Genomic DNA, 41,770 nt, shown 5'->3' on the forward strand with positions numbered 1-41,770 from the left:
TGCAGCCGCTTAAAAAAGTGTCCGGAAAACTGTTGCCAGATCAAGCCTTCTACATTTGCAAACAGATACCACTGCCACCCACGATGGCCACTCATTAGATGACGGCTACCCGGGTTGGGTGTCAGCGCAGGAATACCTTCGGCATCATCTCCCCAGCGTACGCTATAGCCAGCACTAGCATAGGTATATAAGTTGCCTAACGCTGCCCCCACACTGGGCCCGTGGGAGAACTGTTTACCGACTAGTGGTATGTCATTCCACCATTGGCGACGAACGGTTAAATTCACCAGCGCCTCATCGCCCAGCTGATTTTGCCAGCCTCGAGGACGATCGCTATCGGTGACTAGGTGTACTTCGCGCTGAATACTGTCAGCAAGGGAGGATGGCCCCACGAGCCCAATATCGAGATGTAAATCGGTCGCTTGCGTCCATTGCCCCATCGGCACGTCTTCATAGAGCGACACTCCGCCGTAGACAAGACCTGCATAAGGGCGATCATCCTCGATCAACGCGCGGCGCTCGATATTGTTCGGCGTATAAATCTGGTGAATCAAACGGTAAGACGCCCTATCCGCTTGGCCGATAAGGCTATCGGGCAACGCTGTCGCAAGGCGTTGCACCCAACTTGCTTCTTGCGGCGTAAAGGTCCAGTTAAGCTCAAAACCACTGGTAAAATGGCCGTCATCGCTGCTGGCAAGGCCATCATTTGCAAACTTTACCGACAGGGAGCTATCGCTAGCCGCGGCCAATGCGGGCATTAGGCTTAACGGTAAAATAACAAGCAGCACCTTCCTGCCTAGAGCAGAGGTATTATTCACGGCTCAATCCTTGAGTATTGGGGAAAGCAAGAGCGATCAATTATTAACAAACATGAATGATTGTATGTAATGGCACGAATAGATAGCAAGCGTACTTTCTTGCTATCTACATCGCTAACTCACTGCCTATCTCGACATCCTGTCGTGGAAAAAACGTCGCCACAGCATGGCCACTCGCTAGCTTTGAACTTTCTAACGCTCACGGAGAAGCCACTGAGGAGTTACTTCATGCTGGCCATTTTCATCGGTAATGAACAGCGAGCCGTCGCTGATCATGACTGCCCAGTTAATGGACCGTGGCAGACCCTCTGCGATAGTAGCAAGTGCCTCTTGCGGTAGCCCTGCTACATGCACATTCTTGAGCGATGCCACCGCCGGTAGCACTTTATTTTCCCAAAGATCTACTCGCCCATAAGCTAATAGTGACACCCGCTCCGCACGGCGTGAACACCAAGTAAGACGCTCGGCATCTGGCAAACCGACTTCTATCCAATGCAGCACGCGGCCATCCAAGCTTTTTTCCCACAAGGCGGGTTCGTCCACATCGGAAAGGCCACGACCAAAAGCGAGCGCTTCGCTGTACCACAATAGGTAGGCGATTAAACGTGCGCACATCCGGTCTTCGGTTTCAGAAGGGTGCCGAGCCACGGTAAAACGCAGTGTCTCATAGACATTGCGATCAAGGTCGGTCAGGTTGACATCAACTTTGTAAGGGGTAGCACTCAACGCCATTGGAAATATCCATCTAAAATTTGCGTCAGTGTAGCGGATTTATCGAAACACAGGGGCGACACTGCGCTATACCGCTCGGTAATCGTTTAATAAGGCGGCGTTTTTAATCGTGTCCTGCTCATGCATCGGCTCACGCCAGGTTTCTGCCAAGGCGGCTTGGTACCACTCTTCCATCGCCGGATGTGCAATCAGACGCTGAACATAAGCCTGTGATACTTCGCTCAGCGGCAGACTAAACGTCTGCACCCGAAACGCAACTGGGGCGTAAAACGCATCAACAGCAGACAACTGCTCCCCTGCCAGAAAGGGGCCTCCAAAGCGTTCAAGGCCTTCCAGCCATAGCGTGTCTAGTCGTGCCAAATTATTGGTTAGGCCTACTGAACGCTCTTTTAGCGCAACACGCACGCCACAATTCATTGAGCACTCATTGCGCAGTGCACTAAAACCACTGTGCATTTCGGCACTGGCACAACGCGCCCAGGCGCGTGCCGCTTTGTCTTCCGGCCACACATCAGGGTACGTTTCAGCCAGATACTCAACAATGGCCAACGAGTCCCATACCGCTACCTCGACATCTGAATCCACCAAGCATGGCACCAAGCCAGAGGGTGAAAAACGCCTAAAGGTGGCATTGCTCTCACCAACACCGCCTTCAAACGGCATGACGTGTTCATTGAAGGGAATATTCAACGCCTTCATTAGCACCCAAGGGCGCAGCGACCAAGACGAGTAATTCTTGTTGGCAATATATAGGTCAAACATGCAGCGCTCCTGGTAAAGGACATGAATCAGCAGCCACTCTTAACGCGCCGCCTGAGCTAGGGTATTGCTTCCTAATCCCATTAATACGCCGCCGCCAATACGTTGAATCAATCTGGAGGAGCCATGGGACTTTTGTAGCCACTCCCGCAGAGGGCTAGCCAGCAGCACCACCATGACATCTGCAGAAGAGAACAGCACATTGGTGGCGATACCGAGCCAAAGCAGTTGCCATGCCACTGGTATGGCGCTATCGGGCTGAACAAATTGAGGTAGAAACGCTACGAAGAAGAGCGCCGTCTTAGGGTTGAGCACTTCCACCAGAAAGCTGTCACGCAGTACGCGCTTAGTGGTTGCCAGTGGAACGTCATCGCCATGGGAGCGGATGCCCTGCTTCCAGAGGCGCAGTCCCATCCAGAGCAGGTAAAGCCCACCGATGACCTTCATCGCAATGTAAGCTGGCGGAATAGCCGCAAACAGTAGCGCCAAGCCTAGCGCGGCAGCAATAACGTGGACGTAGCAACCGATATGCACACCGATAACCGCTAACCATCCTGCCCGTCGGCCTCGCCCCAGCGTTTGCGCTGCGGTGTACAACATCGCAGGTCCGGGTAGGTAAGCAAAACCAAGCGCGGCGAGGATAAACGCGGCCCATTGCATCGTGGCAACTCCATAGAGAGTTAAGATAGTAAGCCTGAGAATAAAACGGGGGTAGCGCAAGCGCCACCCCCTAAAGAAGTAAAATTGAATGAGTGAACGCTTAGAAGTTGGGTTTACGCTTCTCAACGAAAGCGCCCATGCCCTCTTTCTGCTCTTCGCCGGCAAAACAGAGCGCAAACAGGCTGGTTTCCAGCGCCAAAGCGCTATCAAGGTCTTGATCTAACCCATCGTGAACGGCTTGCTTCGCGCCGCGTACTGACAGCGGGCCGTTGCCTTTAAGTTGCTTGGTGAGCTCTTCTACATAGCTTTCAAGCTCAGCTTGGGGCATGACTCGGTTGACTAGCCCAATGCGCAGCGCCTCCTGAGCATCGATTTTGCGGCCAGTAGTTACTAGATCAATCGCCATCGCGGGGCCAACACGGCGCGGCAAACGCTGGGTGCCACCAAAGCCAGGAATCACACCTAGCAACACTTCTGGCTGGCCAAAGACAGCGTTGTCGCTAGCTACCGCCCAGTCGCAGGCCAACGCCAATTCGCAGCCGCCGCCAAGGCAAAACCCGTTCACTAGCGCGACCACCGGCACGGGCAACGTTTCTAAGCGCTTAATAGTACGCAGTGCCTGGGTAGCAAAAGCACGCGCTTCTTCTGGCGTTTTATCGCGCATTTCGGTGATATCAGCACCGGCAACAAACGACTTTTCACCAGCACCGGTAATGATGACAGCGCGTAAACGTGGATGCGTTTCAAGCTCCACAAGATAAGCTTCTAAGGCACTCAGCACATCACTATTCAGTGCATTCAATGCCTTAGGGCGATTAATCGTTAGGCGTACCACACCGTCGTTATCAACTTTTTCAATCACTGCATCGCTCATACAGGCTCCTTAATTGTTATTACGCATTTAAAGTGAACACCTACCAACCCTAGCGAACGCTTGGTTGGTAGGCAATCACTTCTTTTGTCGCGCTTGACTGACCTGATGCGCTTACGCGTGCTCACTCGTATATATGAAATCCGCGACCGCTCTTACGTCCCAGATACCCCGCATCTACCATGCGCTTTAGCAGCGGGCAGGGGCGATATTTAGGATCACCAAAGCCTTCCTGCAACACGTTCATGATCGCCAGACAAACATCAAGGCCAATCAAATCCGCCAGCGCCAACGGCCCCATTGGATGGGCAGCGCCAAGCTTCATCGCTTCATCGATGGCCTCTGGCGTTGCGGTTCCTTCTTGAACAATAAAAGCGGCTTCGTTAATCATCGGCACCAACAAGCGATTAACCGCAAAGCCTGGCGAATCACCAATCGGTACCGCTGTTTTACCCAGCGCCTTTGCCAACGCTTCTATGCGCTCAACGGTGGTGTCAGAGGTCTGCTCGGCACGAATCACTTCCACTAACTTGAGCACCGGCACGGGGTTGAAAAAGTGCATGCCTACTACCCGCTCGGGTCGCTCACACACAGCGGCCAACCGCGTTAGCGAGAGTGACGAAGTGTTAGAGGCAAGAATAGCATCGCTGCTTAAATGACTCAGATCACGAAACAGCTTTTCTTTCAGCGCGGGTTGTTCTGGTGCGGCTTCAATAATAATACCGCAGTCACTCAATGCTTCGAGATCAGTGGTCGTGGAAAGCCGCGCCAGCGCTTCCTGCTTAGCTGGCTCACTCATTTTTTCTTTTGCGACCAGCTTGCCAAGGCCTTTATCAATATTGGCTTGGGCGCGGGTAAGCTGCTCATCGGCAACATCAAAGAGACGAACCGTAAAACCACTGGCAGCGACGACCTGAGCGATCCCCTGCCCCATGGTGCCTGCTCCCACTACACCGATTGGTTGTTCACTCATCGTTCTGTATCCCCTGAATCATTTCTGTTTCGCTTCTTCGCGCAAAACAAATTTTTGAATTTTGCCCGTTGACGTTTTTGGCAGTTCGCTAAAAATGATGGTCTTCGGTACTTTGAAGTTCGCTAAGTGCTCTCGACAATGAGCAATAATGTCGGCTTCGGTAATTTCACCATAACCGATTTTTAATTTAACAAACGCGCATGGAGTCTCGCCCCACTTTTCATCGGGCTTGGCCACAACGGCGGCTTCCTCTACCGCTGGGTGGCTATAAATGGCATCTTCTACTTCGATAGTGGAGATATTCTCACCGCCAGAAATGATAATGTCTTTAGAGCGGTCTTTAATTTCGATGTAGCCATCCGCGTGCCAAACTGCGAGATCGCCGGTGTGATACCACCCTCCTTCTAAGGCTTTCTCAGTGGCTTCGGCATTCTTCAGATAGCCCTTCATTACGTTGTTGCCGCGCATCAAAATTTCACCGATGGTTTCACCATCTTTCGCGACGGGCTCAAGGGTCAACGGATCGGCGACGCAAAGCGCTTCAAGCATGTGGTAACGCACCCCTTGGCGCGCCTTGATTTTGGCACGGGCTTCCAACGGCAACTCATTCCACGATTCACGCCAAGCGCACACCGTCACCGGGCCATAAACCTCGGTTAACCCATACACATGGGTCACTTCAATACCGAGTTTCTCTACACCAGCAATCACTGATGCAGGCGGCGCGGCACCGGCAGTGGTCACTTTAACGGGATGATCAAATTCACGCTTCTGATCAGCAGGCAGGTTGACAAGGCCGTTCAGTATAATCGGCGCACCGCTGAAGTGCGTGACCTTCTCATCCACAATCAGGTCGTTGATCCGCTTTGGATCAACTTTGCGCAGGCACACGCTAACACCGGCGTTGGCGGCAATTGTCCAGGGGAAACACCAGCCGTTACAGTGGAACATCGGCAGGGTCCAGAGGTAGACCGGATGATGCGGCATGGCCCACTCTAAGATATTGCTGACCGCGTTTAGGTAGGCGCCACGGTGATGGTAAACCACCCCTTTGGGCTTGCCCGTGGTGCCCGAGGTGTAGTTCAGTGAAATCGCTTGCCACTCATTTTCAGGCAGTTTGTAGACATAGTCAGCATCACCTTCAGCGAGCAATGCTTCGTACTCAACCTCACCGATGCCTTGAGTTTCGCCTAAAAACTCTAGATCGAAAACGTCAATAATCAGCGGTTTATCGTCTAATAAGGCAACGGCTTCGTTGATGACCTGTGCAAATTCAGGGTCAACAAGAACGGCTTTCGCTTCACCATGGGCCAGCATGTAGCTGATTGCTTCGGCATCCAGGCGAATATTCAAGGTATTGAGCACGCAGCCAGCTAGAGGCACCCCAAAATGGGCTTCAAACATCGCCGGAATGTTAGGCAACATCGCCGCTACCGTTTGGCCGGGCTGAAGGCCGCGTTTTTCAAGCGCCGACGCCAATTGGCGACAGCGGGTCCAGGTTTCTGCCCAGGTGCGGCGTGTTGTGCCATGCACCACCGCCGGGTAATCGGGATACACCGCCGCCGAACGCTCAATAAACGTCAACGGAGAGAGCGGTACATGATTAGCAACGGTGGGCGGCATGCCCTGCTCAAAAATGGATGCGTTCATAAATCACCTTTTATGTTGATCGTTTTGGTGTTGGTCATCTTTATCGTTAGCGCTGATCTTGCTCTTCCGCGTCTTGGGTAGCCGAAGGCTCACGCCCGAACATATTTGTTTTTTGCACTAACACGTACAGTACGACTCCGGCGGCTAACCCCCACCCTGCACCATATACCGCCAGAACGACGGCCATCGTGCCTGCAACGCCACGCTCAGCAGTGGTTTTAGTCTGTTCAATACCCACCATTAAGCAAATATAGCCAGTCAGCAGCAGTGTAAGCGAGAGCGCAATGGGCAACACCGGCTGAAACATGCTGACCAATGGCAGGGTGAACAGCGCAATAAAGCCGGTAATCCAGAAAGTGCCACCGCCGCTATAAATCGATTCCATCGCATGGCGGCCATTTTTATAACGCTCGGCCATGGTGGCCGTAACGGCCGTCCAGATCGGGCCCGCCAAACCAGGATAGGGAGCAAAGAAAGCGTGCATGCCGTTACGAATAGCGGTGACGTGGTGGATGCGATCCGTGCTGTAGTCGATTTTTTCATCGCTACGAATATGGTCAACACGGGACATCAACGTCCGCCCGACGACAATATCGCCGAACGCGATGACGTAGGCGATCACCGCGGTGGGTATGGCCAGCATAAAGACATCAGCGCCAGGAAAGCCGACCGTAAAGGGTAGGTAGTTCCACATCTCGGTGAAGTTCGGCTGGGTAATCCCCCACTCAATAGTAGGGCGCGGGTACTCACCAATCGCCCAAGCCACCAGGATCGCAATAATCATGCCTGGCACCATGCCGTAGTTGGCAATTTTGCGCATGATCGCGTGTTCTTCTACCCAGCGCTTAAAGGCCACTGAAAAAAGCATAAATATGGCAATTAACATACCAGCGATCAGTGACACCGGGGTCTCAGCTAAGCGCCCGCCCTGCTGTATTTCACCAGTAATAGCCGCAATACCGGCACCAATAATAATGCCTGCCTGGAGGGAGTTAGGCACCAAGTGAACCAGCTTACGGCCCAGCCCAGTGACGCCTAAAATTAAGAAAATCAGAAAGACCAAGAATTGAAGTGCAAACAGCGCCTGAATAGCCTCTGGGCCTGACTCAAAATCTCCTAGGAAGGCTAACACCACCGGCACCGCAGGCGTAATCCAACCAGGCACCATTGGCACGCCTAACAGCGCAGGGAGCATAAAGCCGACGCCGCACACCACCACATAAGCCAAGGCAACATCATAAGGTAAACCAAGGTACTGCTCTAAAAGTGGAATCATCGCCAGACTAACCACAAACATGATGAGTCCTTGAATCATCTCCGCCATTTCCCAGCGATAATGGACAAAGGGGAGCCGCACTTTAAACGGCCCTAAGGGCCAATATGGCTGCTCTTCGCCGTGCTGGCGGTGCTTAAGTTGCATGAAGTACTCCTTGGTTTGAGTCATTAATGTTGTTGTGAACCGGGAAAAAGAGTCAGCGCAACAATACGCACAGGCGCACTGGCGCGGTTAAGCACAACGATACGTTTTAAAACGATCGTTTCATTGCGTCTTAACGTAAGCCGCCGACCCAATGGGCCGGCGGAAATAAGTGGTTAAAGCACTTAAGCTTGTCGGTGGTTTATGGTGTTAATTCGAAATCACTCAGGCACTGCATACCCGCTTCGATAACCGCGCGTTGCGCGCGGCCAGCAGGCAGCCACTGGGTGATAACAAAGTTGGCGCTGGACAACTTGACGCGATAAAACGGCTCATCGCTGCCTTTTTGCAGCGCTCTGGTCGCGTGAAGTGCGGCGTTGCCCATTTGCCAAGCACATAGCACATGGCCAGCTAGGTTGAGCAACGGCGTTGCATAAGCCTGCACTGCATCTGGGCCAGTTTGCGGGTCACTGCCTTGCTCAAGCACAAGCTGCATGGCGGCACGCAGATCATCGGCACCGACCGCCAGCGCACTGCCCATAACTGCAAGGTTAGGCTCTGAGCGCATTGTCTCAGCGGTTTTTTGCACTTCATCAATTAACGCAGATAGCGCGGCTCCACCATCACGCTGTAACTTACGCCCCGCCAAATCGAGGGCCTGGATGCCATTCGTGCCTTCATAAATAGGCGCGATGCGTGCATCCCGAAGCAGCTGGGCGGCACCCGTTTCTTCCACATAACCCATGCCGCCATGTACCTGAATACCCATTGAGGCGATATCCACGGCTTGGTCGGTCGAAAAGCTTTTGACGATAGGGATCAGCACATCGGCGCACGCCTGAGCAGCTTGGCGCTCGCTGTCGCTTTCACTGTGTCGGGCAAGGTCAAGCTGGCCAGCGCAGTAAAGCGCCAGAGCACGAAGGGCATCGGTGCGGGCGCGCATTGAGAGCAGCATCCGGCGCACATCTAAGTGGTCGCTGATCGAGCATTCGTTACCACCACGAGATTTAGGCGCTCTCCCCTGAGTGCGATCCAAGGCGTAAGCAAACGCATGCTGGCAGGCACGCTCAGCCACCCCGATACCTTGAATACCCACTTTGTGGCGCGCTTCGTTCATCATGGTGAACATGTGGTTAAGACCACGTCCCTCTTCACCCACCAGATACCCAATAGCGCCGTCGTTTTCGCCAAAGCTTAAGGTGCAGGTAGGCGAACCATGAATGCCCAGCTTATGCTCGATAGAGGCACAGGTGACGTCGTTGCGCTCGCCCAACGAGCCGTCTGCGTTAACCAGGAACTTCGGCACTAGGAACAGCGAAATGCCTTTGTTGCCTTCGGGCGCATCGGGTTTTCGCGCCAGCACAAGGTGAATGATATTTTCGGCGGCGTCGTGTTCGCCCCAGGTGATATAGATTTTTTGGCCGCTAATGCGGTAATGGTCGCCTTCAGGGATGGCTTTGGTACGTACTTTAGACAGGTCGGAGCCTGCCTGAGGCTCCGTCAGGTTCATGGTACCTGTCCAGGTACCTTCAACGAGCTTGGGGAGATAGGTCGTTTTTAGCGTTTCACTACCATGATGCGCCAGCGCTTCGATCGCGCCTGCCGTCAACATAGGGCAAAGACCCAAGGCCATATTGGCACCGTGAAGCATTTCTTGAACAGCGCTGGCGACCACCTCAGGTAAGTTTTGTCCGCCTAACGCTTCCGAAACACCAATGCCGTTCCAGCCGCCTTCTACATACGCCTGATAGGCCGCTGCGAAACCCTCTGAGGTGGTGACACTGCCATCGGTGTGGCGCTTAGCACCTTGTCGATCACCGACACTATTTAGCGGCCCCCACACATCGCCTGCAAGCTTTGCTGCCTCTTCCAGCACCGCCTCGACCAAGTCGGGCGTGGCTTCTTCGAAGCCAGGCAGTGCAAGCGAGCGGTGCGCGAGTAGCTCTTCGAGTACAAAACGTAAATCGCGTACCGGCGCGGCATAATAATTCATGGCGAAACCTCAGAGAAAATCGGTGATAAATAGCAATTAGTAAAAACACTATCACGAATAGTAGTTTCACTACTTTCATCACACCATTAGCCCAAGGTCTCACCTGCTGAATTAACGTCAGTCCGCTAGCTGCGTTTTTGGCTACGTTTCACCCACTCCCAGCACGGGTTATCGACGCGCCTCAGTTTCCACATCATCGTAATAAACAATATGAGTTTGATCTTCTGAGGGTGGGCCAACGATGGGTTCGACAGCATCCACGTCAGGCACAACATCAGAAAGGTCTTCCAGGTGCTCATGCTCGAGCGCGCCTTGCATCAGTTCCTCAGTAACCACTAGCTCGGCACCTGCTGCGGTCATCGGCGTTGTCGGTGTAAAGGGAGCCACAGGAACTGGCGCAGGCCGCACACTGCGTCGCCAGCTGAAAAATACAACAAAAAACAGGCTCAGCGAGCCAAACGCCCAGAACAACCCAGCATCGCCCATCGCTGTCATTACTGGAGAAATCATTAGCGGGCTGATGGTAGCCCCAATAGAGTTGATCAATAGCAGGCCCTGGCTCATACGTACCAGCGCTCCCGCCGGAGCACGGTCAGCGGCATGGCTAACCGCCACCGGGTAAAGCGCAAAGACACCGCCACCGAGTAAAAACAGCAGCGCCGCCAGTAAAGGGGTCGACATCGGAAGCCATATCATGGCCGCGGAAATCACCACACAGAAAGTGCTGATGGCGATCAATACGAGTTGGCGGTCGTGACGGTCAGACCAGCGTCCAATCGGATACTGAAGCAACATGGCGCCAAGAATCACGACGGCCATCATTTGCCCCACCTGGTTGACGCTCATACCAATGCGTTGCAAATACAATGGCAGCAAGGTGTAGGCGGCAGCCACCACCATGCCAGACCCTAAACTTCCCATTACCCCGGTTGGCGTCATCGTAATCAAGCGGTGCGGCGGTAGCGGCTCAGCGTGCTCCATAATGGGTGACACCCGCGGAATCATGGCCATGGGCAACACCGATAACGATGCCAATAGGCCAATCACCATAAAGGGCGCTGTCACCCCCATGGCACTGGTGACGCCTAATAGCAACTGCCCAATCACGCCCGCGGCATATAGCGAGATCATATACATCGCTAGCAAGCGGCCACGTACTTTTTGCTCGCCTGATGTCAGCAACCAACTCTCAATCACTAAGTAAACGCCCACGGTGGCCCAGCCGCCAATTAAACGCAGCGCAAACCATGCCCAAGGGTCGAAAAACAGCCCTTGCAACAGCACCGTGACAGCGACCAACGAGGCGAAGCTACCGTATGCACGAATGTGCCCTATGCGCAGCAGCAGCCGGTCATTGAATAGCGCGCCAAGTGCTAAGCCAATAAAGTAAGCCGAGGAGACAATACCTATCACCGTTGCCGACTCACCCGCAGCGTCTAGCCGCACGGAGATCAGCGTGGCGAGAAAGCCATTGCCAATCCCAAGAATAAATAGCCCTAATAAGGGCGCTAACGCCATGGCTAGCAGTTGCCGCGACATATCGCTTCTTGCCTCACAGAATAAAAGCCCCCTTCAGGGCTAACACATGGCCGGAGAAAACTCCAACCGCAGAATCGGGCGGCGAATCTACACTCGTTCCGTGGGTTTCACCAGTTTTTTTCGCTACCCATTGCCAGTGTAATCCGCAATAGTGAGAAGCGCATTTGCAACTCACCAGAAAGCAGCCGATATTGAATGCGGTGGCTGCGTCATTAGCCCTCTTGCCCTACATCAACAAATGCTAGAACAAACATTGCCATACTGACGCCTTCCAGGCTGAGACACACGCACTGTATCGACTCATTTGACACGGAGAGGTCTCCTTTCTATTTGCCATGGCCAATCAGATGCCCAATACGTTCGCTCCCTTACCTGCGGTCATTCGCATGAAATATCGGTCCGCCCCTAAGCAACAAGACAAGGTGGCATATTTAGCGATCATGCTGCTAGTCCTGGGCCTGTCTGGCTGCACCTCGCTGGCCCCCCCTCACTCGGTGCCAGCAGCAACATTGCCCGATGTTTACCCAGATGGGGGCATGCCAACAACGGCTGCTGGTGCTGATATTGCTTGGCGCAGCTACTTCACCGACACCAGGCTACAAGCGCTGATCGAACAGGCACTGACCACTAATTATGATTTGCGAAGTGCTTTATTGCGCGTTGAGCAAGCACGTGCAGCCTATGGTATTCAACATGCAGAGTTGCTACCCACACTTGGCGTGCAAGCTGCTGGTGAGCGTTCACGCACACCCTCTGACCTGAGCCCTAGCGGACGTACGCGGATTGGCAATCAGTTCCAGGCGGGCGTCGGCTTTAGCAGCTGGGAACTAGATTTCTGGGGGAGAATACGCAGCCTTAATGAGGCTGCCCTCGAGCAGTACCTAGCCACCGACGAAGCGCGGCGTGCCACCGAAATCAGCCTAATCGCTCAGGTTGCCGACAGCTATTTTCGTCTTCAGGAACTAGATTTGCGCTTGGACCTAGCCCGCCGCACCATCGACAGTCGGCAAGAGTCACTGCGGATATTTACTCGGCGCGTTGAAGTAGGCGCAACTTCACCACTGGAACTCACCCAAGTTGAAATGTTGCTGCAGCAGGCCAAGGCACTAGGTGCTCAGTTGGAGCAAGCCCATGCTCAGCAAGCCAACGCCTTGGCGCTATTAGTTGGTTCACCTATCGAAAAGGTAACAAGTGACGGGGATAAAATAGCGGATGATGTTCTGCCCCCTCTCGCGCCGGGGCTGCCATCGGAGCTAATGACCCGCCGCCCCGACATTCGCGCTGCCGAGCACCTACTGCGTTCTGCTAACGCTAATATTGGCGCTGCGCGGGCGGCTTTCTTCCCACGTATCGCGCTGACAGGTAGTTTGGGCACGGCGAGTGCTGACTTGAACGGCCTGCTAGGAACTGATAGCCAGGCATGGAATTTTTCCCCCACCCTGTCACTGCCCATTTTTGATAGCGGACGCCGAAAAGCCAACCTGACGCTGGCCGAGTTACGCCACGAACAAGCCATAGTCGAATATGAGCAAGTCATCCAGCAAGCCTTCCGTGATGTTGCCGATGCGCTGGCTGCTAACCACTGGCTGGCTGAACAAGTAGAAACTGCCAATGACATGTTAGCAGTACAGCGCGAGCGTGCTCGCTTAGCCATGCTGCGCTATGAAAACGGTGCGGTGCCCTACCTAGAAGTCCTGGATGCACAGCGCGACTTGCTTTCCGCCGAGCAGCAGCGGCTAGCAGTTCGCCGCCAACTGCTGTCAGCCCGAGTGGCCTTATACACGGCTCTCGGCGGCGGATCAGCTGCTGTGACAAGCACTTCCGCTCTTACTCCACCTCATGCTGAATGACATTAGGGCCTAGCAATATGCACTCTTCGCTTAAGAAACTGATCCTTGCCGCTGGGGTAATCCTTATTGCTGCTGGAGGCTACTATTACTGGACTGAATTACGCGACGAAGGCCTGGGGGAAGGCTTTGCTAGCGGTAATGGGCGTATCGAGGCCACTGAAATCGATATCGCTACCAAGCTTCCTGGACGCGTTGACGCAGTCCTGGTCGATGAAGGCGAATTTGTCACCGTTGGTCAACCCCTGGCGCGCATGCAGATCCAGGTACTGGAGGCGCAACGCGATGAGGCAAGAGCCCAGTATCAACAAGCACTCAATGCCGTACTCAGTGCGGAAGCACAGGTTGCTCTGCGGCAAAGCGACCATCTTGCCGCTCAGGCCGTCGTGACTCAGCGTGAAAGTGAACTTGATGCGGCTCAACGCCGCTTGGCTCGCTCGGAAACCTTATCGCGGGAAGGAGCCGCTTCGGCACAAGAACTTGATGATGATCGTGCTCGGGTCAATAGTGCACGAGCAGCCGTTGCCGCCGCTAACGCCCAGGTGGATGCCGCCCAGTCGGCCATCGCAGCGGCTCGCGCCCAGGTGACCGGCGCCCGCTCTGCGGTTACTGCCGCCGAAGCCACCATCACGCGTATCGATGCAGACATCACCGACAGTCAGTTGGTTGCGCCTCGTGCAGGGCGCGTACAATTCCGTATTGCCCAGCCTGGCGAGGTACTTCCAGGTGGAGGGCGAGTGCTGAACCTGGTCGATCTTAGCGACGTACACATGACGTTCTTCTTACCTGCCGAACAAGCAGGTCGTGTAGCGCTGGGCAGCGAGGCACGTATCATCCTGGATGCGGCACCTGACCTAGTCATACCGGCACGCATCTCGTTTGTCGCCAGCACGGCACAATTTACGCCTAAGACGGTAGAGACCGCTTCGGAACGACAAAAATTAATGTTCCGAGTGAAAGCACAGATTGATCGAGACCTTCTACAACGTCATCTTGAGCAAGTTAAAACCGGTGTCCCTGGGGAAGCCTGGGTTAAGCTTGACCCCGACGCAGAGTGGCCTGCTGAGTTGGCTGTTCGGGTACCACAATGATAGCAACACCGCCCTCATCACCTACGCCAGCGGTAGTAATACTATCAGCCATCCAGCTGCACTATGGTAAGCAGGTTGCCCTGGCGGGCATCGATCTAGAAATCCCTGCGGGCAGCATGGTTGGGCTGATAGGGCCTGATGGCGTTGGAAAATCCAGCCTGTTAGCGCTTATTGCGGGGGCACGCGCGATCCAAGAAGGGCAAGTGGAAGTGCTCGGCGGCAATATGGCCAACAAGCGTCATCGCGACACTATCTGCCCGCGCATTGCCTATATGCCCCAAGGGTTGGGCAAGAACCTCTACCCGACGCTTTCAGTAGAGGAAAACCTACAGTTCTTTGCCCGCCTCTTCGGCCATGAGCATGCCGAACGACGTCGCCGAATCGACGATTTAACCCGTAGTACGGGGCTGCACAGATTCCTTGGCCGCCCAGCAGGCAAACTTTCCGGCGGTATGAAGCAGAAGCTGGGGTTATGCTGCGCGCTGATCCATGACCCCGATTTATTGATCCTCGACGAACCAACCACCGGCGTCGATCCATTGGCCCGCGCCCAGTTCTGGGAGTTGATCGCACGTATACGTCGCCAACGACCACAGATGAGCGTGGTGGTCGCGACCGCTTACATGGATGAAGCCCAGCGCTTCGACTGGCTAGTGGCCATGGACGACGGCAAAATTCTGGCTACCGGAACGCCAGCGGCATTGCTAGAGCGTACTGCCAGTAACTCCCTGGAAGCTGCCTTTATCGCCCTGCTACCGGAAGAGAAAAAACGCGACTACGCACCAGTGCATATTCCGCCGTTGGCACAAGATGACGATGAAGTCGCCATTGAGGCTAAGGGCCTCACCATGCGCTTTGGCGATTTTGTCGCCGTCGACCACGTCAGCTTTCGGATCCGGCGTGGCGAGATTTTCGGCTTTCTTGGCTCCAATGGTTGTGGCAAATCAACCACCATGAAGATGCTTACCGGTCTGTTGCCGGCCAGTGAAGGCCAGGCGTGGCTGTTCGGCAAACAGGTGGATACCCGCGATATCGACACCCGCCGCCGTGTGGGCTACATGTCCCAGGCGTTCTCACTGTATGGCGAACTAACCGTTGAGCAAAACCTAATCTTACACGCCCGCCTTTTCCAGGTCCCTCAAGCGGAGATAGCCACCCGCGTGGATGAGATGGTGAAACGCTTCGACCTACAAGAGGTACGCGGCAGCCTGCCGGAAAGTTTGCCACTCGGCATCCGTCAGCGTCTTTCCCTGGCGGTGGCGATGGTCCACAAGCCCGAACTACTCATCCTGGATGAGCCGACTTCTGGGGTTGATCCCGTTGCCCGCGACAACTTCTGGCGGCTGATGATTGAGCTAGCGCGCCGTGACCGGGTGACCATTTTCATTTCTACCCATTTCATGAATGAAGCCGAGCGCTGTGATCGCATGTCGATGATGCACGCCGGTCAAGTGCTCGATAGCGACACGCCTGCGGCACTGGTGAAAAAACGTGGAGCAGCGACTCTGGAAGAGGCGTTCATCGGCTATTTAACCGAAGCAGGCGCCGACGAACAGAACCAAGAAGCGCCTGAGGCAACGCCCACCCCAGTGGCCAAAGTATCGCCCAGCACGGTGCCTAACAATGTAAAACACAGCGCTTTTAGTCTCCAGCGTCTACTTAGCTACACTTGGCGAGAATCGCTGGAGCTTCGTCGCGATCCGGTGCGCGGCACTCTTGCCCTGCTTGGCTCACTCATCCTGATGTTAGTCATTGGCTACGGCATCAGCCTGGACGTAGAGGATCTCAGCTATGCCATCCTTGATCGCGACCAGACGACCTTGAGCAATAGCTATGCGATGAATCTTGCCGGCTCCCGCTACTTTATCGAGCAACCGCCATTGATTGATTACGCAGATATGGACAAGCGCATGCGCAGTGGCAAGCTCACCCTGGCCATTGAAATCCCTCCTGGCTTTGGCCGTGATGTGAAGCGAGGAAGCCCGGTTGAAATCGGCGCCTGGATTGATGGTGCCATGCCCCAGCGTGCTGAAACCGCACGCGGCTACGTGCAGGGTATTCATCGACAGTGGCTGCTCGAGCAAGCAGCGCAAGCCACGACTAATGTCACTGCCCCCGCTGCCAATGTCGAAACCCGCTTTCGCTACAATCCGGATGTTCAGAGCCTGCCAGCCATGGTGCCCGCAGTCATCCCGCTTCTGTTAATGATGCTACCGGCGATGCTGACCGCGCTGGCCGTCGTGCGGGAAAAAGAGCTAGGGTCGATCATCAACCTCTACGTCACACCCGTCACCCGTAGCGAATTCCTAGTCGGCAAGCAGTTGCCTTATATCGCTCTCGCTATCATCAATTTTCTGCTAATGGCATTACTCGCGGTCACGCTATTTGATGTGCCCATCAAAGGCAGCTTCCTGACGCTGCTGTTAGCAGTAGTGATCTACAGCATTATCGCAACGGGCATGGGATTGCTCGCTTCGACGTTGACGCGCAGCCAAATCGCAGCGATGTTCTTCGCCATCATCGGCACGTTAATTCCCGCTGTGCAATTCTCAGGAATGATCGACCCGGTCAGCTCACTAGACGGCGCGGGACGTTTCATTGGCACCATCTACCCCACGTCTCATATGTTAACCATCACGCGCGGTGTGTTCAGCAAAGCACTGGGGCTTAGCGACCTCTATGCCCTGTTCATACCACTGTTGATCGCGGTACCAACGATCATGGGGCTATCTATTTTCCTGCTAAAAAATCAGGAGCGCTGAGATGCATAGTGTCCTGACTATCTACCGACTGGGCGTCAAGGAACTATGGAGCCTGATCCGCGACCCGATTATGCTAATTCTAATCGCCTACGTGTGCAGTATCTCGGTCTACACCAAGGCGACCGCGTTGCCCGAAAGTCTCCACATGGCTCCCATCGCCATCGTTGATGAAGATAACTCGCCGCTGTCATCTCGTATCATCACGGCGTTCTATCCCCCTCAATTCGCTACCCCAGACAAGATCTCACTTCATGAGATTGACCCTGGGCTAGATGCAGGCCAGTACACTTTCGTCCTCAATATACCACCCGACTTTCAGCGCAACGTACTGGCTGGTCACGCCCCTCAGATTCAACTCAATATTGATGCCACACGCATGAGCCAAGCATTTACTGGCAATGGCTATATTCAGCAGATCGTTATGGACGAGATCAACGCGTTTACTCAACGTTACCGCAGCTCTAGCGCTCCACCCGTCGACCTAGTGCTGCGAGCGCGCTTCAATCCTGGGCTCGAAAAAGCTTGGTTTGGATCGCTGATGTCCATCATCGATAACATTACCATGCTCTCTATCATTCTGACTGGCGCGGCATTGATACGCGAACGAGAGCACGGCACCATTGAGCATCTACTGGCAATGCCAGTCACCCCGACGGAAATTATGCTGGCCAAGATCTGGTCAATGGGCCTGGTGGTTCTGGTCTCCGCACTGCTTTCGCTCTATTTAGTTGTTAGCTGGGCTTTACAGGTACCAATTGCAGGCTCGGTGACACTGTTCGCTGTGGGGGCAGCGCTCCACCTCTTCGCGACCACCTCTATGGGCATCTTTCTCGCCACCCTTGCACGCAACATGCCACAATTTGGCATGCTAATGGTGCTGGTACTGCTGCCCCTGCAACTGCTATCTGGGGGTACGACGCCACGCGAAAGCATGCCGGAAATTGTCCAGCACATCATGCTGCTCGCCCCAACCACTCATTTCGTTGAACTGGGTCAGGCAATCCTTTATCGAGGTGCGGGGATAAACGTAGTATGGCCGCAGTTTCTACTGCTGCTGTTGATCGGTAGCGTTCTATTCGCTTTTTCTTTATCGCGTTTTCGCAAGGCCATCGGCCAGATGGCATGAGTCATCAATTCTGGCACCGAATCATCAAGGTAATGGTCTGCGGCGGAGCAACACCACATCCGCTGCGGGAAACTCCACCACCATGCCCCAACGTTCGGCTATCCAACAAAACGTCGCTTCGCTGAAAAAGCTCACATGCGTCGGGTCGTTTATATAGTGCCAGCGGGCAAATGCTGCTGGGGTACTGACACGCTTTGTCATGACCCCAAGATAGCCCCCGGGGACTATTTTCTCGACCAGTTGACTAAGCTCTTCGCCGGGCCTCGCAAGGTGCTCTAACACCTCGGTGGCGGTAATAAAGTCATACTGGCGGTTGAGTACCTCAACGTCTGGGGCGTAAAAAATATCGTAAACCGCCATCGCGAACCCTGCCTCTTCAAACATCACTGACAGCGTAGGCCCCGGGCCACAGCCAAAGTCCAGCCCATGGGCATCTTGTGGTAGCTTCGCCACTAACGGGGCAAATAAACGCCCCAAAAAATGCCGATATCCCGTATCATGCGGCGAATTCTGATGCTGGTCGTACTCTGCCTTTTCTTGATGCGAATCTAAATGCTGCTCGGCAGGCACAAACACCAAAGCGCACGTGGCACACTGGTAGTAATCGCGGCGACGGTCTTGGTGATAAAGCGCCGGTTCAGGCGTATTGCATAGCGGACAGCGTCGCATCATCGTATTCTCATGTTTTACGTTTGTTTTAAGGAAAGTGGCATGCTCTCAGGTTTTGACCATCTTGTTGTTACGGTGACTGATATGGGTCGCGCCGTGGATTTTTATTCTCGTGTGCTGGGGTTAGACGTGCGCTACCGAGACGCACAGCGGGTAGATCTTATGCTAGGCGACACGGCACTGCGTTTGCATCAAACCGATACTGATATTGCGCCTGTTTCTGCCACCCCAACCCCAGGCAGCCTGGACTTATGCCTGCGCTGCCAACTGCCGCTGGATGAGTTCAAACAGCATTTGGATGCGCTGGCGATTGACGTAGAGCTTGGCCCGGTTGCTCGCCAAGGCGCTAATGGTCCAATTGAGTCGATTTACTTACGCGACCCAGACGGTAATTTGCTGGAAATTTGCCGACCTGCTGCCCGCTAATGATAAGCCGCGCCAGCCGCGCTATCATAGCGTGCTTAAGCGACGTCTTCAGGGACGTTTCATGGCGAATAGCAAAAAGGATCGGTTATGCACGACGATGCCAACAAAGCACCTTTAGAAGGTGAAGTAATTAACGACAGAGAAGGTGAAGTAATCAACGACAGTACCTCCTCAGAACAGCCGGATACCACCATGGCGATGGTGATTTACGCGCTTTATTTGGCAAGCTTTTTGGTAGGGTTCACCTCGTTGGTCGGTATCGTTATCGCCTATGTCTATCGTGGTAAAGGCCCTGAATGGCTAGATGAGCACTACCGTTACCAGATCCGTACGTTTTGGATTGGGCTGCTCTACGGCAGCATCGCCACGTTGCTAACGTTTATTCTGATTGGCATCCCCATGCTACTGGCACTGGCCGTATGGTTTATTGTTCGCTGTGTGAAAGGCTTTAAGGGTCTGCAGGAGAAGCGTGCGCCAACTAACGTTGATAGCTGGTTCCTGTAACTTATGACAGAGCAGTCACCGTCTAAAAAATCACGTTTCCAAGCACGTGCCATCATAGCCCTTTGGAAGCTCCTGGCGCGCTGGCCACTTGGCGCGCTATGGCGTATCGCCGTGCGGTTAGGCCCGCTGGTCTATCGCTTTAGCAAACGAGAGCGCCAGGTGACGGAAATCAATCTGGCAGTGGTTAACCCAGAAGCCACTGCCAGCCAGCGCAAAGCCCTTGCCATACAAAGCCTGCGCCACTCGGCGGCGACAATGCTGGAACTTGGCCATGCGTGGATGGCTGCGCCCGAAAAAGTAGCAGCCAGCATTTTGTCGGTTCATGGCCGAGATAAGCTGGACAGCGCACGTGCCGAAGGCCGCGGCGTCATTGTACTTGCTCCACACTTTGGTAACTGGGAGGTGCTTAATTTTTGGCTCTCCAGCCACTTCCCTTTTACCGCCATGTACGAGCCACCCAAAATTGCCGACCTTGAGCCCATTATTCGCCATGGCCGCGAGCGCATGGGAGCCAGCTTGGTACCCACCAACGCTAGAGGCGTTGCTGCCCTTCTCAAAGCGCTTAAGCGTAGCGAAGCTATTGGCATCTTGCCGGATCAAGAACCGAACTGGGGCAGCGGTGTATTCGCCCCTTTTTATGGGCGCGATGCCTATACGGCAACGTTGCTACCGAAACTGGTCGCCCGCACTCAGGCAAGAGTCGTCACTGGCGTTGCCTTACGGGTGCCTGGCAAGGGATTTGAAATTCATTTCCTTGACGCCGATGAGCAGGTTTACAGCGCCGATGATGTAGTCTCAGCCAGCGGTGTTAACGCTAGCGTAGAAGCGTCAATTGCACTTGATCCAACGCAGTATCAATGGGAATACAAACGCTATCGCAAAGTAATAGAGCAACAGCAAGGGCTGGCAAACGCCAAAGAATTTCGGCTTTATTGAAGGGTAACGAGGTAATCTATGACCCAGCGTTATATTCCCAATGAGGAAGCGCGCCCACCACAAATCATTTACGCACTCTATTTAGCGGGCCTAGTAACAGCCAATGTTACGCTGTTGATTGGCGTTATAATCGCTTACGTGTATCACAAAGAGGCCGCGCCGTGGCTGCAAGCGCACTACCGCTATTTGATCCGGACTTTTTGGATAGGCTGCCTCTATTTTTTCGTCACCTTTACCCTTAGCTTGATGTTAGTAGGCACCTTACTATGGCCACTATTAGCCGTGTGGCTTGGTGTGCGCTGTATTATTGGCTGGCTCGCAGTGCGCAAGGGAGAACCGCCAGCGCGTCCTGGCAGTTGGCTCTGGTAACAACTAAGCAAGCCCCTATACAACCACCGCTAAGAATGACGGGCTGGATCATGGTGTCGCCCCTGTCGTTGACCAAGAAGAGGTTAATGCTGGCGTGCCGAAGTCTTGCTGTAACCAATGACGCAGCTGGCTCATTTTCGCGGCTCCTTCAGGGCTTTCCAGTGACGGCAGCATGCCATCAATAAAACCACGTGCCTTAAAAGGTGCTAAGAGCCGGGGGTCACCGCTAATCACATGCACAGGCACCGCTGCACTGGCGTTGTCGCCGGTAATCAGCGGTGCCGCTTGATGATCTCCCAGTACAATCAATAGCGTATTGTCATCAACCACTCGCTCGGCCCAGCGCCCTGTGACCTTTACAGAGTAGTCTATTGACCACGCGTAATGGTCACGGATGCGCTCAATATCCTGCCAAAGCACCTCTGGCGGATCGCCGGCCTCCTCCCAAGGGGCGAAAATACGCCCATCGCCGATCATCGACCAGTCTTCGAAAACGGGCAAAATGGGTGTCCATGGCGCATGGCTGGAGATAAGTGCGAGTTGCGCGAATACCGGCACCTCACCTAATAAATGTCGCTGGGTGTAATCCAGCGTGAACTGATCGGGCATCGTAACCCAATTCAGCGCAGGCCCGGCATAGGGTATATCTTTCGCTGCTGCAATCTCATCAAACCCGTAGGCCAGCCCTTCTGGCCAAGCCAACGTAATGGCTGGCATAACACTGAGCGTCCGCTGCCCAGTGCTACTAAAATCATTAATCAGCGTTGAATGATCGCTTTCCAGCATCAGCCGATACCATAGCTGATTATCAATCCAGCGACCGCTTAGTGCCGTGGCATGGGCAAGCCAAGACTGACCTCCCCGAATAGGCGATTCTAGCAACCCCGAAACAGCGTGTAGACCACGCTGCCCCAAACGTTGCTGTATGCCCTCTAGCGTGGGCAGTACGACACTGCTGTAACGAGCATCATTAATGGCCGATACACCATAAGATTCAATAAACGTTAATAAGACGTTGCGCCCTAACAAACCGGGTAATGGTTTAGGCGCTAATGGTGACGCCTGCAGCTGTTCGCTAAACGCCACTCTCGCCCGGTGCGTCTCCACCACCTGTTCCCACTGGAAACGCGTGGTGTTAACGGCAGGCAGCGTTGATTTAGCGACCAATCGCTTGCCGTTAGCCTCGGCAAGCGCGAAGCCGGCGGCAGTGATCACCACGAAGATGGCTAGAGCACCTGAAATACTCCTCACCAATAACGGTTGAGCGGGCAACAGCAATCGCAGCATCACCCATAAACTCGCTAGCAGAGCCGCACCGCCCAGCAACATCAGGCAAGTTGCGGCGAGTTGACCTACATTACCTACTAGCAAATGGTAGATAGAGCGCACCAAGGGCACGTCTAGATAGAGGTTAAGTGAACGCCCAAACGCGGTGTGTGTCGCGGCATCACCCAGGTTGGCCGCCGATACTAACGCCAGCCAGCCTACCAACAAAATAGCCAACCAGCGACGTAAGCTACCAGGTCGAATAAGCAGCATTACGGGGGCTATAAGCCATGCCTCCCAAGCAACTAGAGGAGAGCCAATCTCACCGAAACGCCACCAAAGCGGCAATACCAGCAGAAGGTTGAGCGTTACACACGTGAGTAGAAGACGAATCATCAGCGCTTCAACAGCATAGTAATCACCTAGATATTACCCGCTTAATGGAATTTAAAGCTTACACATGACCATAAAAATCATGTACCAACAACACAAATGGTATAACTTTTGTTGAAATATTTCATATACTGATTTTATGGTTACCACGCTGGCATGCAATCGAAAGGAACTCGCCCATGAGTGTTCGTACTGCAGCAAAATGGATGTTGTCGCTTAACTGCCTGATCGCCTTTTCTGCGCCTGCTAACGATGATGATGTTTTTGACTACGTTATTGAACGTGCTAAAACTTTAGCCGATGCGCCTTACCAGCCCCCGCATGAGACGCTTACCAGCGCTCTCACGTCGTTAGATTACGACCTGTATCGACAAATCCGTTTCAATCCCGAGCGAGCCTACTGGCGCGATGAAAGCCCTTTCAGTATGCAGCTATTTCATAGCGGATTTATATTTCAAACACCCGTCACGATTAATGTGATCGACAATGGTGACGTTGAACCACTCTCGTTCTCGGCCGATGACTTTCAGTACGATGGTGATGCCAACCGTTTGTTAGAGAATGATTTAACGGGCAGCGGTCATGCCGGTTTTAGGCTGCACTATCCTATCAATAGTGATGATTATGCCGATGAATTTGCTGTTTTTCTTGGCGCAAGCTACTTCCGTCTAGTAGGCCGCGACCAAGCCTATGGTCTTTCTACCCGCGGTCTAGCCATTGATACCGCATTAGCCAGTGGTGAAGAGTTTCCCGAATTTCGCGAATTCTGGCTCTATAAGCCGAATGAAAACGCTGACAGCGTTACGCTTCTGGCACTTATGGATAGCCCATCGCTAAGCGGAGCCTACCGCATTACGTTAACGCCGGGTGAGAGCACCGAAGCAGATGTAGAAGCAACGCTGTTTGCACGTTCCGATATAGCAAAGCTAGGGGTTGCGCCGCTCACCAGCATGTTCACCTTTGGGGAGGCCAGCACCCAACGAGCTGATGACTTTCGTCCTCAGGTACATGATTCTGATGGTTTGCTAATCCACACGGGGTCCGACGAGTGGATTTGGCGGCCGTTGCAAAACCCCTCATCGGTTCGCGTATCAGCGTTTATGGACGACTCCCCTGCTGGGTTTGGTCTAATGCAGCGAGAGCGGGATTTTAGCCGCTACCTAGACCTTGAAGCCCGCTACCATCGTCGCCCTAGCCAATGGGTCGAACCCCTTGCTGACTGGGGACCAGGGCATGTAGAACTCGTCGAAATCCCCACGCCAGATGAGACTCACGACAATATAGTGGCTTATTGGGTCGCTGAAGAGCCGCTAACTGCTGGCGAGTCTCGCCACTTTCACTATCGAACCTTTACGCTCAACGAACAGCCCGAGGCTAACTCACTGGGTAAGGTTGTGCGTACCCGCCATGGCAGCGCAGCGGTTCCAGGCGAAGCCGACTCCCCGTCTGCTGATCAGCGCCAATTCATCGTCGACTTCCAGGGCGGCAAACTGGATGATCTGACATCAAGCGAGCCAATCGAGCTGGACATCAGTGTACTCAATGGCGAGGTATTACTACCTCAAGTCAAAACACTGCCCAACAACGGCCAACGGGCCACTTTCCGATTACCCCCCAGCAGCAAAACCAGCGATATCCGGCTACGGCTGATGGTCGAAGGAGAGCCGATTACTGAAACCTGGAATTACGTGTGGTATCCCGATGTCTGATCTCCACGCGTTGCGGCCTTCAATGCCTTGGCTTAACGGTCGCCGAGCCCTTCTTGCCTGCACAGTGTTAGCAACTAGTACCGGTGGCTGTATCGCGATGGCACAGGTCGTTGCCAATTTTGCCATTGGCTGGCAGCTCACCATGTTGGTCCTATTTGCATTAACGTTTACTTGGATAGCGCTGGCTTTCTGGGGGGCACTATGTGGCTTTGTGCTTTGTGCGCTACGCCGAGATCCGCTCAGTTTACGTCGCCAAACTATTAAAAATCCTAATGCTAGCCTGTTAGTCAGCCGCACCGCGCTAGTAATGCCTATTTATGCAGAGCCTCCCATCCCGACCATTGCAGGGCTAGAAGCAACGTGTCGTTCACTTCTCCAGCAAGCAGAAGCGTACGGGGCAGGAACACCCAGTGCTATCAATAAACACTTTGAAGTGTTTGTATTAAGCGACACCCAAGACATGGCCATGGCAAACATCGAAGCAGCTCATGTGGCTGCCTTGCAACAGCGCCTTGCCGGACAAATAACCGTTTATTATCGGCGGCGCTCTAATAATGACGGCCGCAAAGCAGGCAACATCGCCGAATTTTGTCGCCGCTGGGGCCGCCGCTATGACTATTTAGTGGTGCTCGATGCCGACAGCCTAATGAGTGGCGCTACGCTACTGCATTTAGTCCATCGGATGCAGCGCCAACCCAGCGTAGGACTTATTCAAACGGTGCCTATTCCCGTTGGCCAACGCACGCTATTTGGTCGTTTTACCCAGCTAGCTTCATCACTTTACAGCCCGATGTTGGCAGCGGGCCAAAGTTTCTGGCAGGGCGATGCGGCAAATTACTGGGGCCATAATGCGATTATTCGCACACGGGCCTTTATGGCCCATGCAGGGTTACCTATTCTTCCAGGTAAGCCTCCGCTGGGAGGAGAGCTATTAAGCCACGATTTCGTCGAAGCGGCTCTCCTGAAACGAGGTGGCTGGCAGGTGCTGCTCGATACCTCTGCGACCACTGCCGTATCTCGCCATAACCCTTACGCTAGCGCGTCACATAACAGCTTTGAAGCCATGCCGAGCAACATGCTCGACTTTGCCAAGCGTGACCGCCGCTGGCTACAGGGCAACCTGCAGCACTTACGCTTACTCACCGGCGCAGGGTTTCACCTAATTAGTCGGCTACACTTTTTATTCGGCGCGTTTGCCTACCTTTCTTCGCTTGTTTGGCTTGGGCTTCTACTCTGCACTAGCCTGATGGTGGGCTATCAAGCCATTGAGACCACCTCAAACCCGCCGTTGCCTGAAGCCCTCTCTCTAGGGCTGTTAAGTGTAACGCTGGGTATGCTGATTGCGCCCAAGCTGTTGGGGCTATTACTAACGTTCTGGCAATGTCCCCATGCGTATGGCGGGCGACTCAAGCTTGTCACCAGCACGTTATTGGAAATTGTGTTTGCTGCTTTGATTGCGCCACTGATGATGGCGTGGCATAGCTTATTTATCATCAACGTGTTGATTGGCCGAGCTATCGACTGGCAAACCCAACATCGGGGGGAGCGCTCGCTAAGTTGGCGAGAGACATGGCACCACACCGGGTGGATGACGCTGTGTGGTATTGCCTGGGCAGGCACGATGATGCTTTTTTCACCCTCGGCGTTCGGCTGGTTAACCCCCGCATGGCTGGGGCTGATTGGAGCTGCTCCGCTGGTGAAATACTCCAGCAGTGCCACCTGGGGAGGCCTCGTTAGCCGCAAGTTCGGCTTACTGCAAACACCTAGTTCAGCACAACAACCACCGCTTTTGGAGGACTTTGTCGCGTTAGAAAGCCGTAGCCATCAATCCAATGCCACCTTAGCCCGCTCGTCGCTAACACTTTCTCTAGCGTTTCCACAGGAACAGCCTGGCGATATGCCCTGCCAGTCGTTTCGCCATCACGTTCAAACAGCAACCGAGCATGCGCCACCTGTTAAGGAGCCTTACTAATGCCTTCTGCTTTTTCTCATCGGCTGCGCAGTGCCAGCGGTATGGCGCGTTCACTGTTTATTTACTGGCGGCCAGGAAGGCAAAGGGGTCTGAAACAGTTATATCGTCCGTTTATTCAACCGGGCGATATCGCTTTTGATATTGGCGCTCACTTAGGCGACCGTAGTGCCGCCTTCCAGGCGCTAGGTGCTAAGGTAGTAGCACTAGAGCCACAGCCAGCACTGGCCAACTGGTTTAAACGGATACTCAATCGACCGAACATTACGCTCTTACCACTGGCCGCTGGACCGCAACCCGGCTATGCGGATATCGCTATCAGTGTTAGCAACCCGACCCTATCTACCCTAGCGACCGAATGGCGACATCAGGTGGGCGAACGAAACCCCGGCTTTCAGCACGTGCAATGGGAACAGCAGTTAAGCGTGGAAGTCACCACACTGGATCAACTGATCGCCACTTACGGCGAACCAAGCTTTATAAAAATTGATGTTGAAGGGTTTGAAGCAGAAGTATTGATGGGGCTTAACCACCCAGTGGCAGCGCTTTCGATAGAGTTTGTTGCGGGCATGTTAGAGGTCAGCCATGCCTGCGTTGAACAGCTGTCCCGTCTTGGCGACTACCGCTTCAATGCAATTGCCGGTGAGCAGCGCCACTTTCGCTGGGCAACTTGGCAATCCCCTGAAAACATTACCCAGTGGCTCAACGATGGCGTTGACGGCTTAGCCTCCGGGGATCTATACGCCTGCCGTGCCGACCATCCGCTGTTAAACGCATCCGCATAACTCTTCAACAAACGCTTTCCAAACACGGCTCTTAAAACACGGGCTTTAAAAAACAGCTTTTAAGACATAGCTTTTAAGACATAGCTTTTAAGACATAGCTTTTAGACACATAGCTTTTGAAACATAGTTTTTGAAACATAGCCTTTAAAACAAGAGAACCTACATGATTTATCACTGGCAAACCCTCACCGCTCCCCAACTCGCCACGATTGCCGAAGGTGACCCAATCGCAGTAATCACCCTGGGGGCCATTGAGCAGCACGGTACTCACCTGCCGCTGGGCACCGACCTGATCATTGGTGAAGGGTTACAAGCCGCCATGTTAGGCATGATTGACCCAGCACTCGACGTGCTGTGTCTGCCAGCAATTGCCGTCGGTGCGAGCGACGAACACGCCAGTTTTGCTGGAACACTTAGCCTACCCGCGCCACTCGCCATCGCCACATTAGAAGCCTATGGCGCAAGCATTGCGCGTACGGGGATCAAAAAGCTGGTGCTGATTAATAGCCACGGCGGCAATAAAGCCGTGATGGACCTCGCCGCGCTGACACTACGCAAGCAGTTTGAAATGCGCGTGGTGAAAGCCACCTACACGCGGCTACCGCCGCTGGAAGGCGCTATCAACGCCGATGAGCTGCGCTATGGATTGCATGGCGGATTGTTGGAAACCGCCATCATGCTGCATTTAGCACCGGAGCTTGTGCAGCTCGATAACTACCAACCTACCCCACCGGCAATGCCTAAAGGTGACGCCCTGGTCAGCCCAGAAGGTAGCGCCGCGTTTGCCTGGCTTGCCGAGGACCTGAGCAGGTTCGGCGTTGCCGGTGATGCAACGGGTGCTCATGCAGCATTGGGTGAGCGGCTAGTCAGGCACTACGCCTCTCAGTTGGCGCAGGCGGTGGCCGAAACCGCCCACCTGCCACCGCTTGTCACACGTAAAACGTCAAACTAACGCCCACGACCTTCAAGCACTTCGTCTAAGAAATGCCCTGCCCGGTTAGCCTTGGCGCTTAAGTAGCGGTGATTGTGATCAGTCACGCTGCCGTAAAGCGCCTGACGTGAGACGATCTCAATCCCCCCTTCACGCAGTGCTGCCATTTTTAACGGGTTGTTAGTCAGCAGCTGAACTTTATCGATCTCTAGCGCATTGAGCATGTCCACCGCGACGGCGTATTGGCGCTCATCGTCGCCAAACCCTAGCACCTGGTCAGCATCGACGGTGTCTAAACCCCCATCTTGCAAGGTGTAGGCGCGCAGTTTATTAGCTAAGCCAATTCCCCGCCCCTCTTGTGCTAAATAAAGCAGCACGCCGCCACCCAACGCTTGAATATCGGCCACCGCATTACGCAACTGTTCACCACAGTCACAGCGCAAGCTGCCGAACAGATCGCCGGTGAGACAGGCCGAGTGCATCCGCAAAGGAATCGCCCCATGATTGGCTGCCAAATCACCAATTACCACGGCCACGTGTTCACGCAAACCATCCGGTTCACGGAACAGCACAAAGCGGCTCTCAGGCGCGTCTTCAAGAGGAATACGCGCTTCGCTGACACGTTTTAGCATCCCCGGCGCACCGGCTAAACACGTCTCTGCATCGCGAGCATTAACTTCTAACAGTTCGCCTTTTGATAACTGCTGAGCAATATGCTCGGCTGATGCCGCACTGACCTCTGCGCACAGCGCCGCCGGTATCAATAGCGCACGCCGCATAAGTGCCACAGCGCCTCTCTCCCCCACGCCAGCAGGCTTCAGGCCGCTTAACAGCGAATGAGTCTTCGATGCTTCATTGGACACCGCAAGGTGATGTAAATCACGCTCACTGATTTGCTCGGTGAGCGGTAAACAGGCCGCATCCGCCTTAAGCGACATGCCCATTGCCTGCAAGCGATGACGCGTTAACACCAACGCTGGCCGAGAGCCGGAGAGTTTCGCCAGTGAATCGACCGAAACACTGCCTTCAAGAGCCTGTACCAACAGACGTTGCTCTCCGGTATTAATTACCACGGGCAATCCACGGCGAATATCGAAAATAGCGCGTTCAATGTGATACATGTAGGCCTCCAAGTTGCCGGTTGGGGCGGACAACGTTTGCTTGCGTCGGGCAGCATGGCCCCGCATGATGAGTTGCTGTTTTTTGAGTGGAGATACCATGCCGAGTACCAATGACGTAACGATCGATATCGACCAAGCGTGGGCATGGTTGCTGGATACTCAACAGGGCATCAAAAGTGACGCCACTATGACGCTTGATACCCATGACGGTTGGCACTCTTCCTGCGCAGTCACAAGCGCCGCGCAGGAGCTGATGACGTGTTTGCTGCCACTGGTGCGTCATTCGAGCTGGGTGGTTGCTCAACTGGGACAAAGCCTGGATGGGCGCATCGCTACGGAAAGCGGTCACTCCCACTACATCAATGGCGTTGAAAGTTTGGTGCATCTGCACCGCCTGCGGGCGCTGGCAGATGCCGTAGTGGTTGGCGCGGGTACGGCGAGTGCTGATAACCCTCAACTCACCGTGCGCCATGTAACGGGGAAGCACCCTACCCGAGTGGTGATTGACCCACGAGGACGCGTGCCCGTTGATGTGGCGCTGTTTAGTTCGTCTACCGCCCCCACGCTGCACCTCACCGGGCCAGAGGCAACGGTGGCGCCAACGGCCGCCGAACACTGCGTGCTGCCGCTGGATGCCAACGGTCAGTTCCACCCTAGCGACGTTATTGCCCTGCTGGCGGAGCGTGGTCTTACGCGGGTACTGGTAGAAGGCGGCGGCGTCACTGTTTCGCAATTCATTGAAGCGAACGCGGTCGACCGCTTGCATTTGCTGGTTGCGCCGCTGCTGATCGGTTCGGGCAGACCCGGGCTGCAGATGACGCCCATCGACACCCTTGAAAGTGCGTTGCGCCCGACGATGCGCTCTTTCCGCTGCGGGGATGACACGCTGTTCGACGTAGTGCTGAGCGGGCGCACTGCCTGACGGCGTACCAGACGGCGGGGAACTGGATGGCGGAGAACTGGATGGTGTAGCTTGTGTCCGTGAAGCTAGCGCTGCCCAAATGCCTGGCAGGCTAGCCATCAGCACTAACACACCATACGCCAGTGATATCGCCACGCCTTGCGCCGAAGGCAAGCCCACAAACATCCAAATGCCTGCGGCAGCGCCTTCCCGCACTCCCCATCCAGCAATCGAAAGGGGCACCAGCATCGAGAGCAGTAACACGGGTGCCAGCGCCAAAATATCGAGTGCCGCTAATTCCACGCCAATCGCACGAGCCGCGCAGACCATTACCAGGCCATAGCTAAGCACGATAGCAAGAGAAGAGATCAGTTGCCGTGGCCATACGTCGCGCTGCAGTAGCCCGCGACGCATATCCTGCCCTAATGCAGCGCACCAAGCGGGTAGCGTTACCGCCGAACGCCGCAACCAGATCATCAGCGTCACACCGGCCACCATCACGCTGCCCACTACGCCTACTACTACCATCAAGCCACTAAAACCCAGTGTTGTTAGCCAGAGTGGTGACGTGAACAGGGCGATTAGTGTGTAAAGTGCAATCGCCAATTGCCCAGAGGCACGCTCAATCACCACCGCACGCCAAGCACTTCCCTTTGAGGAGGACTGACGGGCATGGCGATGGGCACGGCCTGCATCACCCAACACGCCGCCGGGTAGGAGTTGGTTAACCAATAATGCTAAGTAGTACTCCCGCAGTGCATAGCGGTAGCGCAACGGCACGTCGATTAAGCCTGCCGTCAACTGCCAGCGCCACGCGCTCAGCATCACTTGCAGCACGCTGATCAACAGCGCCAGAGCCATCCAACCCGGCGCAAAACGCTGCACTTCGGCCATCACCGCGTCTGGCTCTACCCACAGGGCAACAGCAACCAGCAGCCCTAAGCTCACTAGCCCTTTTTGCACCCACGGGGGTCTCAGCCAGCGCCAGCGTCGCATGGGATTAGCCCTCATCCGCTGCCAGCGCCAGCAAGTCGCGGTGGCCTACCCAAATACCGATCTCGCCGTTGGCTACCTGACCCAGGCGCTGATCACGCCAAAGAGCAATCCGTGACGCCGCCTCAGGAGCCTGTTCGCTAGCAGCGCTCGCCCATCCTTCAATCAACGCGCCCATTAAGGGGTGCTGCGCTGGCTCGCCCGCCGCCAAGCGCCATGGTGTTTCAGCCTCGTTAACACGATAACCGTGGCCAGCCATCGCGATAGCTAGCGCGCTGTGAGCAGCGCCGCCTAATGCACCGCCTAAGCCCTTATCGCGACGCTGGTGTGCGTTGAACAGCTCACTGATCCAGCGGTCGTCAAGGTCGTTCAGAGGTTGCTGCTGGGCATTGGTAAAGTACCATTCGCCGGTAATGCTTAGAGCGATAAGCAGCGCTTGCCGGTGTTTAGCACACTGTGCAGCCAAGGCATCAATCCACTCTTGAGATACCAAGTCAATCAGCGCAGATGCCGTCACTACGTCACAGTGCGTAAGAGCTGGGTGATCAAGCTGTTTTAGGGAGACGCAGTGGGTTTCGACCTGCAGCGGCTCACCTTTACCGGTGTTCAATTGGCTAGTTCGCGAGTAGGCTTCATTCAGTAAGGCCGGATCATGATCAATCAGCATCCAGCGCTGGGCATGCTGCAAGCGAGGTGCAAGAAACTGGCTATTGCTGCCGCGTCCACAGCCTAAATCCGCTAGTGTTATTGGCGACGAAGCTTCTGCTCTCTGCTGACTTTCTGATAACCAGCTCGCTAACGCCTCCACCAACGCTTGGCTGCGCGAACTGACATCGACGCTTTCACGCAGCGATAGCCAATCCGCGCTAAATTGGCTTCCCACCGACAATGTCGAAGGTTGCTGCAACGCCTGGGCAAACGCTTTTCCTGCAGTCTGCCAGTCGCCCAAGCGGTCACGTGCAGCGGCAGCACCTGCACGTAGTTCAGTACGTAATGCCTCATCGTGGCAGAAAGCCGCCAGCGCCCTCGACAGCGCCTGAACATCCCCCGGTGCTACGCTGATGCCAGCCCCTTTGGGTAAGGTATCCTGCAGCGCACCGCCAGTGGTGGTGATAACGGGTAATCCATGGGCTAGCGCTTCAGTTACCACCATGCCGTAGCCTTCGTACCAAGAAGGTAACACCAGTGCATGGGCATTTTGATAAGCAGCTTCCAGGGTCGCTGCATCACATTCGCCGTGAAGCGTTATCCAATCACCAAGTTGATGGTTGTCGATCAATGTTTGAACGCGATCCGTAAACACAGCATCACGAGCACCGCCAAAGCAGTCGCATCGCCAGAGGTCACGCTCAACACCCGCCAAGGCTTGAACCAAAATATCCTGCCCTTTACGCGGGGTCAGCGTTGCCACGCATAGCAGGCGGATAGGTTCGTTGGGTTGCGCCGCGGGGCTGGCCGGAGCACGTTCAACGCCAGGTTCCACCACGCTGATAGGGGCACCAAATGGCAGCGCGTATTGCTTTGCCAGCGCTGTTACACGGCGTTCAGTAAAGCGACTGGTCACAATCACTCTATGCACATGCGCCAGACCACGTAATTCACTACGGTGAAAACGCTGCTGATCCAGCTCATTCAAGCCCTGCTCGTCACCTAACGGATGATGCAGTAACGCAGTGATATCAAGGCGCTCAGCGTGATCAGCCACCACATCGGGCAATGTCCCCATGGCTAGGCCATCAATAATCACTCGCGAACGATCCTGTAATGCAGAAAGCGTACTGGCTAGCGCTTGAGCCGCCTCATCATCGGCATCAGGAAAACGCCCTGCCAACCCCACCACATTGATAGCCAGCCCACGCTTGCGCAGCGCAGCAACAATATGGGCGTCGTAAATATACCCGCCGGTACGCTGGTCTGGATCGCCAGCCACTATCAAGGTCAATGGCTGACTCATAGCGCTCCTTCATAGCTTGCCCACGCCACATGAGATTCATGCAGTTTGATCTCCATATGCGTCAGCCCCTGAGCGGTGGCGCCCATTTTTCCTGCTTTAATGGCAGCCGCCAGCTGGTCAAAAATCACCTTGGCCATAAATTCCGTGGTGGTGTTTTTACCACTAAACTCGCTTACCTCATCAAGGTTGCGATAGTTGTAATCCGCCAGCACCTCTTTAACCGTCTCACTAGCCAAACCGATATCAATCACTAGACCATCCTGATCAAGTTCAGGGCGCTGGAATACTACGTCCACGACATAGGTGGCGCCGTGGGTGCGTTGGGCAGGGCCGAATATTTCCCCATTAAAACTATGGGCAATCATGAAATGGTCACGAACGCATAAACGGTACATAGACACTCCTGACGTGTTAAATAAGCCACATCGCCTAAGCGGGCAATGGATAACGAATTCGATGGCAAAGCGCTGTGCTATCAGGCCCAAACAGAGCAGGCGCCAGCGTTGGAAAATCAGCAAAATCGCTCTCACCACTGATCAGTGCATCCAACCGAGGGTCGGGGAGTAAGCGTAAAGCGAGCGCTAAACGGCGGCGATAATTCCAACGCGGCTGCAACTTGGCAGGCAGTTGTCCAACTTGGCTGGCGCGAAGCGTTAAACGCTGGGAGTGAAAAGCACCACCGAGTGGTAGCGACACATCGCCTTCGCCAAACCAGCTCATTTCAATCACCCGGCCTTCGTTGCCCAGCAAGCTCATGGCCAGCCTCAGACCATCCGGCTGACCACTAGCATGGATCACGCAATCTTGGTCGCTGGGTGCCTGTTCTGGTGTACAGAAGGGAATCCCCAAATGCGTTGCCAACGCTTCTCGCTCGGGATTAATGTCGACCAGGCACACTTCTACACCTGGAATTTGCGCACACAGATACGCCACCAGTGCACCGACAACGCCAGCGCCCACCACACACACGCGCTCGCCAAGCATGGGGTTAGCATCCCACACGCCGTTAATGGCAGTTTCCATATTGGCGGTTAGCACAGCACGGTAAGCAGGTACGTCATCGGGAAGCGCTAAAACAGCGTCGACAGGCACGACGTAGTAGTCCTGGTGCGGAAAAAGGCAAAAAACGGCTTTATTCAATAAATGATCTGGCCCCTGCTCCACATAACCAATGTTGCAGTAGCCGTATTTCACGGGCGTAGGAAACTCACCCGCTTGGAAGGGAGCGCGCATGCGCGAATATTCACTTTGCGGCACCCGTGCGTTAAACACGAGCGACTCAGTGCCACGGCTTACGCCACTATAAAGGGCACGAACCCGTACCTCATTGTCGTCGGGTGATGCTAGTGGCTCCTGCTTGAGCTCACCATGGGTAGGGTGGGTCACCCAAAAAGCCGTAGCGGTATCAGGCGGCAACATGACATTTCCTTATGGTTTAAGCGCTTCATCCCTCCATACAGCGTAGCCTAGAAAGCGAAGCGGCTGCTTAAGCCCTGGCTGCTTAACCCCTGTCAGCGCGAAGATGATTTGAAACAACTATATTCACATCATGGACAACCTTACCTTCTTATACAAGAATGGTACATAAGAAATAGTTTGCACACTTTAATTCTACCGCGGGCCAGTCAGCCGCTTTGCGAGTAAGCATGCCCTCTCTTTCCAACACCTCCAGTGTCTCTTTGCCCAAGCGTATTTACACCTTGGCTGAGATAGCCCTGGCCAGCCTATTACTCGCAGGCTTAGGATCGATGCTGCCGGGATTAGTCGCTAGCGCTGCAAACTGGTGGTTGGCAGCTGGCTTCTACGTCGTGATGGGCGCACTGGTGGTAAGTTTTTGGCCCCATGGCCCGCTCGGTTGGGCAAACCGGGTAACGCTTGGGCGCGGCGTACTCGTCGCCATCGTGGCAGGGGCACTGGCAGCGAATGCCTTTACTAACGCAATTTGGCTATGGCTAGCGGTGGCCGTCATCGCGCTATTACTGGACGGTGTGGATGGCTGGATTGCCAGGCGCACTAAAACCCACACCACGTTTGGCGCGCGCTTTGATATGGAGCTGGATGCAGTATTAATCCTGATACTCTGCATCGGCTTATTGCAGAGCGAACATCTAGGCGCTTGGATACTACTGATTGGCGGCATGCGTTATTTATTTATCGCCGCTAGCTGGCCATTTGCGTGGCTAAAAGCACCGTTATTCGAAAGTTTCCGGCGTAAAGCAGTGTGCGTGTGGCAGGTCGTTGCCTTGCTGCTGGCGTTAACGCCACTCACTTCTCCTCTTGCTGCAAGCCTGCTTGCTCTGAGTGCGTTGGCCTCGCTCAGCTACTCATTTGGCTTCGATGTGTGGTGGCTGTACCAACAACACAAACATAACGCCCACTAGCAAAGTAAAGGCCCAAACATCATCTCGCTAAACGTCTCCAACACGCCACTTTGGCCAAGCCAAAGTGGCGTGTTGGATTACTCTACTGCACTAAACCCTCTTGACCAGAATGGCGACGAGTCATTCAGGAGGGCTCTCCTTCTAGCCCCCCTTCTTTGGCATCATGACTCAACGACCAGAGTGGCGTTGTGATGGCTGACAAGCGGGCGAGAGCCAGAGAGTTTACGCAGTGTCACATAGAATACCGGCGTGAGGAAAAGCCCAAACAGGGTGACCCCAACCATGCCAGCAAACACCGCCGTACCCAGCGCTGCCCGCACCTCGGCGCCCGCCCCGGTGGCAATGACCAACGGTAGCACGGCGGCGGTGAACGTGATCGAGGTCATAATAATGGGGCGCAGTCGCAGTCGGCAGGCTTCTAGGGCCGCGTCCACCACGCTTTTGCCCTGCAGTTCCAGCTCGCGGGCGAACTCCACAATCAGAATAGCGTTCTTACACGCCAAGCCAATTAGCACCACCAATCCTACCTGTACGAAAATATTGTTGTCGCCATCACCAAACCAGACGCCAATGAGTGCCGAAAGCATGCACATGGGGACAATCAGGATCACCGCTAAGGGTAACGTCCAGCTTTCGTAGAGAGCCGCCAGCACCAAAAATACCAACAGAATCGACAGTGGAAAGACCACCAGCGCAGCGTTTCCCTGGGTGGACTGCTGGTAACTTAGGTCGGTCCATTCGAACGCCATGCCCGGCGGCAGCACCTCCATTGCCAAGGCGTTGATCGCATCCATTGCCTGAGCAGAAGAGAGCAACCTAGGGTCAGCCTCCCCGGCTAAGTCCGCCGCCGGATAGCCGTTGTAGCGCAACACCGGGTCTGGCCCGAAGGTTTGTGTGATGTTGACCATGGTACCAATAGGCACCATTTCGCCCTGGTCATTGCGGGTACGCAGGCGGGCAATATCTTCCACGCTGGTCCGGTAAGGAGCGTCCGCTTGGGCAATCACCTGCCAAGTTCGGCCAAAGCGATTGAAATCATTCACATAGGTAGACCCCAGATAGATCTGCAGAGTGTCGAATAGCTCGGTTAATGGCACTCCTTGGGCTTTAGCCCTCAGCCGATCGACCTCGGCATCTAACTGCGGCACATTCGATTGGTAGCTGCTAATCGGGAAGCCCATCCCTGGCGTTTGGGCGATAGCGCCCTGGAGCTGATTAACCGCTCCCTGCAGCGCTCCGTAACCCAGGTTGCCGCGATCCTCGATGAACATCTGGTAGCCCGACCCATTGCCAAGCCCCAGAATGGGGGGTGGCATAAACGCAAACGCAAAGCCCTCTTTCAGGCCCCCTATGCCCTGATTAATCCTGGCGTTAATCTCTGCGGCGGTGAGGCTACGCTCGCCAAAGGGGCTAAGAGTGAGAAACACCACCCCCTGTATTGGAAGTGTTCGTGAACTGCAGCGCGTTGAGGCCAGGAAAGGCAATAGCGTGCTCAACACCTTCGGTCTCCATGGCAATATCTACCACTTCTTGGAGCATTTGGTCGGTTCTCTCCAGGGATGCCCCTTCCGGCAAAATAACGCCGGCAATCAGGTACAGCTTGTCCTGCACCGGAATAAAGCCGGGTGGCACCACCTTGAACATCAATCCCGTTCCGGTGAGTAATAGAGCGTAAACCATGAATACCGCGCCACGCCGTTTTAGGGAACGCGCCACGCCGCCCTGGTACTTTTCTGCGCTGGCGTTGAAGAAGCGATTGAAGGGCCGAAAAATCCAGCCGAATAGCCAATCGATTAGCCGGGTGAGTCGATCCTTAGGCGCGTCGTGGGGTTTGAGCAGCATCGCCGCCAAAGCGGGCGACAGGGTTAAAGAGTTAATCGTGGAGATAACAGTAGAGATGGCAATCGTTACCGCAAACTGGCGGTAAAACTGCCCGGTCACCCCGGAAAGAAAGGCCATCGGTATAAACACCGCACACAGCACCAAGCCGATAGCAACGATTGGGCCAGAGACCTCTTTCATCGCCTGATGGGCCGCGGCCTGGGGATTGAGACCTTCACCGATGTTGCGCTCGACGTTCTCCACCACCACGATGGCGTCGTCGACCACAATGCCGATGGCCAACACCAGCCCGAATAGGGTCAGCGTGTTGATCGAGTACCCCAACAGATAGAGCGCCCCAAAGGTGCCGATCACCGATACTGGCACCGCCAATAGAGGAATGATGGAGGCGCGCCAGGTTTGCAGAAATAGAGTAACGACCAGTACCACCAGCAGCACGGCTTCCAGCAGGGTTTTGACGACTGCCTTGATCGAATCGCTAACAAAGATAGTGGTGTCGTAGACCGCCTCATACTCAACACCGGTAGGGAACTGCGTGGCCAACTCATCCATGGTGGCCACCACCTGTTCGCGGATAGCCAGCGCATTGGCACCCGGCGCCTGGAAAATACCAATGGCGACCGCATCATTGCCATCAAGCTGCGAACGCAGAGTGTAGTCCCCAGCGCCCATCTCCAGTCGGGCCACATCCGACAACCTTAGAATGTCGCCACTGTCACCGCGTTTCAGCACGATGTCGCCAAACTCCTCCGCCGTCTCCAAGCGCCCACGGGCGTTGATCAGGGTCAGAAAATCACTCTCTCCGATGGGCTCAGCGCCCAACTGCCCGGCGGATACCTGAACATTTTGCTCGCGCATGGCAGCCACTACATCGCTAGCGGTGAGACCACGCGCCGCTACCCGCTCGGGATCGAGCCAGGCACGCATGGCGTAGTCACCACCACCAAATATCTGGGCGTCCCCTACCCCTTCGAGCCGGGCCAGACGATCTCTGACATGCAGCCGCACGTAGTTGCGCAGATAGAGAGTGTCGTATTCGCCCCCGGGCGAGGTCAGGTGAACGACCATCAGGAAAGTGGGCGACTGCTTCTGGGTGGTCACGCCCTGGCGGCGCACGGCTTCCGGCAAGCGCGCCTCGGCTTGACTTACCCGGTTCTGCACCCTGACAGCGGCCTCCTCCGCATCAGTACCAGGGCGAAAGGTGACGGTCATCTGCAGTACGCCGTCAGAGCCTGCGACGGACTTGAAGTACATCAAGTCCTCGACACCATTGATGGCTTCCTCCAAAGGCGTCGCCACCGTCTCGGCGATCTCCTTCGGGTTGGCACCCGGATAGACCGTGCGCACCACCACCGAGGGTGGTACCACATCCGGGTACTCGCTGATCGGCAGGTTGGGGATAGAGATCAGTCCGATCGCCAGGATGATAATCGACAGCACCGCCGCAAAGATCGGTCGGTCGACAAAGAAACGGGAGAAATTCATGGCGGTTTACTCTTCCCTAGCAGCAAGGGTGGTGGGTGGGGCATCGACAGTCGAGGCGGCAACGGCGCCTTGCGGGTTCACTTCCATTCCAGGGAAGAACACTTTTTGCACACCGTTGACGATAATTCGATCACCGGGGCTAAGTCCTTCGGTGATCACCATCTGCTCCCCCATCTGACGACCGGTCGCTACTTGGCGACGCTCTGCCCGATTGTCACCATCAACGACATAGACATAGCGACGATCTTGGTCGGTCAAAATTGCCTTACGTTCCACCAGCAGCGCCTGTTCCAAGCTCGCTATCGGCATTTCAACCCGGGCAAACTCTCCCGGCCGGATACGGCCATCAGGGTTGGCCAACCGAGCCCGGAACTGCAGTGTTCCCGTGCTGGGGTTTAAACGGTTATCAATAAAGTCCAGCGTGCCACTGTATTGACGCTGCGGATCGCCGCCCAACTCAATCTTCAGGCTGCTCTCTTCATCAGTTAGCAGGGCTTGGCTGGCAAAAGCGGCCTGTTCGTCCGCTTCGAAGTAGACATGAATCGGGTCGATGGTCACGAGAGTCGTCAACAGGCTTTGGTCAGCGTTAGCCAAATTGCCTCGGGTCACCATTGCCCGACCGGCACGACCACTGACCGGCGCTGTAATGCGGGTGTACTCAAGGTTAAGCTCGGCGGTCTGCAGCGCTGCCTCAGCAGCATTGACCATGGCACGAGAAGTACTCAGGGCCGATTGACGCTGGTCGTGCACCTCCTGTGAAATCGCCTGACGCCCCAGCAAGACCCGAGCACGCTCAGCTTCACTGCCCGCTTGAGCTTGCTGGCTCCTGGCCTGGGCTAGATCCGCCTGGGCGGCACTAACACGGGCTTGGTATGGGCGCGGATCAATCAGGAACAGTAGATCCCCCTGCTCCACAAGCTCTCCCTCCTCGAACGCCACCTCCTGGATATAGCCGCTGACGCGAGGTCTTAGTTCCACCGTTTCCGCCGCTTCTACTCGCCCGGTGAAGGTTTCACTCAACACTACCGGTTGGGAAACCATACTCACCACCTCTACCTCTGGCGGCGGTGGTGGCGAAGCTGCTGCCTCCTCGCTCTTGGCCTCGCAGCCGGTAAGTAAAGCCATTACCAGTAGCAGCGGGATGATTCCCCGGCAACTCGTTGAGCGAGCACTTTGATCCAAACTTCCCATGATTACTTGCTCCAGTGACTATCGGAAACCGATATCAGCGTTGGTTATATAATTGCGTACCGCATTGGTGGTTAGCGTTTAACTAGTCGGTTGGGTAGCGTCAGATTCGACATCCACTTTGCAACCTCAAGTTAAGTTGAGGTCAATAGGTCAACGGTCGATTTTTTATCAAGGAGGCTGACAGGGGGTTGCTAGCTCCTAATCAGAAGCTCTCTACGGTAGGGTCTTTAAGGGCAATGGAGGTATCGGGTTCCTGCGGTAAGATTGCCTATTTCTGTCGTGAGGAGTGAAAGGCTTCACTTGGCGAGGTATTTGGATCATCGCGCTGTTTCGGTTTTTTAGCATAATGACCGTTTTCTGACACGCGGCACGGATTGCCGATTTCTACCCAGTGCTTGCCCGATCCTGCAAAAACAACTGAAAAAGCCTTCTATGCTCGCGGCAAAGACATATACTGCAGGCTGTTAGGGAGGAGAGCCATTGACCGATACCGTGCCTGAGCAGACCACCTATTTCAGTGACGGCCTGCCGCAGCAATTAAGCAAGCTCATCCGTCGTTGGACGCCCTTGGAGGAGCTTCAGAATACGGCGATTCCCGAGGTGCAACTGATACGTGCTGACGCCCCCACCACCTTTCACTGCGCCGTATACGAGCCGTGCCTGTGCTTTGTCATTCAGGGCAGCAAGACGGTGCTACTGGGTGACAAGGAGATCGTCTACACCGGGCCTAGCTGCATTGGGAGCGCCGTTCACCTACCGATAGTAGGCCGGATTGATCATGCCACCCCTGAAACCCCCTACCTAGCAGTAAAAGTCTCGGTGGATCCACAAGAGGTAGCAGGACTGATACTGGAACTGGGTGACAAAGCACCGCCCGCGGGAAATGATACTATCTGCCCCGAGACAGACTGTGGATTAAAATCGGCGCCCATGGATACACCTATGCTGGGTGCGCTCTATCGACTGTTAAGCCTGCTCGACTCACCGGAAGATATTCAGATACTTTCGCCCCTAGCTAGGCGCGAGCTAGTCTACCGGGCACTCATGGGTGCAATGGGGCCTCACATGCGCCGATTTGCCGCCTCTGACTCCCAAGCCAACCGGATTGCCAAGGTCATCTGCGCTCTTAAAGAACGCTACACGCAACCGTTCAAGATCAGCGAGTTGGCAGCTGCCGCCAACATGAGCGAATCGACGCTTTACCATAGCTTCCGACAAGTCACACGCATGTCGCCCCTGCAATACCAGAAGAAGCTACGCCTACACGAAGCCCGACGGTTGATGCTGGCAGAAGGGTTAGAAGCGGCCACGGCCAGCTACCGGGTGGGTTATGAAAGCCCTTCCCACTTCAGCCGCGAATATAGCCGCATGTTTGGCGCGCCGCCACGTGCTGATGTTACCCAACTACGCGGCATCGCTGCTGCCTCGCAGCCAGCTTAATTCTGAGTGTATTGTCGCTATGATGAGCCGATGCTGGCAATACCACTCTGATTACCGCGCGTTCTTCCTCAACACTCATTACTTATGAAACTAAGCTAACAAACTCACCACTCTTTTTAACATCCACTTTTAGCCTCACACTATTTAAAAACATTGAATCAACTATCATAAAATATATAAAAGCTAAGAAAATCAGCCAATATAAACACTGTTAGCCAAGGCTATACTAAGTGAATCCGCATAAGTTATGGTGTATAAAGCGAGGCT

At 54.7% G+C, this 41,770-nt stretch carries 32 protein-coding genes and 2 pseudogenes; 15 read left to right on the forward strand and 19 right to left on the reverse strand.

The window, feature by feature from the left end; all coding sequences use genetic code 11:
* The 10 genes from INT21_RS02515 to INT21_RS02560 form a co-directional block, all read right to left on the reverse strand.
* Positions 1–818, reverse strand: an 818-nt coding sequence (locus INT21_RS02515) for a lipid A deacylase LpxR family protein (RefSeq protein ID WP_193084823.1), incomplete at its 3' end; no start/stop codon positions are given.
* Between the two features lie 192 nt (positions 819–1,010).
* Positions 1,011–1,550 carry a YaeQ family protein gene (locus INT21_RS02520; protein ID WP_193060911.1) on the reverse strand — a complete coding sequence of 180 codons (540 nt, stop codon included), beginning with the start codon at positions 1,548–1,550 and terminating at the stop codon, positions 1,011–1,013.
* Between the two features lie 66 nt (positions 1,551–1,616).
* Positions 1,617–2,312, reverse strand: coding sequence for a glutathione S-transferase family protein (locus tag INT21_RS02525; RefSeq protein WP_193060910.1), 696 nt, complete (start codon positions 2,310–2,312; stop codon positions 1,617–1,619).
* Positions 2,313–2,351: 39 nt separating this feature from the next.
* Positions 2,352–2,969, reverse strand: a complete 618-nt coding sequence (locus tag INT21_RS02530; protein ID WP_193060909.1) for a LysE family translocator — start codon at positions 2,967–2,969, stop codon at positions 2,352–2,354.
* A 100-nt stretch (positions 2,970–3,069) separates the two neighbouring features.
* Entirely contained in the window at positions 3,070–3,843 is a 774-nt protein-coding gene (locus INT21_RS02535) for an enoyl-CoA hydratase-related protein (RefSeq protein ID WP_038482272.1), read from the reverse strand.
* 121 nt (positions 3,844–3,964) lie between these two features.
* Positions 3,965–4,813 (reverse strand): 3-hydroxybutyryl-CoA dehydrogenase, encoded by an 849-nt coding sequence (locus tag INT21_RS02540; RefSeq protein WP_120385545.1) that lies wholly within the window; start codon positions 4,811–4,813, stop codon positions 3,965–3,967.
* Between the two features lie 18 nt (positions 4,814–4,831).
* Positions 4,832–6,463: an acyl-CoA synthetase gene (locus INT21_RS02545; protein WP_193060892.1), complete on the reverse strand. Its 1,632-nt coding sequence runs from the start codon at positions 6,461–6,463 to the stop codon at positions 4,832–4,834.
* Positions 6,464–6,509: 46 nt separating this feature from the next.
* A complete protein-coding gene (locus INT21_RS02550) occupies positions 6,510–7,883 on the reverse strand; it encodes a solute carrier family 23 protein (protein WP_193060893.1) in 1,374 nt (457 codons plus the stop codon).
* A 199-nt stretch (positions 7,884–8,082) separates the two neighbouring features.
* The gene (locus INT21_RS02555; protein WP_193060894.1) at positions 8,083–9,873 is read right to left on the reverse strand and encodes an acyl-CoA dehydrogenase; all 1,791 of its coding nucleotides are present in this window, start codon (positions 9,871–9,873) and stop codon (positions 8,083–8,085) included.
* A 168-nt stretch (positions 9,874–10,041) separates the two neighbouring features.
* Entirely contained in the window at positions 10,042–11,412 is a 1,371-nt protein-coding gene (locus INT21_RS02560; RefSeq protein ID WP_193060895.1) for an MFS transporter, read from the reverse strand.
* Between the two features lie 347 nt (positions 11,413–11,759).
* On the opposite strand from INT21_RS02560, the gene INT21_RS02565 reads away from it, so the two are divergent.
* Genes INT21_RS02565 through INT21_RS02580 form a run of 4 tightly spaced genes read left to right on the forward strand, consistent with a single transcriptional unit; the run spans position 11,760 to position 18,238 of the window.
* The gene (locus INT21_RS02565) at positions 11,760–13,262 is read left to right on the forward strand and encodes an efflux transporter outer membrane subunit (RefSeq protein ID WP_193060896.1); all 1,503 of its coding nucleotides are present in this window, start codon (positions 11,760–11,762) and stop codon (positions 13,260–13,262) included.
* A gap of 17 nt (positions 13,263–13,279) precedes the next feature.
* A complete protein-coding gene (locus INT21_RS02570; RefSeq protein ID WP_146942677.1) occupies positions 13,280–14,350 on the forward strand; it encodes an HlyD family secretion protein in 1,071 nt (356 codons plus the stop codon).
* A complete protein-coding gene (gene rbbA, locus INT21_RS02575; RefSeq protein ID WP_193084824.1) occupies positions 14,347–17,112 on the forward strand; it encodes a ribosome-associated ATPase/putative transporter RbbA in 2,766 nt (921 codons plus the stop codon). Before INT21_RS02570 ends, rbbA begins: the two co-directional genes overlap by 4 nt.
* A gap of 1 nt (position 17,113) precedes the next feature.
* Positions 17,114–18,238 carry an ABC transporter permease gene (locus tag INT21_RS02580; RefSeq protein ID WP_193084825.1) on the forward strand — a complete coding sequence of 375 codons (1,125 nt, stop codon included), beginning with the start codon at positions 17,114–17,116 and terminating at the stop codon, positions 18,236–18,238.
* Between the two features lie 24 nt (positions 18,239–18,262).
* Here INT21_RS02580 and INT21_RS02585 read toward each other — a convergent pair whose 3' ends face one another.
* The gene (locus INT21_RS02585; RefSeq protein WP_125746254.1) at positions 18,263–18,910 is read right to left on the reverse strand and encodes a class I SAM-dependent methyltransferase; all 648 of its coding nucleotides are present in this window, start codon (positions 18,908–18,910) and stop codon (positions 18,263–18,265) included.
* Positions 18,911–18,949: 39 nt separating this feature from the next.
* Here INT21_RS02585 and INT21_RS02590 point away from each other — a divergent pair, with 39 nt between their 5' ends.
* The 4 genes from INT21_RS02590 (at position 18,950) to INT21_RS02605 (ending at position 21,142) form a co-directional block, all read left to right on the forward strand.
* A complete protein-coding gene (locus INT21_RS02590) occupies positions 18,950–19,333 on the forward strand; it encodes a VOC family protein (protein ID WP_125746252.1) in 384 nt (127 codons plus the stop codon).
* A gap of 87 nt (positions 19,334–19,420) precedes the next feature.
* The gene (locus tag INT21_RS02595) at positions 19,421–19,837 is read left to right on the forward strand and encodes a DUF4870 family protein (RefSeq protein WP_125746250.1); all 417 of its coding nucleotides are present in this window, start codon (positions 19,421–19,423) and stop codon (positions 19,835–19,837) included.
* Positions 19,838–19,840: 3 nt separating this feature from the next.
* Complete coding sequence (locus tag INT21_RS02600; RefSeq protein ID WP_125746248.1) at positions 19,841–20,773, forward strand: lysophospholipid acyltransferase family protein; 933 nt, start codon at positions 19,841–19,843, stop codon at positions 20,771–20,773.
* 18 nt (positions 20,774–20,791) lie between these two features.
* On the forward strand, positions 20,792–21,142 hold the full coding sequence (locus tag INT21_RS02605) for a DUF4870 family protein (RefSeq protein WP_125746246.1): 351 nt from the start codon (positions 20,792–20,794) through the stop codon (positions 21,140–21,142).
* A gap of 48 nt (positions 21,143–21,190) precedes the next feature.
* Here the strand turns inward: INT21_RS02605 and INT21_RS02610 are convergent, their stop codons facing one another.
* Complete coding sequence (locus tag INT21_RS02610; RefSeq protein ID WP_193084826.1) at positions 21,191–22,804, reverse strand: alkaline phosphatase; 1,614 nt, start codon at positions 22,802–22,804, stop codon at positions 21,191–21,193.
* 176 nt (positions 22,805–22,980) lie between these two features.
* Between INT21_RS02610 and INT21_RS02615 the strand changes: the two genes are divergently transcribed.
* From INT21_RS02615 to INT21_RS02630, 4 genes are all read left to right on the forward strand, one after another.
* Positions 22,981–24,510 (forward strand): glucan biosynthesis protein, encoded by a 1,530-nt coding sequence (locus INT21_RS02615; RefSeq protein ID WP_193084827.1) that lies wholly within the window; start codon positions 22,981–22,983, stop codon positions 24,508–24,510.
* Positions 24,503–26,482 carry a glucans biosynthesis glucosyltransferase MdoH gene (mdoH, locus tag INT21_RS02620; RefSeq protein WP_193084828.1) on the forward strand — a complete coding sequence of 660 codons (1,980 nt, stop codon included), beginning with the start codon at positions 24,503–24,505 and terminating at the stop codon, positions 26,480–26,482. Before INT21_RS02615 ends, mdoH begins: the two co-directional genes overlap by 8 nt.
* The gene (locus INT21_RS02625) at positions 26,482–27,264 is read left to right on the forward strand and encodes an FkbM family methyltransferase (protein ID WP_193084829.1); all 783 of its coding nucleotides are present in this window, start codon (positions 26,482–26,484) and stop codon (positions 27,262–27,264) included. Before mdoH ends, INT21_RS02625 begins: the two co-directional genes overlap by 1 nt.
* Before the next feature lie 163 nt (positions 27,265–27,427).
* Positions 27,428–28,216: a creatininase family protein gene (locus tag INT21_RS02630; protein ID WP_193084830.1), complete on the forward strand. Its 789-nt coding sequence runs from the start codon at positions 27,428–27,430 to the stop codon at positions 28,214–28,216.
* Here INT21_RS02630 and ribA read toward each other — a convergent pair.
* Positions 28,213–29,316, reverse strand: a complete 1,104-nt coding sequence (gene ribA, locus INT21_RS02635; RefSeq protein WP_193084831.1) for a GTP cyclohydrolase II RibA — start codon at positions 29,314–29,316, stop codon at positions 28,213–28,215. The two genes, INT21_RS02630 and ribA, sit on opposite strands and share 4 nt — an antisense overlap.
* Positions 29,317–29,569: 253 nt before the next feature.
* On the opposite strand from ribA, the gene INT21_RS02640 reads away from it, so the two are divergent.
* Positions 29,570–30,238: a RibD family protein gene (locus INT21_RS02640; protein ID WP_226930573.1), complete on the forward strand. Its 669-nt coding sequence runs from the start codon at positions 29,570–29,572 to the stop codon at positions 30,236–30,238.
* Between the two features lie 93 nt (positions 30,239–30,331).
* Here INT21_RS02640 and INT21_RS02645 read toward each other — a convergent pair.
* The 4 genes and pseudogenes from INT21_RS02645 to INT21_RS02660 all read right to left on the reverse strand — a co-directional run.
* Positions 30,332–31,228: pseudogene (locus INT21_RS02645) on the reverse strand (lysylphosphatidylglycerol synthase transmembrane domain-containing protein); the annotation flags it as partial.
* The gene (locus INT21_RS02650) at positions 31,218–33,164 is read right to left on the reverse strand and encodes a glycosyltransferase (protein WP_193084832.1); all 1,947 of its coding nucleotides are present in this window, start codon (positions 33,162–33,164) and stop codon (positions 31,218–31,220) included. The pseudogene INT21_RS02645 and the gene INT21_RS02650, both read right to left, overlap by 11 nt.
* Entirely contained in the window at positions 33,161–33,559 is a 399-nt protein-coding gene (locus INT21_RS02655) for a 6-pyruvoyl trahydropterin synthase family protein (protein ID WP_146942701.1), read from the reverse strand. The genes INT21_RS02650 and INT21_RS02655 overlap by 4 nt, the downstream gene beginning before the upstream one ends.
* Before the next feature lie 34 nt (positions 33,560–33,593).
* Positions 33,594–34,583, reverse strand: coding sequence for a zinc-dependent alcohol dehydrogenase (locus INT21_RS02660; RefSeq protein ID WP_193084833.1), 990 nt, complete (start codon positions 34,581–34,583; stop codon positions 33,594–33,596).
* Positions 34,584–34,810: 227 nt separating this feature from the next.
* On the opposite strand from INT21_RS02660, the gene INT21_RS02665 reads away from it, so the two are divergent.
* Positions 34,811–35,545, forward strand: coding sequence for a CDP-alcohol phosphatidyltransferase family protein (locus INT21_RS02665; RefSeq protein ID WP_193084834.1), 735 nt, complete (start codon positions 34,811–34,813; stop codon positions 35,543–35,545).
* Positions 35,546–35,706: 161 nt separating this feature from the next.
* On the opposite strand, the pseudogene INT21_RS02670 reads toward INT21_RS02665, so the two are convergent.
* Positions 35,707–38,872 (reverse strand): annotated as a pseudogene (locus INT21_RS02670) (efflux RND transporter permease subunit).
* 6 nt (positions 38,873–38,878) lie between these two features.
* Positions 38,879–40,063, reverse strand: coding sequence for an efflux RND transporter periplasmic adaptor subunit (locus tag INT21_RS02675; RefSeq protein ID WP_193084835.1), 1,185 nt, complete (start codon positions 40,061–40,063; stop codon positions 38,879–38,881).
* Positions 40,064–40,543: 480 nt separating this feature from the next.
* Between INT21_RS02675 and INT21_RS02680 the strand changes: the two genes are divergently transcribed.
* Complete coding sequence (locus INT21_RS02680) at positions 40,544–41,503, forward strand: AraC family transcriptional regulator (RefSeq protein WP_193084836.1); 960 nt, start codon at positions 40,544–40,546, stop codon at positions 41,501–41,503.
* Positions 41,504–41,770: the final 267 nt, after the last annotated feature.

Origin of the sequence: Halomonas sp. 3F2F (assembly GCF_014897805.1) — a bacterium.
GTDB lineage: Bacteria > Pseudomonadota > Gammaproteobacteria > Pseudomonadales > Halomonadaceae > Vreelandella.

Excerpts from the sequence above, each read along its gene's own strand:
- INT21_RS02520 (WP_193060911.1), bottom strand. The coding sequence starts at position 1,550 with ATGGCGTTGAGTGCTACCCCTTACAAAGTTGATGTCAACCTGACCGAC.
- INT21_RS02525 (WP_193060910.1), bottom strand. The coding sequence starts at position 2,312 with ATGTTTGACCTATATATTGCCAACAAGAATTACTCGTCTTGGTCGCTG.
- INT21_RS02530 (WP_193060909.1), bottom strand. The coding sequence starts at position 2,969 with ATGCAATGGGCCGCGTTTATCCTCGCCGCGCTTGGTTTTGCTTACCTA.
- INT21_RS02535 (WP_038482272.1), bottom strand. The coding sequence starts at position 3,843 with ATGAGCGATGCAGTGATTGAAAAAGTTGATAACGACGGTGTGGTACGC.
- INT21_RS02540 (WP_120385545.1), bottom strand. The coding sequence starts at position 4,813 with ATGAGTGAACAACCAATCGGTGTAGTGGGAGCAGGCACCATGGGGCAG.
- INT21_RS02545 (WP_193060892.1), bottom strand. The coding sequence starts at position 6,463 with ATGAACGCATCCATTTTTGAGCAGGGCATGCCGCCCACCGTTGCTAAT.
- INT21_RS02550 (WP_193060893.1), bottom strand. The coding sequence starts at position 7,883 with ATGCAACTTAAGCACCGCCAGCACGGCGAAGAGCAGCCATATTGGCCC.
- INT21_RS02555 (WP_193060894.1), bottom strand. The coding sequence starts at position 9,873 with ATGAATTATTATGCCGCGCCGGTACGCGATTTACGTTTTGTACTCGAA.
- INT21_RS02560 (WP_193060895.1), bottom strand. The coding sequence starts at position 11,412 with ATGTCGCGGCAACTGCTAGCCATGGCGTTAGCGCCCTTATTAGGGCTA.
- INT21_RS02565 (WP_193060896.1), top strand. The coding sequence starts at position 11,760 with ATGCCCAATACGTTCGCTCCCTTACCTGCGGTCATTCGCATGAAATAT.
- INT21_RS02570 (WP_146942677.1), top strand. The coding sequence starts at position 13,280 with ATGCACTCTTCGCTTAAGAAACTGATCCTTGCCGCTGGGGTAATCCTT.
- rbbA (WP_193084824.1), top strand. The coding sequence starts at position 14,347 with ATGATAGCAACACCGCCCTCATCACCTACGCCAGCGGTAGTAATACTA.
- INT21_RS02580 (WP_193084825.1), top strand. The coding sequence starts at position 17,114 with ATGCATAGTGTCCTGACTATCTACCGACTGGGCGTCAAGGAACTATGG.
- INT21_RS02585 (WP_125746254.1), bottom strand. The coding sequence starts at position 18,910 with ATGATGCGACGCTGTCCGCTATGCAATACGCCTGAACCGGCGCTTTAT.
- INT21_RS02590 (WP_125746252.1), top strand. The coding sequence starts at position 18,950 with ATGCTCTCAGGTTTTGACCATCTTGTTGTTACGGTGACTGATATGGGT.
- INT21_RS02595 (WP_125746250.1), top strand. The coding sequence starts at position 19,421 with ATGCACGACGATGCCAACAAAGCACCTTTAGAAGGTGAAGTAATTAAC.
- INT21_RS02600 (WP_125746248.1), top strand. The coding sequence starts at position 19,841 with ATGACAGAGCAGTCACCGTCTAAAAAATCACGTTTCCAAGCACGTGCC.
- INT21_RS02605 (WP_125746246.1), top strand. The coding sequence starts at position 20,792 with ATGACCCAGCGTTATATTCCCAATGAGGAAGCGCGCCCACCACAAATC.
- INT21_RS02610 (WP_193084826.1), bottom strand. The coding sequence starts at position 22,804 with ATGATTCGTCTTCTACTCACGTGTGTAACGCTCAACCTTCTGCTGGTA.
- INT21_RS02615 (WP_193084827.1), top strand. The coding sequence starts at position 22,981 with ATGAGTGTTCGTACTGCAGCAAAATGGATGTTGTCGCTTAACTGCCTG.
- mdoH (WP_193084828.1), top strand. The coding sequence starts at position 24,503 with ATGTCTGATCTCCACGCGTTGCGGCCTTCAATGCCTTGGCTTAACGGT.
- INT21_RS02625 (WP_193084829.1), top strand. The coding sequence starts at position 26,482 with ATGCCTTCTGCTTTTTCTCATCGGCTGCGCAGTGCCAGCGGTATGGCG.
- INT21_RS02630 (WP_193084830.1), top strand. The coding sequence starts at position 27,428 with ATGATTTATCACTGGCAAACCCTCACCGCTCCCCAACTCGCCACGATT.
- ribA (WP_193084831.1), bottom strand. The coding sequence starts at position 29,316 with ATGTATCACATTGAACGCGCTATTTTCGATATTCGCCGTGGATTGCCC.
- INT21_RS02640 (WP_226930573.1), top strand. The coding sequence starts at position 29,570 with ATGACGTGTTTGCTGCCACTGGTGCGTCATTCGAGCTGGGTGGTTGCT.
- INT21_RS02650 (WP_193084832.1), bottom strand. The coding sequence starts at position 33,164 with ATGAGTCAGCCATTGACCTTGATAGTGGCTGGCGATCCAGACCAGCGT.
- INT21_RS02655 (WP_146942701.1), bottom strand. The coding sequence starts at position 33,559 with ATGTACCGTTTATGCGTTCGTGACCATTTCATGATTGCCCATAGTTTT.
- INT21_RS02660 (WP_193084833.1), bottom strand. The coding sequence starts at position 34,583 with ATGTTGCCGCCTGATACCGCTACGGCTTTTTGGGTGACCCACCCTACC.
- INT21_RS02665 (WP_193084834.1), top strand. The coding sequence starts at position 34,811 with ATGCCCTCTCTTTCCAACACCTCCAGTGTCTCTTTGCCCAAGCGTATT.
- INT21_RS02675 (WP_193084835.1), bottom strand. The coding sequence starts at position 40,063 with ATGGGAAGTTTGGATCAAAGTGCTCGCTCAACGAGTTGCCGGGGAATC.